This is a genomic window from Polaromonas sp. (assembly GCF_049790275.1).
In the GTDB taxonomy this organism is placed as follows: domain Bacteria; phylum Pseudomonadota; class Gammaproteobacteria; order Burkholderiales; family Burkholderiaceae_C; genus Polaromonas.
Genome location: NZ_JBAQYR010000135.1, coordinates 1 through 56,339, shown reverse-complemented (window position 1 = coordinate 56,339; position 56,339 = coordinate 1). Strand labels below are relative to the sequence as shown.

Here is a 56,339-nt window from a genome sequence, read left to right as displayed (position 1 = left end):
TGATGTTCGCCTGCCGTCGCGCGCGGCGCTGGAGCAGCAGCTTGGTGTGGGCCTCGCCCATGGCGATGCCGGCAAGCACAATGCCCCGCGTTCGGGACACCTTGGCGAAACCGTCACCTTGAGCGCAGCGGCCCGGACAGTGAGTGCCATCCTGGAGCCCTCCGCAGGCAGCGCGCCCAAAATCCAGGGCCATCAACCGTTGTGGCCCCATCCCCCGCCGCCTGTGGCGCAGCAGATGACCACGGCCTTGGCCCGTACGGTGGCTATCTCAGGCCTGTTTTACGAGTCGCACCTGCAGCAATACGTGGCAGGCACCCGCACTTTTTCGCAGCTGGCCCAGGAGCCGCAGGCGCACCTGGATGCCGCGGGGAAAGGTTTGGGGGAGATGCCGGGCACCGTCACGCAAGATCCGGTGCAGGACAGGGCGCCGGGCAATGTACTCCGGGCCGGGCCGTCGGCCATGCCTGTCCAGGAAGGCATTCCTGCTGATGACATGACAGGCCGGAACCCGGCACCGCTCTCGCGGGCGCGGCATGGTGCCGCAGCCGGGGACCTGGCAGTCGGCAGCAGCGCTCCTATATTTATGGATGAAGCAGGCGCAGAAAAACTCCCGGCCGAGACGTCGGATACGCGTGCTGCGGATGCACCGCGCAGCAACACGCCTGCTTCCGCTGGCCTCGGCGTGCATCCGGACCTGGTGGCCCTTGTCCGCCAGCAGCTCGAACTGCTGGCGGTGCCCGTGTTTCGCTGGTCCGGCGAAGCATGGGCGGGCACGCCGGTGGAATGGGAGATACGCGAAGAGCGCGAAGAGACTGCCGGTGAGCAGGCGCCGCAAGGCAGCTGGAGTACCCGTCTGTCGCTGTCTTTGCCTGCGCTGGGTGTCGTGGAAGTGTTTTTGCGCCTTGCCGGCACGTCGCTCAGGGTGGATCTTGCTGCGCAGGAAGACGCCACCGTGGCCCTGCTGCGCGGCTCCAGCGGCGAATTGCCGGGCCGCCTGGGCGGCTTCGGGCTTGAACTGACGGGCATGCAGATCGGGCCGGTGACGGGTGAGCCGGCCGCGCAGGCCGGGCGGGAAGATGCTGATGGTGCATGAGCGTATCGACATGGATGCAGGGCAGGGACTTGCGCAACATCGGCCAGCGGCGGTGGCGCTGTCCCATGGCACCGGCGACAGCGCGCCCATTGTCGTGGCCAAGGGATACGGCTCTGCTGCGGAGTCCATTGTCCGGTGCGCAAAAGAAAGCGGCCTGTACGTCCATGCCTCGCCAGACCTCGTCAACCTCCTCATGCGCGTCGACCTGGACACGCGGATTCCCCCAGCCCTGTATGTCGCAGTCGCCGAAGTGCTGACCTGGCTACACCAACTGGAAGCGAAATCCACCCCGGACTTACCACCATATGGCCCAAGTGACTGATTTATATCGTTTAATTTAATTAATTCGTTTTAATGTTGGTTTTGATGCAAATTTGCCCCCTATTTGCAGCAGTAAATGTAGAAATATGTTTCAAATGTGATAAAAATGAGCCAAGGGATCAGCAGATTTGTAGGTCTGACACCCCGATGTTTGTAGGACAAGCCCGCGATGGGTGCGTTCACAGAGGCAAATTTTTGAAAATTTAGGAGCTCATCGTGTCTGAAATCGGTAATAGCAATGAAATTGGTGATTTGAATCTGACTTACCTGTTGCTGGCGCAGCGGCTGGTGAAAGAAGATGCCCCCACGGCCATGTTCCGCCTGGGGATGAGCAAGGAACTGGCTGACCTGCTGGGCAACCTGTCGCTGTCGCAAATTGTGAAGCTGGCCTCTTCCAGCCTGCTCCTGTGCCGCTTCCGGTTTGACGATCATCCGATTCTTTCGGCATTGACCCATGACGGGAAAAACCTGTCCTTGCAGCAGGCCCACACCGCCATTCTTCTTTCTGGACAACATGTCGAGGCGGCTCGGTGATGTCCTGCAATCAAGGCCGCATCGCGCCCTCCCATTTTTTCTGCCGTCTGGACCGTCATGGCCACTAAAAGCGTTATCCGGGAGGCTGGTGAAATCCATCTGGCTATCGACCTGATCAAACTGGGCGCCCGCCTGCAATTCCTTGAGGCGGAAACCAGCCTGAGCCGTGATCGGCTGATCAAGCTGTACAAGGAGATCAAGGGAGCGTCACCGCCCAAGGGTTTGTTGCCGTTTTCGACCGACTGGTTCATGACCTGGATGTCCAACATCCATTCGTCCATGTTCTACAACATTTACCGCTTCATGGTGACCCATGGGGGCTGTACGCGAATCACGGCGCTCATCAAGAGTTACCAGCTGTACCTGGAGCAGGTGCAGCAGCAAGGCAGCGAGCCTGTGCTGGACTTCACGCGGGCATGGACGCTTGTGCGCTTTTTCGACAGCGACATGTTGCAACTGAGTACCTGCACCCGCTGTACCGGCCTGTTCGTCGCGCATGCCCATGACCCGCAGGGCAATTACGTGTGTGTGCTGTGCCGGCCGCCATCGCGTGCCGGAAAAACACGCAAGAGCAGTTCCGATATGCCGCAAGCCGCTCCTGTTGCCATCGGTGGCAACAGCGCGAGTGCGTCGTCGCAGTGGCTGGCTGATGTGATGAGTGCATCGCGGGCCTGATGTGATGCAGGTTCGTGTGGTTTCCTGTTGATCCAGGTTTTCTTGAAAAGAAAGGGAGGGCGCGGTGCTGGTAATTGTTGGCTATATGGTTGTGCTGGCGTCCGTGTTTGGCGGCTATGCGCTGATGGGCGGGCATTTCGGCGCACTCTACCAGCCGCTTGAGCTGCTGATGATCGGTGGCGCCGCGATAGGCGCATTCATTGTCGGCAATGACCGCCACACCATAGGCGCCACGCTGAAGGCGATTCCCAAGCTTTTTCGCAGTTCGAAGAAGCATGACAAGGAACTCTACATGGAGATTCTTGCGCTGCTGTATGTGCTGCTGTCCAAAGGTCGAAAAGACGGCATGCTGGCGCTGGAGTCGGACGTCGACGATCCGCAGACCAGTGCCATTTTTGCGCCTTATCCCATGCTGCTGGCCGACGCACCCCTGATTGAATTCCTGACGGACTACCTGCGACTGATTGTCAGCGGCAACACCGATCCCTTCGAAATCGACCAGCTCATGGAGCATGAGCTCGACACCTACAAGCACGAAGCCGAGGCGCCGGCGCACGCACTGGCCAAGGTGGGCGATGCCTTGCCGGCCCTGGGTATTGTTGCGGCCGTGCTCGGCGTGGTTCATGCGTTGGCGTCCGCCGACCTGCCGCCGTCCGTCATGGGCGAGCTGATTGCCCACGCCATGGTGGGAACTTTCCTGGGCGTCCTGCTGGCTTATGGTTTTGTTTCACCGCTGGCTTCCCTGATCGAACACAAGGTGGGCGACTCCCTGAAGGTCTACCAGTGCATCAAGGTGACCTTGCTGGCGAGCATGAATGGCTACGCACCGCAACTGGCGGTGGAGTTTGGCCGGAAGATCCTGCGCTCCACCGAACGTCCCTCGTTTACCGAGCTGGACGGGCACGTTCGCGAAGTCAAGAACCGCTGAACCGGACCCGCCCGCAAAGCCATGACTGAAGCTGCACGCCGCATCATCATCAAGCGCCCCGTCCAGGCCGCCGGCCACCATGGTGGGGGCTGGAAGATTGCTTACGCCGATTTCATGACGGCGATGATGGCGTTTTTCCTGGTGATGTGGCTTCTCTCCAACTCATCCCCGAAGCAACTGGCCGGGATTGCCGAGCATTTCAAGACGCCTCTGAAGGTGGCGCTTTCCGGAGGGCCCGCAAGCAGCCTGAGCAGCAGCGTGATTCCCGGTGGCGGCGCCGATCTCACCCGTGCAAAAGGGGAGGCCGAAGAGGCCGAGAAAAAGGACGATCCCGATGACGTCAGCCGGCTGGACGAGCTCAAGAAGAAGCTGGACAACATGATCGAGTCCAGCCCGATCCTTAAGCAGTTCCGGCCGCAATTGCTGATAGACATCACCCCGGAAGGGCTGCGAATCCAGATTGTCGACAGCAGCAACCGGCCCATGTTCGACCGATCCAGTGCTGTGGTGGTGTCCTACATGCGCACCATCCTGCGCGAGATTGGCCCGGTGCTCAACGCGCAACCCAACAAGATCACCTTGTCCGGGCATACCGACGCAACCCAGTACACGCAGGGCGACAAGTCCTACAGCAACTGGGAGCTGTCCTCGGACCGGGCGAATGCTTCGCGCCGGGAACTGATTGCGGGCGGCATGCAGGAAAAGAAGGTCCTGCGGGTGATGGGTGTCGCCTCGAGCATGCATTTGAACCAGGACGACCCGTTTGCACCCATCAACCGCCGTATCAGCGTGGTGGTTCTCAACCACCGTGCGCAGGCGGAAATCGAAAGGGCCAATGCGGCCAACCCGGTGAATTCGTCAGCCGCGGCCGAAGCCGGCGGCAAACTGGGCGGAGCGCAGCCCGGCGATGGCCGTCGGGCCGCAGCCAGCCCTTCACCAGGCCAATCCGGAAGCAGGACATGATGAAAAACAGAACCATTCTGGTCGTTGATGATTCCGCGGTGATGCGGCAGATGATCTCGGCGATCCTTGAGGAAGCGGGTTACAGCGCGCTGCTGGCCGAGGGGGGCGAGGCGGCCCTGGCGCACCTTGGCAGGGCGCAGGTCGATCTGGTTCTGACGGACTGGACCATGATTCCGATGGATGGCGGCGAACTGACGCGCCAGCTGCGCCTGCTTGCGGACTATGCCCATGTGCCTGTGGTGGTGCTAAGCACCATCAGCAGCGAAGCCGGAAAGTCGGACGCGAGGAAAGCCGGTGCCAACGGCTGGCTGTGCAAGCCGGTCAAACCCGAAACACTGCTGGATGTGGTGGGCAGCCTGTTGCAGATGGGAAGGGCATAGAGGCCCAAGCCGCGCGCTGGGACGCGCTCAAGGAGGGTGCCGCGAGACCGGATCGGACGCTCCAGAACAATATTGACCAAGCCGTTGCCTCTGCAAGCAGACCGGCAACAGGAAACCCAACCAGAGATGACACGAGATGGACATTACCCAGTTTTACCAGGCCTTTTTTGAAGAAGCCGATGAGCTGCTGGCGGAGATGGAGCTGCTGCTCCTGGGGCTGGACCTCGAGGCACCGGACAGTGAGCACCTCAACGCCATATTTCGCGCGGCGCATTCCATCAAGGGCGGCGCCGCCACCTTTGGTTTTCTGGCCCTGACCGATACCACGCACCTGCTTGAAAACCTGCTCGACAGGGCGCGCCATGGCGACCTGAAACTGACCACAAAGATGATGGATGCATTTCTGGAGACCAAGGACGTGCTGCAAAAACAAATGGGTGCGTATCGCACCGGCGGGGAGCCTGATCCCGAAGTGGTCGCGCGGATCTGCGGCGTCTTGCGGCAACTGGCGCTTGAAGCCGGGGCCGCGCCGGCCGGGGCAGCACCCGTGCCCGCGCCCGTCGCGGCGCCTGTCGTAACCCCAGCTCAAATTGCGAACGCGTCGCTGAAAGTGCGTTTTCTCAAGGTGGACGAAGGCGACCGTAAGCTGCTGGCTGAAGAGATGGGCAATCTGGGTCAGGTCACCGCCCAGACCCAGACGGAAGACAGCCTGACCCTCTGGCTGGATACCACCTGCGATGCCCAAGACATTGTGTCGGTGTGCTGCTTCATCATCGAAGCGGACCAGATTGAAATCACCAGCGAAACGGCTGACACCCCTGCGGCCGCGGCAGAGGAACCCGCTGCGCCTGCGCAGGCGGAAGCACTTTCCGCAGGAGCGCCGGTTGCGGTGCTGTCGGGCACATCGCCCTTGCTCGCTGGCACTGCCGCAGTGGCTGGGTCATCCGGCGCCAAGGAGTCGGGTTCGATCAGGGTCGATGTCGAGAAGGTGGACCAGATCATCAACCTCGTCGGTGAACTGGTGATCACCCAGTCCATGCTGACACAAACCGCGTCCCTGCTGGACCCGGTGTTGCACGAGCGCCTGCTCAGCGGCATGGGTCATCTGGAGCGCAATGCCCGTGATTTGCAGGAATCCGTGATGTCGATCCGGATGATGCCGATGGACTATGTGTTCAGCCGCTTTCCGCGCCTGATCCGCGATCTGTCGGCCAAGCTGGGAAAACAGGTGCAGCTGATCACGGTCGGCAAGGAGACCGAGCTGGACAAGGGACTGATCGAGCGCATCATCGATCCCATCACCCATCTCGTGCGCAACAGCCTGGACCATGGCATCGAGGGGCCGGAGCGGCGCGCCCTTGCGGGCAAGGACCCGGTGGGCAGGTTGACGCTTTCTGCCCAGCATCAGGGCGGCAGCATCGTGATCGAGGTCAAGGACGACGGCGGCGGGCTGGTTCGCGAAAAAATCCTGGCCAAGGCGATCCAGCAGGGTATGGCGATCAGCGAGTCCATCACGGACGACGAAGTCTGGCAATTGATTTTTGCGGCGGGATTCTCCACGGCGGAGGAAGTCACCGACGTTTCCGGCCGCGGCGTGGGCATGGATGTGGTGAAACGCAACATTCAGGAGCTCGGTGGCCACGTGGAGATCTCTTCCGTGCAGGGCCGGGGCACGACCATCCGCATCGTGTTGCCGCTGACGCTGGCCATCCTCAACGGCATGTCGGTCAAGGTGGGCGAGGAGGTTTACATCCTGCCTCTGAACTACGTCATCGAATCCCTGCAGCCGCAGCGCGCCGACATCCATTCCATCACCAGCCATGAACATGTTCTGCATGTTCGCGGCGAATACCTGGCGCTGGTCGAACTGCACCGACTGTTCGGTGTGGCCGGTGCGGTGGAAAATCCCACGCAGGGCATCGCCGTGATTGTCCAGTCCGAGGGAACACGTTTTGCCTTGCTGGTGGACCAGCTGGTGGGACAGCACCAGGTGGTTGTCAAGAACCTTGAAACCAACTACCGCAAGGTGCCCGGTATTTCGGCGGCGACGATTCTGGGTGACGGCAACGTGGCGCTGATCATCGATGTGGTGGCCATGCAGCGGATCAACCGCGAGAAGGCTGCCCGGCGAGCGTCACCGGAGCGGCAGGAGGTGCTTGCTGTGTTCGCGCCGGCTCCGGCCCTGCAGCGCGAACCCAGGCAGGCTGCTGAAGAGGAAACTGTTGCGGTATGACCCGGCTGGAGCCCGAAATAGATGACGGAAAATGGCCTCAACCCTTATTCACTGGGCGCGGGCAGCTATTAAAAACAGAGCACTTTTGACGCCCAGCACGGTCATGAGCAGCGAACCCAGCACGTGCAGCGCTGCGGTGCCCAGCGCCAGGCCGTAGCGTTCCTCCATCAGGAACACCACCACCTCCGCGGAGAATGAGGAGAAGGTGGTGAGCCCGCCCAGGAAGCCGGTCACCAGCATCAGGCGCCAGACCGGATCGAGCTGCGGCAGGGACTGGAAGATGGCCAGGCAGACGCCGACCAGGTAGCCGCCAATCAGGTTGGCGGCCAGCGTGCCCCAGGGAATGATGCCGCCGGGCGTGAGCCACAGGGCCAGGCCCCAGCGTGCCAGGGCGCCCGCGGAGGCACCGAGGCAAATGGCGAAGACCGAATAGATCAATGGTGGCATGAGAGGGCCTAACGGCTCATCTGTTGCGGCAGCCAGGTGACGATGCCGGGAAAGACATACACAATCGCCACGGCAGCGCACATCAGGAAAAACATGGGCAGTGTGACTTTGGCGATCCATGTCAGCTCGCGGCCAGTCATGCCCTGCAGCACAAACAGGTTGAAGCCCACGGGTGGTGTGATCTGCGCCATCTCGACCACAAGCACGACGAAGATGCCGAACCAGATCGGGTCGATGCCGGCTTTCTGGATGGTGGGCATGAGCACACCCATGGTCAGCACTACCATGGAGATGCCGTCGAGGAAGCAGCCGAGCAAAATGAAAAAGAAGGTCAGCGCCAGGATCAGCTGGCCCTGGGTCAGGCCCAGCGTGGCAATCCATTCGGCCAGGTGGCGCGGCAGGCCGATGTACCCCATCGACAGCGTCAGGAAAGCAGCACCGGCCAGGATCAGTGCGATCATGCAGTAGAGCCGGGTGGCGCCCATCAGGGCTTCGCGAAAGGTGGCCCAGCTCATGGAGCCTTGCAGGGCCGAGATCACCAGCGAACCCAGCACACCCACCGCAGCAGCTTCTGTGGCCGTGGCGATACCGGTGTATATGGAGCCGAGTACAGCAGCGATCAGGAGCACCACCGGAATCAGGGCGCGGGATGCCGAAAGTTTTTGCAGCACGGTTGTTTTTCCGTCTGCTGGAGGGATCTGCCTGGGGTTGCGCAATGCCCAGACCATGATGTAGCCCGAAAACAATGAAGCCAGCAGCAGTCCGGGCAGCACGCCGGCAATGAACAGCCTGGCAATCGATACTTCCGCGGTGACGCCATACACAATCATGATGATGGATGGCGGGATCAGAAGTCCCAGCGTGCTGGCGCCTGCCAGGGTGCCGACAATCATGTGCTCCGGGTAGCCGCGCCGCTTGAGTTCCGGCAAGGTCATCTTGCCGATGGTGGCGCAGGTGGCTGCGCTGGAGCCCGAGACCGCGGCAAAAATCGTGCAACCGACCACATTGGTGTGCAGCAGCCTGCCAGGCAGGCCTTGCATCCACGGCGCCAGGCCCTTGAACATGTCCTGCGAGAGCCGGGTGCGAAACAGGATCTCACCCATCCAGATGAACAGGGGCAATGCGGTCAGCGTCCAGCTCGATGCCGAACCCCAGATGGTGACCGCCATGGCGTCACCCGCCACGCGTGTGGTGAACAACTGCATGCCTATCCAGGCCACGCCCGACAGCGTGAGCCCGATCCATACGCCCGTGCCTAGAATAAGAAACAGTGACAGCACCAGCAGTGCCATGATTCCAAGATCGCTCATGGGGTCCTTATTCGTTGCGTAGGGCTTCGCTGCTGGTCGTGCTGACGCGGCGGCCCATGATCTCCAGGACCAGCTCGTCGACGAAGGCGATGACGAGGATCACCGCACCAAAAGCCATGGCGAGTTGGGGCATCCACAGAGGGGTGGCATCACTGCCGGTGGAGATGTCGTTGAAGGCGCGGGACTGCCATGCCAGCTTGCAGCTGTAAAAGGCGAACAGCAGCGCCAGGAGTGTGGCCAGGGTCAGCGCCCACACCTCCATGGATTTCTTCCAGCGGCCGGTAAGCGCGTTGATCAGCAGCGTCACGCGGATATGTTCGCCGCGCTTGAGGGTGTGGGCCAGAGCCAGGAAACCGCTGGCGGCCATCAGGTAGCCGGCATAGGCGTCGGTGCCCGGCACATGAAAGTGGAGTTGCCGGCTGACAATGGACAGCAGAACCATCACCAGCAGGCCCACCAAAAAAAGCGCCGCCAGGGCGGCGGCGCTGTGGTAAATGCCGTCAAGCAGCTTGCGCATCTCGGCTATTTACTTGCGGTAGGCGTCAACCACGGCCTGGCCCTCGGGGCCGGCCTTGTCCAGCCATTCCTTGAGCATCACGTCGCCGACTTTTTTCATGTCGGCCTTCAGGGCTGGTGAAGGCGTGACGATGTTCACGCCGTTGGCCTTGAGTGTGTCCAGCGATGCCGTGTTGACGCGTTTGGAAGCGGCCCAGCCACGCACCTCGGCATCGGCGGCGGCCTTGAGAACAGCCTGTTTGGTTGCTGCATCGAGGGCGTCAAACGCCGCCTTGTTCACAACGACCGCATTTTTCGGCAACCAGGCCTGGGTGTCGAAGAAGAATTTCAGGTGTTCGTAGGTTTTGCTGTCCACACCGGTCGAGCCGGAAGACATGTAGGACTCGACCACGCCGGTCGCCAGGGCCTGGGACAGCTCGGAAGCCTGGATGGTCACCGGTTGTGCACCGACCAGCTCGGCAATGCGGGCGGTGGCCGGGCTGTACGCGCGCCACTTCACGCCTTTGAGGTCAGCCGCCGAAGCAATGGGTTTTTTGGCATAGATTCCCTGTGGTGGCCAGGCCACGGCGTAGAGCAGGGACATGCCTTGCTCGCCGAGCTTTTTTTCCAGCAGCGGCTTTTGCGCCTGGTAGAGCTTCATGGCCGAGTCGTAGCTGTCTGCCAGGAAGGGCAGGCCATCGGCGCCAAACAGCTGCGATTCGTTCTGGAAGTTGACCAGCAGGATTTCGCCTGCCTGGGCTTGTCCGCCCTGCACGGCGCGTTTGATCTCCGGCGCCTTGAAAAGCGAAGCATTGGCATGGACGGTGATTTTCAGCTTGCCACCGCTGGCTTTGTCCACGTCATTGGCGAACTGAACCAGGTTTTCGCTGTGGAAGTTGGTCGCGGGGTAGCCTGAGGGTAGGTCCCACTTGGTCTGGGCGGATGCGGCCGCACCAACACTCAGGACGGCGGCCATCAGGGCGAGTTTGAATTTCATGAAAGCTCCAGGACAATGGATGTTGATAAGTATGGATAGGATAGACGCAAATCCCGCGCCAGTTGCCCCGGGCATACCCCGAAATCCTGACAGCCCCTGTAGGGTCCCCCCCGCCATGAACCTCCGCTTTGTTGAAGCCTTCTACTGGGTGGCCACACTCAAAAGCATCTCGCGCGCTGCTGAAAAGCTGTATTTGACCCAATCCGCCATGTCCAGCCGCATTGCCACGCTGGAAGATGAACTGGGCGTGCTGCTGCTGGACCGCCGCGACAAGCAGTTCAAGCTGACCGGGGCGGGCGCACGCTTTTTGCAATACGCCGAGAAACTGCTGGCACTGCAGCGCGAGGTCAAGGCCGAGATGGGGTCCGGGCAGACCATGGCGGTGTCGATGCGGATAGGCGCCATCGAGTCGGTGCTGCATTCATGGCTGATACCGTGGCTCGAAAAACTGCGTGCCGACTATCCCGGCCTGGAGCTGGAATTGACTGTGGAGACCACGCCCATCCTGATTGACCAGATGCAGCGCGGAACGCTGGACCTGGTTTTTGCGGTCTTGCCTGCCTCCGCCGAGGGTGTGCGAAACCATGCGCTTCCGGCCATGGACATGGTGTTTGTCGGTCACCCGGACCTGCACAAAAAAAGGAATTACAGGCTTGACGAACTTGCCGGCATGGAATTATTGACCTTCCAGAAGGGCTCGCAGCCGCATGTCACCCTGCTGGACCTGTTCAGGACGCACCGCATGGAGCCCAAAAAGGTGCATGCGATTTCCTCGATTTCTGCCATGGTGCAGCTGGTCCAGGGCGGCTTCGGGGTGGCCTTGCTGCCGCGTGCCGCGGTCGAGCGGCTGACCGGTTTTGCCCGGCTGAAACCATTGACCTGCGACGCGAAACTGCAGTCCCTGCCCATCCATGCCAGCTACCGCACGGACCCCAGTTCGAAAACGGTGGAAACGGTTGTGCAATCGGCGGTTGCATTCGCGGGGAACCGGAAAAACGCACCAAAAGGGCGTCAGAAAGCCGTCTAAAGGTAAACCCCTATCATCGAAAAAATCGATGACGTAAGCAAAATATTTTGAATTTGCTGAAGGCCAGCGACGCTCACACAATTCGCCCATCGTCATGAAAGTGACACACACAAACGGGGAATTTTCTGGTGAGCACATCGACTGAATCGGCACTCTCGGTTTTCGGCGCAGGCGGCGTCAACGATGCCGCGCACGTTCGCAGCGTCATCCGGCAGGGCCGCTGGACTTCGCAGACGAGCGGTCTGGCCAATGGCCACGTGCAGGGCAACGTGGTCATCCTTCCGGCAGCTGAAGCCGGGGACTTCCTGCGCTACTGCCAACGCAACCCCAAGCCCTGTCCGGTGCTGGCGGTTTCTGAGCCAGGCCAGGCAGAACTGCCGGCGCTGGGCGCAGACATTGACATCTGCACCGACCTGCCGCGCTACCGAGTGTGGCGCCATGGCGAACTGGTCGACGAGCCCACCGACATCGGTGCGCTGTGGCGAAAAGACATGGTGACATTTGTGCTCGGCTGTTCGTTTTCTTTCGAGCAAGCCCTGCAGGAAGCGGGTTTGCGCATCCGGCACATTGACCAGGGCAGAAATGTTCCGATGTACCGCACAAATACCGCCACCGAGCCGGCGGGCCCCTTCCATGGACCGATGGTGGTCACCATGCGGCCGTTCAAGGCGGCCGATGCGATCCGCGCCGTTCAGATCACCTCGCGTTTTCCTGATGTGCATGGCGCGCCTGTGCACATCGGCGATCCGGCCCAGATCGGCATTGCCGACCTCGGCAAGCCCGACTACGGCGATGCCGTCGAGGTGCTGCCGGACGAAATTCCCGTTTTCTGGGCCTGCGGTGTTACGCCGCAGGCGGCCATCATGCAGGCCCGTCCCGAGTTCTGCATCACCCACGCACCCGGCGCGATGCTGATTACCGATCTTTTGAACCACCAACTTGCCAGTTTCTAAAAGGAGCTTTTCATGAAGACACTTATTTTCGGTTTGACGCTTGCCTGTACCGGGCTTGCCCAGGCCCAGACCAAATGGGATTTGCCCACCGGCTATGGTGCCAACAGCTTCCAGACCCAGAACGTGCAGCAGTTCGCCAATGAGGTGGATCAGCTCACCGGCGGCAAGCTCAAGATCACGCTGCACCCCGGCGGATCGCTGTACAAGGCCAACGAGATCAAACGCGCAGTGCAGACCGGCCAGGTGCAGGCTGCCGAGTTCATCCTTTCCGGCGCGGCCAACGAGAACCCGCTGTTCGGCATTGACTCCATCCCCTTTCTGGCTACCAGTTACGGTGATGCGAAGCGACTGTATGTGGCTGCCAAACCGGCACAGGACAAGCTGCTGGCCTCCCAGGGTGTCAAGGTCCTGTTCACCGTGCCCTGGCCCGGCCAGTCGCTGTATTCGCTCAAGCCCATCAGCACGCCGGCCGACTTTGCCGGTACCAAGATGCGTGCCTACAACCCGGCGACCACACGTATTGCCCAGCTCCTCAAGGCGCAACCCGTGACCATCCAGCTTGCCGAACTGGGGCAGGCGCTAGCGACCGGCGGTGTGCAGAACTTCCTGACCTCCAGTGCCAGCGGTGTGGAAAGCAAGCTGCATGAGCAGGTGAAGTACTTCTACCCCGTCAGCGCCTGGTTGCCGCGCAACGCGACGGTGGTGAGCCAGAAGGCGTTTGACGCGCTGGACAAGCCCACGCAGGACGCGCTGCTCAAGGCCGCTGCTGCTGCCGAACAGCGTGGCTGGGCAACCAGCGAAAAGCTGGATGGTGAATACATGAAAGAACTCGCTGCGAAGGGCATGACCATCAGCGCACCTTCAGACAGCGTCAAGAAGGAACTCGCCGTCATCGGCGAGACCATGACGGCTGAATGGCTGAAGACCGCGGGCGCCGATGGCCAGGCTGTGATCGACGCTTACCGCAAGAAGTAAGCGGCTTCCCGCGGCGGGCGGGTCTGTGCAACGCAGACCTGCTGACAGAGGGCCCGCCGCTTTCCTTTCTCTTCCTTTTTTGATCGATGCAGGAGCACGTGATGGGCAAACTCGTCCAGAATTTTTACAAACTGCTGATGGGTCTGTCCTGCGCGGCCATGTTGGCGGCCTTCGGCAGCATCATATTGGGTGTGCTGGCGCGCGAGGCGAACTGGGACATTCCCGGCCTCGATGCCTATGCCGGTTACGCCATCGCGGCAGCCCTGTTTCTTGCGCTGCCCGGCACGCTCAAACATGGCGACCACATCCGTGTGACCCTGGTGCTTGAACGCGTTTCTCCCAGGGTGCGCGGCTTTCTTGAATGGTGGTCACTGGGTGCGGGTCTGGCCCTGACGGCCTATGTGGCCTGGTACGCCGTGCGGCTGGTCTGGGTGTCGTACAGCACGCATGACATCTCGCCGGCAGCCGATGCCTCGCCCCTGTGGATTCCGCAGATCGCCATGGCGCTGGGCTGTATCGGTTTTGCGCTGTCCTTTGTGCAAGCCCTGGTCGAACGCTGGCATGGCGGCATTTTCATTGCTGTCTCCAGCGAAGCCGCCCACATCGAATAAGTCCCGGAAAGAAAAAAATGGATATCGTCATTGCCTTCGGGCTGATCGTGCTGCTTTTTGCGGCGCTGGGGTCTGGTTTGTGGATAGGGCTGTCCTTGCTGGCCGTGGCCCTGCTGGGAATGGAATTGCTGACCCAGCGGCCGGTGGGGGACAGCATGGTATTGACCATCTGGGGCTCCACTTCCAGCTGGACGCTGACCGCGCTGCCGCTTTTTCTGTGGATGGGGGAAATCCTGTTTCGCAGCAAATTGTCCGACAGCATGTTCAAGGGCCTGGCGCCCTGGCTGGACCGCTTGCCAGGCCGCCTGCTGCATGTCAACGTGGTGGGCTGCACCATCTTCGCCGCCATTTCGGGGTCGTCAGCGGCCACGTGCGCCACTATCGGCAAGATCACCTTGCCAGAACTCAAGAAGCGTGGCTATCCCGACGACATTTCCATCGGGACGTTGGCCGGCGCAGGTACGCTGGGCCTGCTGATTCCGCCATCCATCATCATGATCGTGTATGGCGTGGCAGCCAATGTGTCGATTGCCAAGCTGTTCCTGGCCGGTGTGATCCCCGGCCTGATGCTGGCTGCGCTGTTCATGGGTTACATCATGGTGTGGGCCCTGTTCAACAAGGACAAGGTGCCGGCAGCTGACGCGGCCATGAGTTTCGGCCAGAAAATATACGCTTCGCGTCATCTGATTCCGGTGGTGTCGCTGATTGTGGTGGTGCTCGGTGGCATTTACAGCGGGATAGCCACCGCCACCGAAGCCGCCGCCCTGGGGGTAGCAGGCTCGCTCCTGCTTGCGGCCATCGAGGGTTCGCTGGACTGGAACAAATTCAGGGAAGGGCTCGTTGCCGCCTGCCGCATCTATTGCATGATCGGCCTGATCCTCGCCGGCGCGGCTTTCCTGACCCTGTCCATGGGTTTCATCGGCCTGCCGCGGCACCTGGCTGAATTCATCGGTGCACTTCATCTCTCCCCCTTCATGCTGATGCTGGGGCTGATCGCCTTCTTTATCGTCCTGGGTTGTTTCCTCGATGGCATTTCAGTTGTCGTGCTGACGATCGCCGTGTTGCTGCCAACCGTGGAAGCCGCCGGATTCGATCTGGTCTGGTTCGGCATCTTCATCGTGCTGGTGGTCGAGATGGCACAGATCACACCCCCCGTTGGTTTCAACCTTTTCGTCATCCAGGGCCTGACGCGGCGCGAAGTGACCTGGATCGCACGTACGGCGTTGCCCCTGTTTTTCCTCATGAATACCGCGGTACTGATCACTTACTTCTTTCCCGATGTGGTGCTGTGGCTGCCACGTCACATGTAGTCCAACAGCAAGAAGCCACTTCTTTTCAGGAGTTCCCATGAAAAAGCTTTTGATCTCCGCCTTGTGCGCGGTTTCGCTGGGTCACGCCTCCACCGTGATGGCCCAGACCACCTGGAAGCTGGCGACGGGCTATCGGGCTGAATCCTTCCATACGCAGAACATCATGCAGTTCTCGCGCGACATCGAGCAGGCAACGGCCGGCCAGTTGAAGATCCAGGTGCATCCCAACAACACGCTGGCCAAGCTGGGCGAGATCAGCCAGGCGGTGCAGCAGGGCAAGGCAGAGGCCGGCGAGACCATCATGACCAGCATGGTCAAGGACATCCCTATCGCTGGCGCCGATTCGATTCCTTTTGTGGTGGGCACCTACAAGGATGCCGACCGCATGTGGAAGCTGCAGCGTCCGGGCATTGAAAAGCATTTTGCCCAGCGCGGCCTCAAGCTGCTGTATGCCGTGCCCTGGCCGCCGCAAGGCCTGCATTCAGGCAAACCGGTGCGGGGGCTGGCCGATTTCAAGGGAACCCAGATGCGTACCTACAACCAGACCACCTTGCGCATTGCCGAAATGCTGGGCGCCAAACCGGTGGATGTGGCCATGGTGGATGTGGGCAAGGCGCTGGCCGAAGGACGCATGGACAACATGATCACCTCGGCCCTGACCGGCGTCGAAAACAAGGTCTGGGGACCGATCAGGTATTACTACGAGATCAATGCCTGGTTTCCAAAAAACGTGGTGTTTGTGAGCAGCAAGGCCTTCGATGCGCTCAAACCTGCAGCGCGTAACATGGTCATGAAAGCAGCGGCAGATGCCGAAACCCGCGGATGGCTGGCCAGCCAGGCGCTGGCCAGCAGCGCCACCGAGGAGCTGCGCCAGAATGGCATCAAGATCGAACGTATTCCCGCGGACCTGGAGGTGGAGATCAAGCGCATGGGCGAGAAGTTCTCGCGCGAATGGGTACGATCCGTGGGCAACGAAGCCAATGACATTTTTGTGCCGTATTACATCCAGCAATAGACGGGTACCTCGTCCCTGCGCATCATGGCGTAATCTTGCTTCTGTACGGCAGGGCATACATATTTTCATCAGACCGCTTCCTCGGTGGATCAATCCGCGGCGGCTACCCATCAAAGAAAACTTCGAAAACATATGCAAAAACCCAATCCCACCCCTGATACCAAACGCTGGCAGTTCTGGATAGACCGGGGCGGCACCTTCACCGACATCGTGGCCAAAAAGCCTGACGGCTCGCTGGTCACGCACAAGCTGCTGTCCGAGAACCCCGAGCAGTACCGGGATGCGGCGGTTGCCGGCATACGCCACCTGTTGGGGTTGAAGGCGGGTGAAGCCATTCGCGCCGACGTGGTGGACTGCGTGAAGATGGGCACCACGGTGGCCACCAACGCCTTGCTTGAGCGCAAGGGTGAGCCAACCCTGCTGGTGACGACGCGAGGGTTCCGCGATGCGCTGCGCATTGCCTACCAGAACCGTCCCCGCCTGTTCGACCGCCACATCGTCTTGCCCGAACTGCTGTACAGCGCCGTCGTGGAAGCGCACGAGCGTGTCGGGGCCCAGGGAGAAGTTCTCCAGGCGCTGGATGAAGTGCTATTAAAACAGGAGCTGTTGGCGCAATACCAGAAAGGGCTGCGTAGCGTTGCGATTGTGTTCATGCACGGCTACCGCTACACCGATCATGAAAAAGCGGCCAGCCGTATTGCCCGCGAAACCGGTTTCACGCAGATCAGTACGTCGCATGAAACCAGCCCGATGATGAAGTTTGTCAGCCGCGGCGATACGACCGTGGTCGATGCCTACCTCTCACCCATCCTGCGTCGCTATGTGGAGCAGGTCGCCGGAGAGATGCCGGGCGTCAAGCTGTTCTTCATGCAGTCGTCGGGCGGCCTGACTGACGCGCATGTGTTCCAGGGCAAGGACGCCATCCTGAGCGGACCGGCGGGCGGCATCGTCGGCATGGCGCGCACGGCGGCGATTGCGGGGCATGCGAAAGTGATTGGCTTCGACATGGGCGGAACGTCCACCGATGTCTCGCATTACGCCGGCGAGTTCGAGCGCGAGTTTGAAACCCAGGTCGCCGGCGTGCGCATGCGAGCGCCGATGATGAGCATTCACACAGTCGCGGCCGGCGGCGGCTCCATCCTCAAATTCGACGGCGAGCGTTTCCGGGTGGGCCCGCAAAGCGCGGGCGCCAACCCAGGCCCGGCCAGCTACCGCCGCGGCGGCCGGTTGGCCGTGACCGATGCCAACGTGATGGTGGGCAAGGTGCAGCCGCGTTACTTTCCCAAGGTGTTCGGCCCGAATGCCGATGAACCCCTGAGTTACGAGGCGGTGCAGGCACAGTTCAACGAACTCGCCGGCCAGACCGGCCGCAGCGCCGAGGTGGTGGCCGAGGGTTTCATCAACATCGCCGTTCAGCAGATGGCCAATGCCATCAAGAAGATCTCCGTGGCGCGTGGTTATGACGTGACGCGCTACACCCTGCAGTGTTTCGGCGGCGCGGGTGGGCAGCATGCCTGCCTGGTGGCCGACGCACTGGGCATGACCAAGGTGTTTGTGCACCCGCTGGCCGGCGTGCTGAGCGCCTATGGCATGGGCCTGGCCGACCAGAACGTGATTCGTGAACAGGCCGTGGAGCTCAAGCTGACGGAGGCAGCAGTGCCCGAGATCGCCGCAACGCTGGAAGGCCTGGCAACGACGGCGCAGGCTGAACTCCAGCGCCAGCAGGTGAGTACCGGCGCCATCACCATGCACCGGCGCGTGCATGTGCGATACGAAGGCAGCGATTCGGCCCTGGTCGTGCCTTTCGGCACGCTGGACCAGATCGAGGGTGGCTTTGAAGCAGCCTACCGCCAGCGGTTTGCCTTCCTGATGCAAGGCAAGGGGCTGGTGGTTGAAGCGGTGTCGGTCGAGGCCGTGGTCGCCGGGGACGCCCCTGCGGAGCCGCGCCACCACACGCACGAACCGCGTGAAGTGCCGCGCCGGGAAACGGTACGTATGTATTCGGGAGGCCAGTGGCACGATGCCGCGCTGGTGGTGCGTGAGGATCTTCAGCCGGGCGACATTATTTCCGGCCCGGCCATCATTGCCGAGAAAAACGCGACCACCGTGGTTGAACCGGGCTGGGAGGCGGCCCTGACCGCGCTGGATCACCTGGTGCTGGACCGCCGCGCGGAGCGCGCCATCAAGTTTGCAGCGGGGACCACCGTGGACCCGGTGCTGCTGGAAGTGTTCAACAACCTCTTCATGAACATCGCCGAGCAGATGGGCCTGCAGCTGCAGAACACCGCCTACTCGGTCAACATCAAGGAGCGGCTGGATTTCAGTTGCGCGCTGTTCGACACCGAAGGCAACCTGATTGCCAATGCGCCGCACATGCCGGTGCACCTGGGTTCCATGGGCGAAAGCATCAAGACGGTGATCCGCGAGAACGCCGGAAAAATGCAGCCGGGTGATGTGTATGTGCTCAACGACCCCTATCACGGCGGCACGCACCTGCCCGACATCACGGTGATCACACCGGTCTACCTGGGCAGCGCGGACTTGCCGACCTTTTATGTTGGCTCGCGCGGCCACCATGCGGACATCGGAGGCACCACGCCGGGTTCCATGCCGCCGTTTTCGACACGCATCGAGGAAGAGGGCGTACAGATCAACAACGTCAAGCTGGTCGAACGCGGCGTGCTGCGCGAAGCCGAGATGGTAGCGCTGCTGAAAAGCGGCCAATACCCTTCGAGGAATCCGCAGCAGAACCTGGCCGACCTGAAGGCGCAGATCGCCGCCAATGAAAAAGGCGTGCAGGAGCTGCGCAAGATGGTGGACACCTTCAGTCTGGAGGTGGTGCTGGCCTACATGCGTCACGTGCAGGACAATGCCGAGGAGTCGGTGCGCCGCGTGATCACCCGGCTGAAAGACGGCGCCTTCACGCTGCCGCTGGACAACGGCGCGCAGATCCAGGTGGCGATCCGGGTGGACACGAAAAACCGCAGCGCGGAAATCGACTTCACCGGCACTTCCCCCCAGCAGACCAACAATTTCAATGCCCCGACGGCGGTGTGCATGGCGGCAGTGCTGTATGTGTTCCGTACGTTGGTGGACGACGACATTCCGCTCAACGCGGGCTGCCTGAAACCGCTCAAGGTCATCATCCCGGCCGGCTCCATGCTGAACCCGAACCCGCCGGCCTCGGTGGTGGCAGGCAACGTCGAGACCTCGACCTGCATCACCAACGCGCTGTATGGCGCACTCGGCGTGATGGCGGCCAGCCAGTGCACCATGAACAACTTCACCTTCGGCAACGAACGGCACCAGTATTACGAAACCATCTCGGGTGGTTCCGGCGCCGGTGGCGAGATCGACGTGGACGGAAAAATTTCCAAGGGCTTCGACGGCACCTCGGTCGTGCAGACGCACATGACCAACTCGCGCCTGACCGACCCCGAGGTGCTGGAGTTCCGCTTCCCGGTGCGGCTGGAAAGTTACGAGATCCGCCAGGGCTCGGGCGGCGCCGGGCGCTGGCACGGCGGCAACGGCGGCGTGCGGCGTGTGCGCTTTCTCGAACCCATGACCGCAAGCATTCTGTCGAACGGCCGCAAACACGGCGCGTTTGGCATGGCCGGGGGGGAACCGGGCCAGGTCGGCCGCAATGTGGTGGTGCGCGCCGGCGGGCAGATCGAGGCGCTGGAGCACATCGGTCAGGCAGAGATGTTGCCCGGTGATGTGTTCGAGATTCATACGCCGGGCGGTGGCGGCTTCGGCAAGGCCTGAGGTGCATCCGTGGCTTTGACATCCTCCGTGCGGCTATGGTTTTCCCGTTCGCGAGGGGGAAACCTGGTGGATGTGGCAGCGCCTGGCGTGGAACTTGACACCATCCGCTCCGCCATGTTCCTGATGGTGTCACCCTGCAGCGAAGCTCACCAGGCGCGTGCGCACTGCCAGATTCATCAGGCGGCATCGGTCATGGCGTTGTGGCTGCTTAGGGCCGATCTCTTTCATTACCTTGCACAGGACATGGGGGAGTCCGAGGCTGTGCGCCGAGTCAACGGGCTCCTGCCCCTGTTTGCAGACGACGTGCCGGGTGCTGCAGACTGCGGGAAAATTCCCGACAATGGCAGGCATGAACGAAGCCTTCATTGACAACTACCGCTTTCTGGCAAAGTACAATCGCTGGATGAACCAGCGCCTGTATGCGGCCTGCGAAACCCTGGGTGACGAAGAACGCAAACGCGAGCGCGGCGCCTTTTTCGGCTCCCTCCACCGCACGCTGAATCACCTGGTCGTTGCTGACCAGATCTGGTTGCGGCGGTTCGCCCAGTGCGGACTGGACCATGGCATCACGCTCGCCGGCCTGGACAGCGCCGTGCTGGACCTGCCGCCGGGCAGCCAGCTTGACACCGTGCTGTTTGACGGCTGGGATGAGCTGCGTGCCAAGCGTGAGCAGCTCGACGCCGCCATCGAAACCTGGATGGCCGGCCTGCCCGAGACCTACTCGCAGCTCACCATGCGTTACAGCAACAGCAAGGGTGTTCAGCGGGAGCACCCGGCCTGGCAGGCCATGACGCATTTTTTCAATCACCAGACCCACCACCGCGGCCAGGCCACCACGCTGCTTGCACAGGCGGGTATGGACGTCGGTGTGACCGACCTGATTGCACTGGTCTGAGCCGGGCAGCGCTGCTGACGCTCTCTATTTGATATCCATCTTCGACCGTCGCATAAGGGCCAGCGGCCAAAAATGGCATGAAAAAACCCACCATCCGGCGGGTTTTTTCGGAGGCTGGACGGCTTATTTCTTCGTGGCGTCTGTTTTTGCGCCTACCTTGACATCAGCTTGAGTCTCAGCCTTGGGCGTCAGCGCCGCCTTGGCGTCCCTGGCTGTCTCCTTGACCGCGTCCTTGGTGCTGATGGCTGCGCCCTTGACGGCGTCTTTGGTGGCCACGGCAGCGTCCTTGGCTTTTTCGGTGATAGGCTTGTCGGCGGTTTGGTCTGCCTTGGCTCCGGCCTTTGCTTCCGCTTTCGCCTCAGCCTTGCCGCCAGCCTTGTAGCTGGTGCCGTTCACTGTCATGCCATCGGCTGAAAATTTGGCAGCGCTGTCTGTGCCCACGCCCTTGACGCGGGTCACAAAATCATTCCAGTCCTTGAATGGCATTTTCTTGCGCTCAGAGATGATCAGCGCGGACTTGACCGGCCCAATGCCCTTGATGCTGTCGAGCTCGGCGGGTGTGGCACTGTTGACTTCCACCGCGGCAAAGGCCACGGCGACATACATGGCCGCAATAAAGGCCAGCAGTTTTTTGAACATCAGGAAGCTCCTCAAAATGGATGGGTGAAGCAGGTGATCCCTCCCGTGAACCAGGATGTCCCGCGTTTAACGGCTGCTGCAGCCGTCAAGTTGACCGACCCGTGTATTTGCGCTGGATCAACGCAGCAGGCGCGGGGAAAGGCATAAGCTGCAGTATCGCCACAAAGAAGCCTCATGGAGGCCAAAAGGAGTCGGACATGACCACTCGTTTGAAAGACTTTGCAACCGCTGTGGTGGCGGTGGTTGAGCTTGAGACTCCGGCCCTGGTGGCCGCCCAGCTGATGCGCAAGCACCATATCGGCGCGCTTGTTGTTGTCGATGCAGCGGAAAAGAGCCGGCCGGTCGGCATCCTGACCGACAGGGACCTGGTGCTGGCCCTGATGGCCGAGGGGCTGGACCCCGAGGTGTTTACCGCCGGGGACATCATGTCCGTCGAGCTTGTCAAGGCGACCCCCGAGATGGATGCGATGGACGCGGTGGCATTGATGCGCAGGCACCGGCTGCGCCGGCTGGTCATCGTCGATGAGGCGGGCCGGTTGACGGGTGTCGTTACGATGGAGGACATTCTGGAGTTGTTGACGCGGGAACTGGCCGATCTGGCCGCCGGAGTGATCGGTGCCAGGGACCGGGAGTTCGAGCAGCGCGCTTGAGGAGATCTCCGTGATGAGTAAAAAGTGGCTTGTCGTTCTTGCGATTGGTTTTGTGGGCCTTGCCGGGCCTGTACATGCCCAGACAAAGACCGATGCCCAGCGCGGCGAACTGCTGTATTCGACACACTGCATCGGCTGCCATAACACCCAGATTCACTGGCGCGACAGGAAGGCTGCCAACAACTGGGCAAGTCTCAAGGCCGAAGTCGAGCGCTGGCAGAAAATCTCGGGGCTGGGCTGGCGGGAGGAAGACGTGACCGACGTGGCGCGTTACCTCAACGCCCTGTATTACCGTTTTCCTGAGCCGCCGGCCAATGCCGCTTCAACGGCAGATGCCACCGCACCGGCATATCCCCGCTGACGAGCGCCGGTACTGGCCGGTCAGGCTTTTGTGGCTTCGCCTTGGCTCAGTGCGCGCATGTAGGCTGCCACGCCGGTCTGCACATCGGCAAAAACATGCTGGCAGCCGGCCGCGCGCAGGGCCGACAGATCTGCCTGGGTGTAGCTCTGGTACTTGCCGACCAGCGCGGCAGGAAAGTCGATGTAGTCGATCAGGCTGCCGTGCGCGGCCTCTTCCAAGGTCAGCGGTGCGTCACCCTGCTGCTGACGCAGGGTGCTGACGACGGCCAGCGCCACATCGTTGAAGGGCTGAGCGCGGCCGGTGCCGAGGTTGAAGATGCCGGACTTTTCCGGGTTGTCGAAAAACCAGAGGTTCACAGCCACGACGTCATCGATGAAGACGAAGTCGCGCATCTGGCCGCCACGGCCATAACCGCCGTACTCGCCGAACAGCTTGACCTTGCCTTCGGCACGAAACTGGTTGAACTGGTGAAAGGCGACACTGGCCATGCGGCCCTTGTGCTGCTCGCGCGGGCCGTACACGTTGAAGTAGCGGAAGCCCGCCACCTGCGTGGCGGTGCCGGAAAAATCGGGTCCCAGTTCACGGCGCAGCCGCTGATCGAACAGCAACTTGGAGTAGCCGTAGACATTGAGCGGCTTCTCGAACTCCGCTGATTCGCGGAAGGTGTCCGAGCCGCCGTAGGTGGCGGCTGACGAGGCGTAAAGCAGCCGTGTGCCCTGCTCCTGGCAGGCTGCATAAAGTTCGCAGGACAGCGTGTAGTTGTTGTCCATCATGTACTTGCCGTCCGGCTCCATGGTGTCGCTGCAGGCACCTTCGTGGAAGACAGCTTCGACATCGCCGAACGCGGATTCCGCAAACAGCTCGTAAAAGTCGTCCACGTCGATGTAGTCGGCGATCTGCAGGTCGGCAATGTTGCGGAACTTGTCGCCGTCGGTCATGTCGTCGACGGCAATGATGTCGTCGATGCCGCGCGCGTTGAGGCCCTGGATGATGTTGGAGCCGATGAACCCGGCGGCTCCGGTAACCACGATTTTCATGACCATTCCTTTTTCAGAGGGCGGCGAACAGCTCGTCGTAGCTGACCGTCGCCGTGCCGAACTTGCCGACCACGATGCCGCCGGCCCGGTTGGCCACCGGCACGGCCTCGCGCAGGCTGAGGCCGGCCGCGGCCATGGCCGCCAGGGTGGCGATTACAGTATCGCCCGCGCCGGTCACGTCAAACACCTCGCGCGCCAGCGCCGGCACGTTCAGTTGGCCCTGCGCATCAAACAGCGTCATGCCTTCTTCGCTGCGGGTCAGCAGCAGCGCCTGCAGCTTCAGCGTTTCGCGCAGGTTTTGCGCCTTGGCCTGTAGATCCGCTTCATCGCGCCAGGGGCCGATGACATGCTCGAGCTCGGCGCGGTTCGGTGTGATGGCCGTGGCGCGCTGGTAACGCGAATAGTCCGAGCCCTTGGGGTCGACCAGCACCACTTTACCCGCTGAGCGGGCCTGATCAATCATCAGGGGGATGTGGGCCAGACCACCTTTACCGTAGTCCGAAAACAGCACCGTGTCGTGGTGCGGCAGGAGTTTTTCGAAAGCGGCGGTCTGTGAGGCAAGCACCTCGTTTTCGGGCGTGTTCTCAAAATCGAGCCGCAACAGCTGCTGCTGCCGGCCGATCACGCGCAGCTTGACGGTGGTCTTGAGCTGCGGGTCGCGCCCGAAGCAGGGAGTGATGCCGGAGCTGGCGACCAGGGCTTCCAGCTGGTGGCTGGCTTCGTCGTCGCCAACCACGCTCAGCAGCGAGGCCTGCGCGTTCAGGGTGACGATGTTGTAAGCCACATTGGCCGCCCCGCCCATGCGCTCTTCCTGACGCGTGACACGCACCACAGGCACAGGCGCTTCCGGCGAAATCCGGTCCACCGCACCGTACCAGTAGCGGTCCAGCATGGCATCGCCGACCACCAGCACGCGGGCCTTGGCAAGCTGTTCGCGGGACAGAGTTAAAGGTGTTGTCATACGAGTGATTTTCTTATGCCAGTGGACGCCGCGGATCTGGCTTTGCCAGGCCGCAGGTGTCCGCCCCCTGCAAGGGGGAGGGAGGCGAAGCCTCCACGGGGGTGTGCCAAACCTCTGGGGTGTTCATAACTCCTCGATCCGACGAGCAGGATAGCTGTCCCAGGCCTGGCAGCCGGGGCAGTGCCAGAAATGCTGGGTCGCTTCAAAGCCGCAGGCTGCACAGCGGTAGCGCATCAGGGGTTTGGTGGCCTTGTCCAGGGCGCGCTGGACCAGGGTGTGCTGGTGCTCGTCGCCCAGCTTTTCGCCGGCGATCCATTTCGCGGCAGCGACCAGCGAGGCTTCGCGTTCCAGGTGCTGGACATAACGCCTGCGCGGCGCTTCTGGCGCGGCATCGAGCTTGATGATGGCTTCCACCACGTCGATGGAAGGCATCTCTGCATAACTGGCCAGCAGCAGGTCCAGCGCGGCCTGCTGCTGGCCGCTTTGCTGCGCCATGTTGCCGAGCAGGCCGGCGGCCAGCGGCAAGGCTTGCGGCGCTGTTTTTTCGAGCTTCAGGAGGGTGGCAAAAGCATCCTGGTGCCGTCCGAGCTGGCCCTGCAGCTTGGCCAGGTCGATCAGGGGCCGGGGCGCAGCCGGCGCCAGGCCGGCTGCCTGCTGCAGGATGGCCAGCGCCCGGTCTGTATCGCCCGACGCCGTGGCGGCCAGCGCCTGCTCGCACAGGTAGTGCGCCTGCCGGGTGCTGAAGCTGCCGCGGCTGGCACTGTCCAGCTTGGCTGCAATGTCGGTGGCATGCGTCCAGTCGCGCGAACGCTCATAGATCGACAGCAGGGCGAGCCGGGCTTCCTCTTCGTACCCCGTACCTTCCAGTTTTCTCAGTGCCAGTTCCGCGCGATCCAGCAATCCGGCCTTCAGGAAATCAAGCGCCAGCGCATGCTGCGCGCGATCGCGCTCGGTCTGGGTCAGGTCGCCGCGGGAGAGCAGGTGTTCGTGGACACGCACCGCGCGTTCGTACTCGCCGCGCCGGCGGAACAGGTTGCCCAGCGCGAAATGCAGTTCGGAGGTATCGGGGTCGTTCTGGACGGCCTCGATGAAGGCGTCGATGGCCTGGTCCTGCTGCTCGTTGAGCAGAAAATTCAGGCCGCGAAAGTAGGCTTTGGGCGCTTGCCTGTTTTCTATCCGAAGCTGCCGTAAATCCAGCCGTGACGCCAGCCAGCCCAGGGTAAAAGCGACCGGAAACCCGAGCAGTACCCAGGTGAAATCAAATTCCATGGTGCATGGTGGACGGGTTCTCGCTGTGCGTGCTGTGGATGTTCAGCTTGGCATTTTTGCGTTTTTTCCACCAGCGCGGCATCATCATGAGGACGCCGGTGGCCAGACCGCAGGCAAAGGTGACCAGGACGACCAGCACCAGCGGTGCCTGCCACAGTGTGCCGAAAAAGAAGTAAACAGCAACGGCTTGCTGATTATTCAATGCGAAAGCAAACAGCGTAAAAAAAATGGCTGCCTTGAGCAGCCACATGAGATATTTCACTTGGGTCCCCTTGTGGTCCGGCAATTGTAGCCAGAGCCCTGTCGGGATGCCCTTTATTTGACGGGAGGTGCCAGCATTTCTTCGGTCCGGGTATCCACCGCTTCGCGCAGGGCTTTGCCCGGCTTGAAATGGGGAACACGTTTTTCCGGGATGGCGACACTTTCGCCGGAGCGGGGATTGCGGCCCATGCGCGGCGGACGCCGGTTGATGGAGAAGCTGCCAAAACCGCGGATCTCGATCCGGTGCCCACGTACCAATGCGTCGCTCATGGCGTCAAGAATCGTCTTGACGGCGTATTCGGCATCGCGGTGCGTGAGCTGGCTGAAACGGGCTGCCAGTTCTTCGACAAGATCGCTACGGGTCATAAGAATTTCCGGACAGCGAAATGGCGTGCCGGAGCACGCCATTTCGCCGGGGTCCGCTTATTTCTCGGTGTTTTCCATCTTGGCGCGCAGCAGCGCGCCGAGGTTGGTCAGGCCGGCGTTTTCACGCGAAGACTGCTGGCTCAGCGTTGCCATGGCTTCCTGCTGGTCCACATTGTCTTTGGCCTTGACGGACAGCTGGATGTTGCGGGTCTTGCGATCCACGTTCACCACCACTGCCGACACTTCGTCGCCTTCTTTCAGCACGTTGCGCGCGTCTTCAACGCGGTCACGGCTGATTTCGCTGGCACGCAGGTAACCAATGATGTCTTCGCCCAGGTCGATCTCGGCGCCCTTGGCATCCACGGTCTTGACCTTGCCGGTCACAACCGCACCCTTGTCGTTGATCGACACGAAGGTGGTGAACGGGTCGGAATCCAGCTGCTTGATGCCCAGGGAGATACGCTCGCGGTCCACGTCAACGGCCAACACGATGGCTTCGACTTCCTGGCCCTTTTTGTAGTTGCGAACAGCGGCTTCGCCGGGTTCGTTCCACGAGAGGTCGGACAGATGCACGAGGCCGTCGATGCCGGCAGCCAGGCCCACAAAGACACCGAAGTCGGTGATCGACTTGATCGGGCCCTTGACGCGGTCGCCGCGCTTGGTGTCCTGGGCAAATTCCTGCCACGGGTTGGCCTTGCACTGCTTCATGCCCAGGCTGATGCGGCGCTTGTCTTCGTCAATCTCGAGGACCATGACTTCAACTTCGTCGCCCAGGGTCACGAGCTTGCTCGGAGCCACGTTCTTGTTGGTCCAGTCCATTTCGGACACGTGGACCAGGCCTTCGATGCCGGGCTCGAGTTCCACAAACGCGCCGTAGTCGGCGATGTTGGTGATCTTGCCGAACAGGCGGGTGCTTTGCGGGTAGCGGCGGTTCACGCCCATCCATGGGTCGTCGCCCATCTGCTTCAGACCCAGCGACACACGGTTTTTCTCGGTGTCGAACTTCAGGATCTTGGCCACGATTTCCTGGCCGGCTGTCACCACTTCGCTCGGGTGACGCACGCGGCGCCATGCCATGTCGGTGATGTGCAGCAGGCCGTCGATACCGCCCAGGTCCACGAAGGCACCGTATTCGGTGATGTTCTTGACGATGCCCTTGACGGCAGAGCCTTCTTTCAGGGTTTCCATCAGCTTGGCGCGTTCTTCGCCCATGCTGGCTTCGACCACGGCGCGGCGGCTCAGCACCACGTTGTTGCGCTTGCGGTCCAGCTTGATGACCTTGAATTCCATGGTCTTGTTCTCGTAGGGAGACAAGTCCTTGATGGGGCGGGTGTCGATCAGCGAGCCGGGCAGGAAGGCGCGGATGCCGTTGACCAGGACGGTCAGGCCGCCCTTGACCTTGCCGCTGGTCTGGCCGGTGACGAATTCGCCGGATTCCAGGGCTTTTTCCAGGCTCATCCATGAAGCCAGGCGCTTGGCCTTGTCGCGGGACAGCAGGGTGTCGCCATAACCGTTTTCGACGGAGTCGATGGCCACGGAGACAAAGTCGCCGACCTGGACTTCGAGTTCGCCCTGGTCGTTCTTGAATTCTTCGAGGGGGACATAAGCCTCGGATTTGAGTCCGGCATTCACAACCACGTGGTTGTGATCGATACGCACGACTTCGGCGGTAATGACTTCGCCCGTACGCATTTCAGAGCGTTTCAGCGATTCTTCAAAAAGGGCGGCAAAAGATTCAGACATTGATTTTCCTAATCCACAGGGCAGGTTTCCGAGAGCACCATTGCTATCGTTTTTAGAGCTGACTGCGGCGTTTGTGTGCGGATGATCCGCGGGTTAAGTTAAATATTCCTGCTGACCGGGCACTGGCGTGCATTGAAGGTCAGAAGGGCCGTAAGCCTTGCCACCAGCTGAGCACCTGTTCAACCGATTCCTCGATCGACAGCGCGGAGTTGTCCAGTGGCCTGGCGTCATCAGCGGGCTTCAAAGGGGCGGATTGCCGTGACATGTCACGCGCATCCCTAGCCTCCAAATCCTGCTGAATCCCTGCAATTGTAGCCGGAATTCCCTTTGAAATCAATTGCTTATGGCGCCGTTCGGCCCTTTGGCGGGCGCTCGCCGTCAGGAAGATCTTCAGGGAAGCGTCCGGGAAAATCACGGTGCCCATGTCCCGGCCGTCGGCCACCAGGCCTGGCAGCTGCCGGAAGCTGTGCTGTAGGTCCACCAGCGCCAGGCGAACAGAGGGCAGGGCCGAGACGCGGGAAGCGTTCATGCCGGCTTCCTCGGTGCGAATGGTCTCGGTGACATCCTGCTCGCCCAGAAAGACCTTGCCGTCGGAAAAGCGGACCGGCAACTGCCTCGCCAGGGCCGCAATCGCCGCTTCCTGTGCCGGTTCGATGGCCAGGCCGGCCTGCATGGCCGCCAGGGCGGTGATGCGGTACATGGCGCCGGAGTCGAGGAAGTGGTAGCCCAGCCGGCGTGCCACCAGCGCGGCGACGGTCCCTTTGCCGGAGGCGGTCGGGCCGTCAATGCAGACCACGGGAATCAGCTCCGGTTCGCTGTGAGCCACCGAAAACAGGGTTTCAAAGTAGTCTGGGAAGGTTTTGGCCACGCATTTCGGATCCAGGATGCGGATGGGCAGCCTTGCGGGGTTGAACGCCGCCAGGGAAAAACACATGGCGATCCGGTGGTCGTCATAGGTGTGGATGGGCGCCGTTTGCCACAGCACCGGCGGTGTGATGCGAATGTAGTCGGCGCCTTCCTCGACACCGGCGCCAAGCTTGCGCAACTCGCAGGCCATGGCGGCGATGCGATCGGTTTCCTTGACGCGCCAGCTGGCGATGTTGCGCAGCGTGGTGCTGCCGTCGGCGTACAGGGCCATCACGGCCAGGGTCATGGCTGCATCGGGAATGTGGTTGCAGTCCAGGTCGATGGCCTTGAGCGGCCAGGCGCCGCGCCGGATGGTCAGGGTGTTGGCGCTGCTGTCGACAAGCGCGCCCATTTGCCGTGCTGCTTCGACAAACCGGATGTCGCCCTGGATGGAATCTGCGCCCACGCCCTGAATCTCTATGCCATTTTGGCCTGTAGCCGCCGTGGCTATTGCGCCAAGTGCTATGAAATAGCTAGCGGATGAGGCGTCGCCCTCGACATGGATGGCGCCGGGTGAACGGTAGCGGCTGCCGGCGGGGATCGTGAAACGCTGCCATCCGTCCCGCTGAACCTGGATGCCGAAACGTGCCAGCAGCTTGAGCGTGATGTCGATATACGGCCTGGAAATCAGCTCGCCGACGACTTCCAGCGTGATGTTCCGGCTTGCCACCAGCGGCAGCGCCAGCAGCAGGGCCGTCAGGAACTGGCTGGATACGTCGCCGCGCACCCGGATCGGGGCGTCCAGTGTGAGCTGGCCGGTCCGGATGCGCAGCGGCGGAAAACCTTCCTGCCCGAGGTAGTCGATACGGCAGCCGAGCTGGCGCAAGGCATCCACCAGGTCGCCGATGGGCCGTTCGTGCATGCGCGGAACGCCTGACAGCTCGAAGTCGCCGCCGAGCAGCGCCAGTGCGGCCGTCAGCGGCCGCATGGCGGTACCGGCGTTGCCCAGATACAGCACGGCATGTTTTTGCGCCAGCTGGCCTCCCAGGCCATCGATGACGGCCGTGGTGCCGTTTTGTGCCACCGTGCAGCCCAGCTGCCGGAGCGCAGCCAGCATGACCGCGGTGTCGTCGGATGCGAGCAGGTCGTGCACCGTGGTGCGGCCTTCGCTCAGGGCAGCGAGCAGCAAGACCCGGTTGGAGATGCTTTTGGAGCCGGGCAGGCGGACAGTGCCGCCTGCGGCCGTCAGTGCCGGGATGTCCAGGAACTCGGTATCGAACATGGCCCCGCGCCTATTTGAGGGATTTGGGGGGGGTGATTCGCCAGTTGGCGCGGGTATGGCTGGCATGGTCGATGCGTTCTTCCAGCGCATCGCCGTCGGCCTTGGCGATCAGTTTCTCGAGTGAATGCAGGGCATCCTGGAAGATCCTGGACTGTTCCAGCAGCTCTTCTCGGTTGGCGACCAGGATGTCGCGCCACATTTTGGGGTCGCTTGCCGCGATGCGGGTGAAGTCCCGGAAACCGGGGCCGGCCAGCGACAGGTAGTCCTTGCCCTGGGCCTGCCCGGAGATGCTGTTGATCAGCGCAAAAGCAATCAGGTGGGGCAGGTGGCTGACTGCGGCGTAAGCGGCATCGTGGGCCTGGGGGGACATCTTGATGACATTGCAACCCAGCGCCGTCCAGACATCGACAGCTTTCTGAAGCTGGACGGTAAAGGTGCGTTCGATGGGCGTCAGGATGACCTGCTTGCCCGTGTACAGGTCTGCATCGGCGTGCTCGACGCCGGACACTTCCTTGCCGGTGATGGGATGCGCCGGTACAAAACAGCCCACATTGTCGCGCAGCACCCGGCGTGCCGCATCGACCACATCGCGTTTGGTCGAGCCGACATCCATGATCAGTGTGGCGGGATTCACCAGATGGCGGATGGCCTTGAAAGTAGCTTCGGTGGCGGACACGGGGACGGCAAGCAGGACAATGTCGGCGCCGGAAACCGCCAGCAGGGCCGAGGGTGCTTCCACGTCAATAACGCCCATCTGCCGGGCGCGTTCGGTCGTGGAGGGTGATTTGCTGTAGCCCACAATGCGTTTGACCAGGCCCGCGCGCTTGAGTGCCAGCGCAAAAGATCCCCCCATCAGGCCGCAGCCGATCAGTCCCAATTGCTCAAACATGAAAGGGCGCCAGGATTGCTTGCAATTGCTTCATGGGTGTTTAGTCGCTGACGGGGTAGGTGCCCAGTACCTTGTAGAAGGCACAAAGCTGTTGCAGGTCTTTCAAGGCAGCCGCCACATTGGTCTGCGAGGGGTGGCCCTGCAAGTCGATGTAAAAGAAGTATTCCCACTGGCCCGAGCGGGCAGGACGCGACTCGAAACGTGTCATCGACACACCATGGGTTTTCAAGGGGACCAGGATGTCGTGAACGGCACCGGGCTTGTTGGGCACGGACACGATCAGGCTGGTGCAATCCTTGCCTGATGCTTGCGGAGCCTGCAGTATTTGCGGAAGGCAGATCACGGCAAAACGGGTGCGGTTGAAGGCATCATCCTGGATCGCGTGGGCGGCGATATGCAGGCCGAACTCGGCCCCTGCGCGTTCGCTGGCAATGGCCGCCCAGGCCGGGTTGCCGGCGGCCAGGCGCGCACCTTCGGCATTGCTGGACACGGCGCGTCGCTCGGCGTGCGGCAGGTGCGTTCCGAGCCAGCCCTGACATTGCGCCAGCGCCTGCGCGTGAGCAAGAACGACCTCGATGCTGTCAAGCGATGCCGACAGGCGCAGCAGGTTGTGGCGTACCAGCAGACTGGTTTCGCCCACCACGTGCAGCGGGGAATTCAGGAACAGGTCCAGCGTTCGCGTTACCACTCCTTCGGTGTTGTTTTCCACCGGGACCACGCCGAACTGGGCGGTGCCCGCCGTGGCCGCACGGAACACCTCGTCGAAACTGGCGCAGGGAACATGTTCGATGCTGGAGCCGAAAAACTGCACCGCCGCCTGTTCGCTGAAGGTACCGGCGGGGCCGAGGTAGGCCACGCGCTGCGGGGCCTCGAGTGCGCGGCAGGCCGACATGACCTCGCGCCAGATGTGGGCGATGTTGTCGCCTTTGAGCGGACCGGGGTTGGCGGACTGCAGCCCCTGGATGACCTGCGCCTCCCGTTCAGGCCGGAATACCGGTGAGCCGTCGTGACGCTTGAGCTCGCCAACTTCGTTGGCCAGCGTGGCACGCTGGTTCAAAAGCGCCAGCAATTGCTGGTCCACAGAGTCAATGCCCTGGCGAAGTTGCTGAAGGGTTCGGGTCATGGATGAAAGGTTTCAAACCCCGCGAGCGGGGTGGCGGCGCGCAGGCGGCCTCGCTGCCGCGCACTCACAGGTCGGCGCACAAAAAAAAGCGTCATTTTTTCGCAGGTTTGGCGGCCGGTGCCGGGCCGACAATTTTTTCGGCCGTTTCGTTGAATTGTTTGGCACGGGCCTGGATGTCAGTCTTCGAGGTTTCCACCAGTTTTTTGACAAACACATTGACCAGCTCAGGCGTCGTTGCCTTGTATTTCTTGACGGCAGGGGATTCGAAGAATGCCGTGAGCTGCTTGAGTTCGTCCAGGGTGAAGCGCTCCATGTACGCAGGTACCAGGGCATCCTTGCTGGCCTGGGCTACCTTGCCTGCGATGATTTTGTTGGCGTCAGCTGCAAATTTGGCGAGTTCGGCGTTGAGGTCTTCCGTCGCCTTGGCTTGCTTGGCCTTGGGAACGGAGGATGCGAGCCGGGATTCCCAGCCGCTGATCAGGTCCTGGGTCGCGCTGCCGGCGAGTTGCTCGACAAGGCTGTCCAGGTCGGGGCCTTGCTGCAAGGCCACCAACCGGGTGGCCCATTCGAGCTTCGGGTCGGCAGTTTGTGCATGGCTGGTAGCTGTCAGGGCACAGGCGGCCATGACCACTGCCGTCAGTATCTTTTTCATTGATGGGTTTCCGGGTTGGAGGCAGGTTTGCCTGAGTCAGTATCGGGTTCGCTGTCATTGTCGTCCAGCGTGGCGTCGTTTTCGACGATGCGCTGCAGGCCGCTGAGCTGGGAGCCTTCGTCCAGCCCGATCAGCGTGACGCCCTGGGTGGCCCGGCCCATCTCGCGGATCTCGCTGACCCGGGTGCGAACCAGTACACCCTTGTCGGTGATCAGCATGATTTCGTCGTCGGTGTGAACCAGCGTTGCGGCGACGACCTTGCCGTTGCGCTCGCTCTGCTGGATGGCAATCATGCCTTTGGTGCCGCGGCCGTGGCGGGTGTATTCCTGGATGGAGGTGCGCTTGCCGTAGCCGTTCTGGGTGGCGGTCAGGACGCTCTGCTCCTCGTCCTCCGCGACCAGCATGGCGATCACGCCCTGGCCGTCGTCGAGCATCATGCCGCGCACGCCGCGGGCATTGCGGCCCATGGGACGCACGTCGTTTTCGTCGAAACGCACCGCCTTGCCGCCGTCCGAGAACAGCATCACGTCGTGCTTGCCGTCGGTCAGCGCTGCGCCTATCAGGTAGTCGCCGTCATCGAGGTCAACAGCGATGATGCCGGCCTTGCGCGGGTTGCTGAAGTCTTCGAGGGGCGTCTTTTTGACCGTCCCCATGCTGGTGGCCATGAACACATACTGATCGGCCGGGAAGCTGCGTTTTTCACCGGTCAGCGGCAGGACCACGGTGATTTTTTCACCTTCCTGCAAGGGGAACATGTTGACGATCGGGCGGCCGCGCGACCCCCGTGAGCCCGCAGGTACTTCCCATACCTTGAGCCAATAGAGGCGACCGCGGTTGGAAAAACACAGGATGTAGTCGTGTGTGTTGGCAATGAAGAGCTGGTCGACCCAGTCGTCTTCCTTGGTGGCCGTGGCGAGCTTGCCGCGGCCGCCGCGTTTTTGCGCCCTGTACTCCGACAGGGGCTGGCTCTTGATGTAGCCGGTGTGCGAGAGAGTGACCACCATGTCGGTCGGGGTGATCAGATCTTCGGTGCTCAGATCGAACGAGCTGTGCTCAACCTGGCTTCGGCGCAGACCCAGCTTGGTCTGGCCGAACTCCTGGCGGATGACCGTCAGCTCCTCGCCGATGATGGTCGAGACGCGTTCGGGGCGTGCCAGGATGTCCAGCAAATCATCGATTTCCGCCATGACTTCCTTGTACTCGGCGACGATCTTGTCCTGCTCCAGCCCGGTCAGGCGCTGCAGTCGCATCTGCAGGATTTCCTGGGCCTGGGTTTCGGACAGCCGATACAGGCCATCGTTGCCCATGCCGAACTCCTTCTCCAGCCCGTCCGGGCGGTAGTCGTCGGCATTGACCACGCCACCATCGGCGCGCGTGCGTGTGAGCATTTCGCGAACCAGGCTGCTGTCCCAGGGCCTGAGCATGAGCTCGGCTTTGGCAACCGGCGGTGTCGGCGCATTGCGGATGATGGCAATGAAGTCGTCGATATTGGCCAGTGCAACAGCCAGGCCTTCCAGCACATGTCCGCGCTCGCGCGCCTTGCGCAGGGTGAACACGGTACGGCGTGTCACCACTTCGCGGCGATGCGACAGGAAGACCTGGATCAGATCCTTCAGGTTGCACAGCTTGGGCTGACCGTTAACCAGCGCCACCATGTTGATGCCAAAGGTGTCCTGCAACTGCGTCTGCTTGTACAGGTTGTTCAGGACAACTTCCGGCACTTCACCGCGTTTGAGCTCGATGACCAGGCGCATGCCCGACTTGTCACTTTCGTCCTGGATGTGGCTGATGCCTTCGATCTTCTTTTCGTGGACCAGTTCGGCCATGCGTTCCTGCAGGGTCTTCTTGTTGACCTGGTAGGGCAGCTCGTCAACGATGATGGACTGGCGCTGGCCCTTGTCGATGTCCTCGAAATGGCAGCGCGCGCGCATGACCACCTTGCCGCGGCCGGTGCGATAGCCATCCTTGACCCCGTTGATGCCGTAGATGATGCCGGCAGTGGGGAAGTCGGGCGCCGGGATGATTTCCATCAGCTCGTCGATGCTGGCCTGGGGGTTCTTCAGCAGATGCAGGCAGGCGTCAACGACTTCATTGAGGTTGTGCGGCGGGATGTTGGTGGCCATGCCCACCGCGATACCGCCGGAGCCGTTGATCAGCAGGTTGGGAATGCGTGAAGGCAGGACGAGTGGTTCTTTTTCACTGCCGTCGTAATTGGGGCCAAAGTCAACGGTTTCCTTGTCGATGTCCGCCAGCATTTCCTGGGCAATCTTCGACAGGCGGATTTCGGTGTACCGCATGGCTGCCGGGTTGTCGCCGTCCACCGATCCGAAGTTGCCCTGGCCATCGACCAACATGTGGCGCAGGGAAAAATCCTGAGCCATCCGGACGATGGCGTCATACACGGACTGGTCACCATGCGGGTGATATTTACCTATCACATCACCGACAATACGTGCCGATTTTTTGTAAGGCCGGTTCCAGTCGTTGTTCAATTCGTGCATCGCGAACAGAACCCGCCTGTGAACCGGTTTGAGGCCATCGCGGGCATCGGGCAAAGCGCGCCCGACGATCACGCTCATCGCGTAATCGAGGTAACTGCGCCGCATTTCCTCTTCAAGACTGATGGGCAGGGTTTCTTTGGCAAACTGGGTCATGAGAGGCCTGGATGGGATTTTGCGACGCGCATGTAGATAAGCCCGCTGATTTTAAGGCCTGCAAGGGGCTTGACAGGGGTGTGGCAAGTCCGCAACAAAAAACAAAGATTCTCGTTTCTGTGTCGGACGAAGCCGATACACGGCTTGAACGCTCAATGAGCTATGGCACAATAACTGTAACGCTTTGAGTGATGGTCACTCACGGCGTGTATCCAATCGCAGCGAGTCTGCGGCTTTTCTCTAGAGGAGAACCATGAAGAAACTCAACAAAGTGGCAATGTTGTTTGCTTCCGCAGCGCTTGCAACCGCCGCTGGTGCACAAACAATCGACAACTGGAAAAACGGCACCAATGAGTTGGTCTGGAAAAACGGTACCAACGAATACTGCTGGCGTGATGCCAACTGGACTCCGGCGACTGCTGCTCCTGGCTGCGATGGCGCTATTGTTCCTGCAGCAGCTCCTGCCTCAGCTCCTGCTGCCGCAGCACCAGCCGCTCGTCCTGCTCCTGCACCGGTAGCTCCTCCCGCAGCAACCAAGGTTACCTACGCAGCTGATGCTTTCTTCGATTTCGACAAGTCTGTGCTCAAGCCTGAAGGCAAAGCCAAGCTCGACGATCTGGTCGGCAAGATCAAAGGCATCAACCTCGAAGTCATCATTGCTGTCGGTCACACCGATGCAGTCGGTAGCGACACCTACAACCAGAAGTTGTCGGTTCGCCGCTCTGAGGCTGTGAAGGCTTATCTGGTGTCCAAGGGCATCGAGAAAAACCGTGTCTACACTGAAGGCAAGGGCGAGAAACAGCCAGTTGCTGACAACAAGACCAGCGAAGGCCGCGCGAAAAACCGTCGCGTGGAAATCGAAGTGGTTGGTACCCGCGCCAACAAGTAATCTTTCAAGGATCGCTTAAAAAACCGCGCTACGGCGCGGTTTTTTTATGCGCGGGCGATAATCAGAAATATGTACACCACTGAAAACGCAGACCCCGCCGAGCTGGCCAAATTTTCCGATCTGGCCCACCGCTGGTGGGATACCGAGAGTGAGTTTCGCCCCTTGCACCAGATCAATCCCCTTCGGCTGGGCTGGATTGAGGGGCTGGTGCCGCTCAAAGGCAAACGGATCCTCGATATCGGTTGCGGCGGCGGCATTCTGGCCGACGCCATGGCCCGCCAGGGTGCGCAGGTCCTGGGCATTGACCTGGCGAGCAAGGCGCTCAAGGTCGCCCAGCTTCATGCGCTGGAGGCCAATACTCAAGGCGTCGAATACCGGGAAATCAGCGCAGAAGCCCTGGCCGCCGAGCAGCCCGACAGTTTTGACGTGGTCACCTGCATGGAAATGCTGGAACATGTGCCGGACCCGTCGTCTGTCGTGCGCGCTTGTGCGACGCTGGTCAAGCCGGGCGGCCAGGTGTTTTTCTCGACGATCAACCGCAATGCCAAGGCTTTCCTGTTTGCCATCGTCGGTGCGGAATACATGTTGAACCTGCTGCCCCGCGGAACCCATGAATACGCCAAATTCATCAAACCCAGTGAACTGGCCGCTTTTTACCGGAGTGCCGGGCTCGATCTGCAGCAGACGAGGGGGATGGAATACAACCCCTTGACCCGCCGTTACTGGCTCAGTGCCGACACCAGCGTCAACTACATGCTGGCCACTCAGAAACCCTGAGGCATTTGGCCAATGTTCAATGACATTGAGGCGGTGCTGTTTGACCTGGATGGCACGTTGATCGACAGCGCCCCTGATCTCGGCGCCGCAGCCGACAAGATGCGCACTGATCGCGGACTGGTGTCGCTACCGCTCGCGGATTACCGGCCCATGGCCGGTGCCGGTGCGCGCGGCATGATTGGTGTGGCTTTTGGCCTTGCGCCAGACCATGCCGACTATGGCGCCTTGAAAGACGAGTTTTTCGCGAATTACGAGGCTTGCATGACCGCGCGGACCTATGCCTTTGAAGGTGTGGCCGAGCTGATTGCGCAAATCGACAGCGCCGGGCTCAAATGGGGTGTGGTCACCAACAAGTCGGAGCGTTTCACCCTGCCGCTGACGCGCGAGATGCCATTGTTCAGCACGGCCCGAACGATTGTGAGCGGTGACACGACGCCACATTCCAAGCCGCATCCGGCCCCGTTGCTGGAGGCTGCCCGGCAGCTCGGGCTTAGTCCTGGGCGGTGTATTTACGTCGGGGATGACGAACGTGACATTGTCGCGGGGCGCGCCGCAGGCATGCCGACCGTGGCTGCCGCTTACGGCTATCTTGGCGCTATGGCCGACACGCAAGGCTGGAAGGCCGACGCCACCATTGTTTCACCAGGGGCACTCTTGAATTTGCTGCGAATGGCTTAAACTAGTCCGCTTGGGGCTGCATTGGTTTCGACGTGGGTTCGGACGCGGTGTGGTGCATGTCGAGCTGAGTGTGCTCGTAAAACTGATTCAAACAAACTAACTGCAAACGACGAACGTTTCGCACTCGCTGCTTAATTGCCAGTGAGCTTTACAACAGCAGGCCGATGGGCTGGGCAAGGGGTGTTTAGCGCAAGTTAAATGCTCCCGGCTGTAAAGATAATTTCATCGGCTGGCTCCGGGCTGGGTACCTTAACCCGGGGCGAGAAAATAGGGTGCTGGCGTCCTGTGTAGCGTGCGACTGCGCGACACAGGTGGCGAGACTCAAATCAGACCGCTAAACATGTAGATCTGCCCGAACAAGGCTTGCGGACGGGGGTTCAAATCCCCCCAGCTCCACCATCCACCTGAAAGCCCAGCCGTTACCGGTTGGGCTTTCTTTCGTTCAAAGCGGTGCCGGTTTGGAGAATCTTCCAGCCCAATGAGAGTCGACCCATGGCCACCATGCAATTGCAAGAGATTCTTTTTTCCCAGGGGTTTGGTACGCGGCGCGTCTGTGCCGGCCTGGTGCAACAGGGTTTTGTGGCTGTAGCCGACGTCCCGTGTGCGGAACCAGCTATGGAATTTGTAGCAGGAGGTTTGCAGTTCACGGTCCAGGGCGTGACCTGGGAATACCACGAGAAGGCCTACCTGATGCTGCACAAGCCGGCCGGCTACGAATGTTCGCAAAAACCCAGCACCTACCCGAGCATTTACACCCTGCTGCCGGCGCCCATCCGCCAGCGCGGCGGCGGGGCCGCTGCTGGCGTGCAGGCGGTCGGCCGGCTCGACCAGGACACGACCGGGCTGCTGCTGCTGTCGGACGACGGCAAGTTCATCCACCGCATGAGTTCGCCCAAACACCATGTGCCCAAGGTGTATGAAGTGACAGCCAAACATCCGGTAGATGACAAGCAGGTGAACAAGTTGCTGGCCGGCGTGGTGCTGGACGATGATCCGAAACCGGTGCGCGCGGCGGCCTGCGAGAAAACCGGCGAACACCAGCTGAGCCTCACCCTGACCGAGGGCAAGTACCACCAGGTCAAACGCATGATTGCTGCGGTGGGCAACCGGGTGGAAGACGTCGGCGGCCTGCACCGCGCGCGCATCGGCTCGCTGGAGCTGCCGGCCGACATGAAACCCGGACAGTGGCGCTGGCTGACGGCGCAGGATCTGGCCCGTATTTCAGCTTGAATCTTTCGCTGATTTCAAGGATGAAAAGTGCCATTTACCCTTATTCACAGGGCGCCGATAGCTATTGAATAAATAGCACTCGAAATCAGGCCAGTGGCCGCAGGAAATCAGCCACCGCTTCCAGTGTCCTGTCCGGCTGGTCGCGTTGCGGGGAGTGGCCGCAACCAGCCAGCCTGAGCTGCCGGGTGTGCGGTGCCGCCAGCGCCAGTTCGTCAAGCTGGGCCATGGTGCCGTATTCATCATTCATGCCCTGGATGGCCAGCAGCGGCGTGCTGATCCTGCGGCAGTCGGGCCGGATGTCAAAACTGCGGAAAGCCGGCGAAAGCCAGACATCGTTCCATTGCCAGAAGGCGCTGTCCACGTCGGCATGGTGGCGGGCCAGACGCTGGCGCAGGTCTCCCGACTCGAAGGCCACGGTGGCTTCGGCAATCGCCTGCATCGCCATGCCTTCGACCATCAGATGCGGCGCCATCACGATGGAAGCGGTCACCGGGTGCCGGCTGGCGTGGAGCAGGGCGATGCTGGCGCCGTCGGAGTGGCCCAGCAGGACCGGCTTTTCGATGCCCCGGGCTGCCAGCAGGGCCGGCAACACTTCCCAGGCCTCCCTGTGCATGTAGTCCGGTGCCAGGCGTCCGGTGCTGCGCACGTCGGGCACAGCATCCGACTGGCCGTAACCGCGGCGCGAATAGACCAGTCCGGCGCGGCCGGTGGCCTGGCAAACCGCTTCGGGCCAGCTGCGGCCGCGTTGCGTCCACAGGCTGACCGAGCCCAGGCCTTCATGCAGGAAGACGATGGGCGCCCGGTCCGCCGGCCCTCCAATCGCCTGGATTTCGAGGCGGACTCCGCTTATTTCTACAAAATTCATCCGGCTATCGTAAGGGGTGTAAGCGGCCCGCAGCCCTGGCGCGTTGATAGGCGACCAGCCGGTAAACTCGCCGGTTGACCGCAGAAAGCCCGCTTTTGTGAATTTCCCCCTTCGTTTGCTTGTCTGCGCTTTTTGCTTTTTCCTGGGCGGCACCGTTGCATTGGCCCAGACGCAATCCGCGCCCCTGTTTGTCCTCAATTCACTCAGCGACAGCGTCAGCGTCATCAACCCCATTGACTGGACCGAAACCCGGCGTATTCCCACCGGCAAGCAGCCGCACCACCTCTACCTGACACCCGATGAAAAGTCGGTGATTGTGGCCAATGCGCTGTCCGACACGCTGACGTTCATCGACCCCCAAACCGCCGAGGTCCAGCGCGTCCTCCGCGGCATCATCGATCCCTACCACTTGCGCTTCTCGCCGGACATGAAGTGGTTTGTCACCGCGGCCAACCGCCTGAATCACATCGACATCTACCGGTGGGACGGCATGGACCTCACACTGGTCAAGCGCGTGCCCACCGGCAAAACGCCCAGCCATTTGTGGATAGACGGCAAAAGCACCACGGTGTATGCCTCCATGCAGGACAGCGACGAACTGGTGGCCATTGACCTGGCAACCCAGACCCTCAAATGGCGCACACCGACCGGCCTGACTCCAGCCGATATCTTCGGCACCGCCGATGACCGGTTTCTGCTCGTTGGACTGACCGGCAGTGACTCGGTCGAGGTGTACGACGTCAGCGGCAAGCAGCCTCAACGCGCCCGTGTCATCAAGACCGGCGCCGGTGCGCATGCCTTTCGCGCGCTGGGCGATGGCCGCCATGTGCTGGTCAGCAACCGGGTCGCCAACAGCATCAGCAAGATCGACCTGCAGACGTTTGCCGTGGTCGATAATTACCCGGCGCCCGGCGGGCCTGACTGCATGGATGTCTCGCGCGACGGAAAACTCATCTATGTCACCTCGCGCTGGGCGCGCAAACTCACTGTGATCGACATGGCAGCCCGCAAGGTGGTGCGCCAGGTCAACGTTGGAAAGAGTCCCCATGGTGTCTGGATACTGGATCACGCCGCTAGACATTGAGCCCCGATGGGTAGGGCCCCCACGGTCGCTCACTGCGTGTAGCTCCCTGCCCCCCGGGGGGGCCGCTGCGCCTGCGGCCCGGCAAAGCCGGTTCCGCGGCCCCTGCTTGACTGGAAGAGGCCCGTTGCGGCTGCTTTTTGCTATTGTTTTGCTAGCTGCTAGCGCACAACCGGTATGGGCTGAAGGCTGTTTGGATGCCCAAGGTAAACCCGGAAAGCCGGTTTACCTGACGCTGGATACCGGCCACATGGAAGTCGCGCCGCTGATCGCCGAGGTATTGAACAGGCAGCAGGTGAAGGTGACTTTTTTTGCGGCCAATGAGCGCACCAAGACCGGCAACGGCAGCCTGGGCAGCGACTGGGCGTCCTGGTGGAAGGCCCGCGCAGCCGAAGGCCACGAGTTTGCTTCGCACACCTATGACCACGTTTACTGGCGCGGCGACCTCCGCGGTATCGAGCCGCGTTTTCGCATACGCCCGTCGGCCGGTGCCCTGGCGAACCGCGAGTTCACCTGGGACGCAAAAAAATACTGCCAGCAAATCGCCTTCGCGGCAGAGCGGCTGCAGGACTTCACCGGCAAGAAGCCCTTGCCGCTGTTCCGGGCACCGGGGGGAAAGACGTCTCCGAGGCTTCTGGCGGTTGCCAAGGCCTGTGGGTATGAGCATGTCGGCTGGTCGCCCGCCGGATTTCTGGGGGATGAACTGCCCAGCGACCGTTACCCGAACGATGTTCTCCTCAACAAGGCACTCAAGGAGATCCAGTCCGGCGACATCCTGCTCGCCCACCTGGGCATCTGGTCGCGCCAGGACCCCTGGGCGCCAGCGGTGCTGGAGCCCCTGATCGTCGGGCTGAAGGCGCGCGGATTCTGTTTTGAAACGCTGCGCGAGCACCCGCGGTACAAGGCCTGGATTGACGCCGCGCAGCCTGTCGCCGGCGTCCCCGCAAAATAGTGTTCATGGACGGGTTGATCGCTTCCGCCGGCAACGGGTTTTCGCTGGTACAGCAGGTGCTGTTCGAGGCTGTTGTGCAGCCGGCCCTGTTTGCCCTGGGCATGGGCAACCTGCTGGAAGACGGGTATGAGGCCACCGCCTGGTTTCTGGTCGGTGTCATCCAGATCATCCTTCTGCTGGCTGTGGTCGGGCCGCTGCAGCGCTGGCGGCCGGTGGAACCGGTGCTGGACCGTGCCACCGTGCGCACCGACATGCTTTACACCCTGATTCACCGGCTCGGCGTGTTCCGTATTGCGCTGTTCTTCACGCTGGATCCACTGTTTGACGAATGCTTCGGTGTACTGCGCACCGCCGGTTATGGCACTTTCCACCTGGACCAGCTCTGGCCCGGTGTGACCGACGGCGCCGCGACCAGTTTCCTGATCTACCTGGTGGTATTTGACTTCCTGGGTTACTGGATTCACCGTGGCCAGCACCAGTGGGGGTACTGGTGGCGACTGCATTCGCTGCACCATGCGCAGCGCCAGATGACGATGTGGAGCGACAACCGCAACCACCTGCTCGACGACATCCTGGTGGACAGCCTGCTTGTCCTCGCCGCCCAGTTGATTGGTATAGGGCCCGGCCAGTTCGTTGCCATCGTGGCGCTGACACAGCTCAGCGAAAGTATCCAGCATGCCAACCTGCGGCTGTGGTTCGGGCGGGTAGGCGAGCGCCTGTGGGTCAGCCCGCGTTTTCACCGCTTGCATCACAGCATTGGCGTCGGCCATGAGCCAGCCGGAGCCAACACGGCCCGCGGCCACAACTTCGGGGTGTTGTTGCCCTGGTGGGACGTTCTTTTTGGCACGGCCAATTTCGAACAGCGTTACGACCCGACGGGTGTGCGCGACCAGGTCGAGCAGTCGCGCGATTACGGCCGCGGCTTCTGGTCGCAGCAGTGGCTGGGGCTGAAGCGGCTGGTCGGCAAGGCCTGAAACACCCGGGTATCCACCTCTCCATTCAAGCAGGGCCGCAGGCGCAGCGCCCCCGCGGGGCAGCGAATTACACGCAGTGAAAAGCGTTGGGGGCCAGTAAACTCGAACCTATGAGCAAACTCCTGGACTCCTTCTGGCGCGCAGTGATGTACTGCCTGCATCCGCGGGTGATTGCCCTGTCGGTGCTGCCGCTGGCCATTATGGTGGTCCTGTCGCTCGGACTCGGCTATTTCTTCTGGGAGGACGCGCTCGCGGCAGTGCGTTCCGGTCTTGAGAGCTACGAGCTGCTCAACACCATGGCGCGCTGGCTCGAAGGTCTGGGGTGGGGCAACCTGCGGGTGGTGCTGGCGCCCGCCCTGCTGCTGTTCCTGGCCATTCCGGTGATCGTGATTGTTTCGCTGCTGTTTGTGGCCTTGCTGATGACGCCTGCCATGGTGGCGCTGGTGGCCGAGCGCCGCTTTCCGTTGATGGAGCGCAAAAAGGGCGGTTCCCTGCTGGCCAGCCTGTTCTGGTCGCTCAGCTCGACCCTGCTGGCCGCGATTGCACTGGTGGTGTCGATTCCGCTCTGGCTGATCCCGCCGCTGATATTGATCCTGCCGCCGCTGATCTGGGGCTGGCTGACCTACCGCGTGATGTCGTATGACGCGCTGGTGGACCATGCCAGTGCTGAAGAACGGCGTGAAATTTTCCGCCGCCACCGCGCCAGCCTGCTCGGCATCGGTGTGCTCAGCGGCTACCTGGGCGCTGCACCCAGCCTGATCTGGGCCTCGGGGGCGATGTTTGTGGCCATGGCGCCCATCCTCGTGCCCGTGGCCATCTGGATCTACACCCTGGTGTTTGCCTTTTCATCGCTCTGGTTTGCCCATTTCTGCCTGGCTGCACTGGAGCAGCTACGCAAGCAGAACAATGTCCTGGTGCCCGATCCCCTGGCGCAGGATGCTATTGAAACAATAGCAGATCAACTGCCGCCTGAAGTTTCGGGCGGGCCTGCGCCGCGCCTGGGCATGCCGGGCGGCCAACCCGACTCCCTGCCATGACCGCGAGATTTCCCCCATGACCCCCCATTTCGGCATCATCATCATCGGCGACGAAATCCTTTCCGGAAAACGTGCTGACAAACACCTGCCCAAGGTGATCGAGCTGCTGGCGGCGCGCGGCCTGCAGCTCGGTTATGCCGACTATGTGGGCGACGATCCGGAGCGCATCACCGCCACACTGGCGCGCGCCTTTGCCGCTGCACGCGCGTCGGGCGATGTGGTGTTTTCCTGCGGCGGCATAGGTGCCACGCCGGACGACCACACCCGCCAGTGCGCAGCCAAAGCGCTGGGTGCCGACCTCATGCTGCATCCGGAGGCGGAGCGTCTGATCCGGGAACGCATGCAGGACATTGCCAGGGAGCAGGGCGTGCCTTACGAGCCCGACCGGCACGACAACATTCACCGGCTGAACATGGGAGTGTTCCCGGTGGGTGCGGAGATCATCCCCAACCCGTACAACAAGATCCCCGGTTTCAGCTATTTCGTCGGGCCCAGGACGGTCGGGCAAGAGGACTCTGAAACCAAGCAGGGGCCGCGGAACGGGCTCCGCCCGGCCGCAGGCGCAGTGGCCCCCCCGGGGGGCAGCGACCCACATGCAGTGGGGGAGCGCGGGGGTCTGCACTTCCTGCCGGGGTTTCCCGTCATGGCCTGGCCCATGATCGAATGGGTGCTGGATACGCACTATGTCGGGCTGCACCAAAAATTGGCCTACAGCGAAAAATCGGTGATCGTGATGGGCTCCATGGAAGCTGCGCTGACACCGCTGATGCTGGATATCGAAGCCCGCCACAGTGGCGTCAAGGTCTTCAGCCTGCCCAGCGTGGATCATCCGGATTACGGCCGGCACATCGAACTGGGTGTCAAAGGCACGCCTGAGGCGGTCAACGCAGCCTACCCGGCACTGCTTGCAGGGCTGCACACTTTTAATGCCAAGCTTGGCCCCGAATTAGTGCGATGATAAATTGCACCAATATCGTGCATTCACTGATGCACCTGAATGGTGCTTTGATTTTCTGACTTCTTTTCAGGTTTTACGGGCCCGCCAGCGCGAAATCCGGGCCCGGATAGCGGCACAATCCAAGGCTTGGCTGCAAAACACCGGCAAATACCCCAACGGGCCGTTTGGCACAAAAAGTGCATCCAGCCATGCTGAAACAATTTTTTAACCACCATCCAGCAACAGGAGATTCTGATGGCAAAGACCGTCGCAGACGTCATGAAAATGGTCAAGGAAAACGAAGTCAAGTTTGTTGACTTCCGTTTTACCGACACCCGGGGCAAAGAACAGCACGTGACCGTGCCGGTGTCCCACTTTGACGAAGACAAATTCACCGCGGGCCACGCATTCGACGGTTCTTCCGTGGCAGGCTGGAAAGGCATCGAAGCGTCCGACATGCTGCTCATGCCTGACCCGAAGACGGCCAACATCGACCCCTTCTACGAAGAAACCACCATCTTCATGAGCTGCGATGTGCTGGAGCCCAGCGACGGCAAGGCCTATGACCGCGACCCGCGCTCGATCGCGCAGCGCGCCGAGGCCTACCTCAAATCGTCCGGCCTGGGCGACACCGCGTATTTCGGTCCGGAGCCTGAATTCTTCATCTTCGACGACGTGCGCTGGAATACCGACATGTCCGGTACTTTCTTCAAGATCGAAGAGTACGAGGCCCCCTGGAACTCGGGCAAAAAGCTCGAAGGCGGCAACCGCGGCCACCGTCCGACCGTCAAGGGCGGCTACTTCCCGGTTCCTCCTGTTGACAGCACGCAGGACATGCGCGCCGAGATGTCCCTGATTCTCGAATCGCTGGGCATTCCGGTCGAAGTGTTCCACCACGAAGTGGCTGGCGCCGGCCAGAACGAGATCGGCACCAAGTTCAGCACGCTGGTGCAGCGCGCCGACTGGACGCAGATGCTCAAGTACGTGGTGCAGAACGTGGCCAATGCCTACGGCAAAACCGCCACCTTCATGCCCAAGCCCATCGTTGGCGACAACGGCTCCGGCATGCACGTGCACCAGTCGATCTGGAAAGACGGCAAGAACCTGTTTGCCGGCGACGGCTACGCCGGGTTGTCTGATTTCGCCCTGTACTACATCGGCGGCATCATCAAGCACGCCCGTGCCCTGAACGCCATCACCAACCCCGGCACCAACAGCTACAAGCGCCTGGTCCCTGGTTACGAAGCGCCGGTCAAGCTGGCTTACTCGGCGAAAAACCGCTCGGCATCGATCCGTATTCCTTACGTCGCCAACCCCAAGGGCCGCCGCATCGAAGCGCGTTTCCCCGATCCACTGATGAACCCTTACCTCGGCTTCTCGGCCCTGATGATGGCTGGTCTCGATGGCGTGGAAAACAAGATTCATCCCGGCGAAGCCGCCACCAAGGACCTCTACCATCTGCCGCCTGAGGAAGATGCGAAAGTGCCAACCGTGTGCCACAGCCTGGACCAGGCGCTGGATTGCCTCGACGTGGGCCGCAGCTTCCTGACCAAGGGTGGTGTGTTCACCGACAGCATGATCGACGCCTACATCGAGCTGAAAATGGGTGAGGTCACGCGTCTGCGCCAAGCCACGCACCCGATCGAGTTCGACATGTATTACTCACTGTAAATTCTTACAGTCTGTGGTCAAAAAAGGACGGCGCAAGCCGTCCTTTTTTATTGGCTAGTATGGTTATCCAGTGGCAGATTTTGCTTTTTGACACCTTTGCGAGATACTGGCAGACCGTCCATGCCCTAACAGGCGCTTGGGGTTACGCATGAAACCTACAGTACTTCTTTCAATCTCAGCCGTTCTTTTGGCCAGCAGCGTCTCCGCCGCTTTTGCGCAGGAGCGCATCTACCGTTGTGCCGGCAAAGAAGGCAAGACGCCCGAATACATCAACAACGCCAAGGATGCGCAGGCGCGCGGCTGCAAGCAGATCGAGGGCGGCAACGTCACCGTGGTCCAGGGCCTGACACCTGTGAGCCGGTCGCCGGTGCGTGTTGCCACAGCCGCCCAGGCATCGCCGGGCGCCAGCAATGAAGCGCAACGTGCCCGCGACAGCGACACACGGGCCATTTTGGAAGCTGAACTCAGGAAGGCCGAAGTCAGGCTCGCTGAGCAGCAAAAGGAATACAACAACGGCCAGCCGGAAAAGCAGGGCATTGAAGGACGCAATTACCAGCGTTACCTAGACCGCGTCGCTGAGATAAAGGAAAGCATCGCCCGCCACGAAAGCGACATCGCTGGCCTGAAGCGCGAAATTGCCCGTTTGCCTGCAAACACCGCCCAGCAGTAAGCCAAGCGCGGCTGATCTGCGTCAAAATAGGTGGCTTGAAAAAGCCCAATCTCTTCGCTGCCGCTCTCGTTCCGGCATCCCTTCGCTTCCAATCCTTTGACCTGTTGGCCACGCTGGTGGCCGTGGTGCGCACCAATGGCGTGGTCGTGTTTGCCAACGCGGCGCTGGAAGACGCGCTGGGCACCTCGCGCCGTACCATCGAAGGTTCCCAGCTTCCCGACTGTTTTACCGAGCCGGCCATCCTGCACAACGCGCTGGAAGGCGCGGGCAGCAACGAGTTCGCGGCGCTGCGTTACGACGCCTGGCTCAAGCCGCTGAACCGTGAACCCCTGCCCGTGCATGTGGTGGTGGCGCAGACTGACACGCCGGGCGAGGCGATTGTGGAACTGTTGCCGCTGGAGCAGCAGGCCAAGCAGGACCGCGAAGAGCGCCTGATCGACCAGGCCCAGGCCAACAAGGAGCTGATTCGCAACCTCGCGCACGAGATCAAGAACCCGCTGGGTGGCATCCGCGGCGCGGCGCAATTGCTGCAGATGGAGATCGAGTCCAAGGAACTGACCGAGTACACCCAGGTCATCATCCACGAGGCCGATCGCCTGCAGTCGCTGGTGGACCGCCTGCTGGCGCCGCACCGTCGGCCGCACCTGGTGGGCGACGTCAACATCCACGAAGTTTGTGAACGTGTGCGGTCGCTGATCCTGGCGGAGTTTCCGCGGGGCCTGCGCGTGCTGCGCGACTACGACATTTCGATTCCCGACTTCCGTGGCGACCGCGAGCAGCTGATCCAGGCCGTGCTCAACATCGCGCACAACGCTGCGCAGGCACTTGCCGAGCGGATCGCGGCGGGTGACGGGCAGATCACTTTCAAGACCAGAATCGCCCGACAGGTAACTTTTGGCAAGCAGCGTTATCGCTTGGCATTGGAATTGCATGTTATCGACAATGGACCGGGCGTTCCGGACTCCATCAAGGACCGTATCTTCTATCCCCTGATCTCGGGGCGCGAAGGCGGTTCCGGACTGGGGCTGACATTGGCACAAACCTTTGTTCAGCAACACCACGGCTTGATTGAGTGCGACAGCGTCCCCGGCCGCACGGATTTCAAGTTGCTGATACCTCTGCCTTGAAATCTGTCGTTTTTCATTTGACAGATAACCGGTAGTACCGAAGGGACCGCATACATGAAACCGATCTGGATTGTTGATGATGACCAGTCCATCCGGTTTGTGCTGGAAAAAGCCTTGCTGCGCGAAGGCCTGCCTACCCGCAGTTTCACCAACCCGCGTGAAGTCCTCAGTGCGCTCGACAACGCCACCGAGGAAGACGGCCCGCAAGTGCTGGTCAGCGACATCCGCATGCCCGGTGGCTCGGGCCTGGACCTGCTTGAGAAAGTGAAGGTCAAACTCCCGGGCCTGCCGGTCATCATCATGACGGCTTTTTCCGACCTGGACAGCGCTGTGTCGGCCTTCCAGGGCGGCGCCTTCGAATACCTGCCAAAACCTTTTGACCTGCCCAAGGCGGTTGAACTGATACGCCGCGCCGTTGAGGAAAGCCAACGCGAGGAAGTGGCCGAAGAGCGCATGGCGGACACGCCCGAGATGCTGGGCCAGGCGCCGGCCATGCAGGACGTGTTCCGCGCCATCGGCCGCCTGAGCCAGAGCATGGTGACGGTGATGATCACCGGCGAGTCTGGCTCCGGCAAGGAACTGGTGGCGCGTGCTCTGCACAAACATTCACCGCGCGCCAACGGGCCTTTTGTGGCCATCAACACGGCCGCCATCCCGAAAGACCTGCTCGAGTCCGAACTGTTCGGCCATGAACGCGGTGCCTTCACCGGCGCGCAGACCATGCGCCGCGGGCGCTTCGAGCAGGCCGACGGCGGCACCTTGTTCCTTGACGAGATCGGCGACATGCCTTTCGACCTGCAGACGCGTCTGCTGCGCGTGCTGAGCGATGGCAACTTCTACCGCGTCGGCGGCCACAACGCCGTCAAGACCAATGTGCGCGTGATTGCCGCGACGCACCAGGACCTGGAGCAGCGCGTCAAGGAAGGCGGTTTCCGCGAGGACCTGTTCCACCGCCTCAACGTGATCCGCCTGCGCCTGCCCGCGCTGCGCGAGCGCCGCGAAGATGTGTTCATGCTTACGCGTCACTTCCTGCAGCAAAGCGCCAAGCAGCTGGGTGTGGAGCCCAAGCGCATCTCCGACGCAGCGCTGCAGCAGCTCAGCACCTTCAGCTTTCCCGGCAATGTGCGCCAGCTCGAGAACATCTGCCACTGGCTGACCGTGATGGCGCCGGCCCTGGTCATCGAGCCCAAGGATTTGCCGCCCGAGGTACTGGGGTTCGTACCCGAGCCGGGCCGGGTGCCCGTGCTGGTGGAAGGCGGCGTCGCGCCCTTGCGGCCCCAACCCCTGCCCGCAGAGCTGCCCAAGGTGCTGGCCACGGATTCCCTGCATGCCATGCCCGCAGAAGCGGCTGGCCTGCCGCTCAATGGCAGCACCTGGGAAAGCGGGCTGGAAGCCGAAGCCATGGCCCTGCTGGCGACCGGGCGCAGCGACGTGTGGGATGTACTGACGCGGCGCTTCGAATCCAAGCTGATCCAGACAGCCTTGCTCAACACACGGGGCCGCCGCATCGAAGCCGCGCAGAAGCTCGGCATTGGGCGCAACACCATCACACGCAAGATCCAGGAGCTGCACCTGGAATAAAGGCCCCCACGCTCCTCACTGCGTGTAGTCGCTGCCCCCGAGGGGGCGCTGCGCCTGCGGGCCGGCAAAGCCGGACCCGCGGCCCTGGCTGGTCTGGAGAGTGCCCAAGCGCAACTCCTGCTGATTTAAAGTCCGGACATGAGCCGTTTATCCCTGACCCGCGACAAGATCTACAAAACCGTGGCGCGCCAGCTGCACGGCCAGGTGCCGTGCTGGGTCTGTGGCGAACATGTGCTACCGGCCGCCGCTACGCTGGAGCACATCCTGCCCCTGAGTGAGGGCGGCAACAGCCATGCGGAGAACCTGGCCATCAGCCATGAGGTTTGCAACAGCCAGCGCCATGCCAAAGGAAACATTGCCGAGTCGGCAGAGTTTCCCGGCCAGGTGCTGCGCCGCTTGTAGATGAAATTGGCCTTCAGCCCTTGACTGCCGGGCGTGAGCAGCTACATTATTTATAGCGAATCAAGCTGCGCCACGACCGGCGCGTGGTCGCTGGGCCGCTCGTTCTTGCGCGGCAGCTTGTCAATCACACAGCTCTGGAGAGCTGGCTTGAGCGCATCGCTGACCAGGATGTAGTCAATGCGCAGGCCGCGGTTGCGGCGGAAGGCAAACTCGCGGTAGTCCCACCAGGAGTAGCTTTTTTCAGGCTGCTCGAACTGGCGGAACGCGTCGTGCAGCCCCAGCCCCAGCAGCGCCTTCAGGTGCTCGCGTTCTTCCGTGGTGTGATGGATGGTCTCGCGCAGGCCTTCGGCATCCCAGGTGTCCCGGTCGTCCAGCGTGATGTTGAAATCACCGACCAGCACCAGCTTCGGGTGGACGGTCAGGTCTTCCCGCAGGCAGTTGCGCAAACCATCCAGCCAGCGCATCTTGTAGTCGAATTTGTCGGTTCCCGGCGCCTGGCCGTTGACAAAATAACCGTTGACAAGGCGCAGCTCGCCCTGGGGGGTGTCCAGCGTGGCAGCTATGACGCGCGACTGTTCGTCGCTGAAGCCCGCAATGTTCTTGACGACATTGCGCAAGGGCAGGCGGCTCAGCAGGGCTACACCGTTGTAGGTCTTCTGGCCGAACACCGCGCAATGCGGGTAGCCCGCGTCGGCCAGCGCCTGCAAGGGAAACTTGTCATCGCTGAGCTTGAGTTCCTGCAGGCACAACACATCCACCGGGTTGGCGGCCAGCCAGTCCAGCACCTGTGGCAGGCGCACGGCCAGCGAGTTGACATTCCAGGTGGCGATTTTCATGATCTTGGTGCTCCGGCCCTTTGCCCGTATGAAAAGGGATTGGGTTGCTATTAAATGTGCAGTGCCGCCAGTGCGCCAATTAGCAGGCCCACGCCGGCCAGGGCGAACATGCCGTACTCCAGCCATTTCTTGCGCGTCAGCAGGGCAATGGCGGCCAGGGCGATAGACACCTGCAGTACAGTCGTAGCCTGTGCCCAGCGATGATGCTGGTGCATTTGCTCTTCGGACGACTTGTCCCAAGTGGTGGCCTCGGCCTCCAGTTTCTGGGCGGCTGCCGTGATTTCGCCTTTTTCTTTTTCGTAACGGTCAATCCTGACCTGGTAACCGGCTTTTTTATCGTCTGGCGCCAGATCGCGGGCGAATTCGGCCAGTGACTGCTTGGTGCTTTTGGACTGGAAGTAGTTCCACTGGTTCGCTGCTTCGGTTTTCTTGATGGCTGCGTTGTTTTTGTACAGGCCCGCATTGGCCTGGGTGGCGCCGCCCATGTAGGAAAAAATGGCACCGACGGTGGCGATGATGGCCGTGATGACGGCGATTTGCGCGATCATGCCGCCGCTGTTGTTGTCGTGCCCGCCTTGTGCTGCGTGCTCGAGCTCATGGTCGTGGGGTCCGTGTACATGAAATCCTGCTCCAGACATATCAAATTTCTCCGCGTTTGCTGTGTTTGTTGTAAGTGATGAAGCTGAAACTCAGGCCTCCGGAAGACGTGTGATCACTTCTTGACGCCTCTACCCATTGTTGGCCGAGGATGGGGGCGAAGGCGTCGCCTGAGAAGTCCTGCGCAATTTCGGTGACCTCGGCGCGGCTGGCAAGAGGTTCAGCTTGCGCGTATATCTGCGCACCGCCGATCACCCAGACCTCCGGCACTGCCCCGGCCAAATGCAAGGCTTGTTCAAGGCTGGTGGCGCGCTGTGCACCCTCAGCCTGCCAGTCCGACTGTCGTGTGATGACGATATTGGCGCGGCCAGGCAAAGGGCGAAATTTGGGTGGCAGCGAGTCCCAGGTCTTGCGGCCCATGATGACCGGGAATCCGTGGGTAAGCTGTTTGAAGTGCGCGAGATCTTCCGGCAGGTGCCAGGGCATGGTGCCGCCCTTGCCGATCACGCCGTTGGCAGCGCGGGCATAGATGAGATTGATGCGGGGAGATGTCATGAACTGTAGTGCCTGAGCCGTTCGTCGAGTGTGCCTGTGTGCAGTTCAAACAGGTGGTTGTCGAAATCGTAAAAATAAAGCGATTGACCTTCTCCCGGGATGCGCGCGCGTGCCACCTTGATTTCAGCACCTATCGCGCGCAGCCGGGCTTCAAAGGCGGGCAGTTCCGACGCATCCACTTTGAAGGCCAGATGCCGGTAGCTGCGTTCTACCGGCGGATCCCCCTCCATGGCGGCCAGCCAGGTTCCACCCAGCACAAAAAACTTCTCGCGGGAAAGGGAAAAGTTTCTGGCACTGCTGTCATAGACCTCCGTCGCCCCCAACCCATCGCACAGGAAGCCCGCCATGCGTTCGAGGTCTCGAACGATGAAGGTGATGTGGCTGACACCCTGGACAGGCATGGCTATGCCGTCGCCTCCCGAACCAGGTAGTTTTCACAGGACGCAGGTGTCGGCTCCCAGCGGCACTGCGGCGTGTCGATCCCCACTACGCGGGGCCCCTCGCCAAGCGCCTTCATACCGCTACCGGCGCCTTGATCGCCGCATGGTGCTGGTAATCCACAAACTCGAAGTCGTCGAACTCGTAATCGAAGATCGATGCAGGCTTGCGCCGGATTTTCAACGTCGGATAAGGGAAGGGCGTGCGGCTCAGCTGCAGCGCCACCTGCTCGGCGTGGTTGCTGTAAATGTGGCAATCGCCACCGGTCCAGATGAAATCGCCGACGTCCAGGTCGCATTGCTGGGCCACCATGTGCGTCAGCAGCGCGTAACTGGCAATGTTGAACGGCACACCAAGGAAAATATCGGCGCTGCGCTGATAGAGCTGGCAACTGAGCTTGCCCTTGCCACCCGGCTCCGTGGCGGGTGCCACATAAAACTGGAAAAACGCGTGACAGGGCATCAGCGCCATCTTCGACAGGTCGGCCACGTTCCAGGCGCTGACGATGATGCGGCGCGAGTCGGGATTGGTCTTCAGGGTCTTGATAACGTCGGCGATCTGGTCGATGTGGCCGCCATCGGGCGTGGGCCAGCTGCGCCACTGCACGCCATAGACGGGGCCAAGGTCACCGTCCGCGCGCGCCCACTCGTCCCAGATGGTCACGCCGCGTTCCTTGAGCCAGTTGTTGTCGCTCGAACCCTGCAGAAACCACAGCAACTCGTGCACGATGGACTTGAGGTGAACCTTCTTGGTTGTCACCAAGGGGAAGCCTTCGTTCAGGTCAAAGCGCATCTGGTAGCCGAACACGCTTTTGGTACCGGTGCCGGTGCGGTCTGCCTTGAACACGCCGTGGCTGTCCACATGGCGCATGAAGTCTTCGTACTGGGAGCGGATGGGATGGGTCATGGGGAAAACCAGTCAGCTTGAACCGGGGAAAATGATGCGGAATGCGGCAAGGGCGCGATAAAGGTTTTAATTATGCCCGCAGCACCTGCCCCGGGTTGGCCGGGCTCCTGGGGCCGCTCGCAGTATATTTACCCGGAACCCGCTTGCCAGGCAATGGCGGGAGAGTTTCATGTTCAAGTCAGGCCACACAACACGGAAACGCTCACCGGAAACCTTCCATGAAGAAGTCAACGCCTGCAGAGAATCCCGATGCGTACATCGCCTCGCTTGGCGGCTGGCAGCGCCGCTATGTTGAAGCGCTGCGCTCCGCCGTTGTCGGCGCGGCCCCACTTGAAGAGTCTGTCAAGTGGGGGCACCTCGTGTACTTCTCGGATGGACCAGTGTTGCTCATACGGGCCGAAGAGAGCCGCGTACTTTTTGGGTTTTGGCGGGGTCAGCGGCTTCGGGACATCGAGTCCCGTCTGAAACCCGGCGGCAAGTACGAAATGGCGACACTGCACATCGTTGAGGGAATGCCGCTGGAGCGGGACACGGTGATCAGGCTGGTAGAAAGAGCCGTTGCGCTCAATACGGCTGAAGGAGATCCTGCAATTCCCGTTTCCGCTGCAGGCCGGGCACGGCCTGACTCCATGCAGCTTGCCGCCAGCGCCAGGAGTCAAGATGATCGCTGACGTCGCTGTTCGCCTGGCCACTGTCGCCGATGCGGCGGACATCGCGTACATGTCCCGTGACTACATCGAACAGGGCTTGCCCTGGCGCTGGACCGTTGATCGGGTGACCCGCACGATCAGGGACACCAACACCAACGTTGTTGTTGTCGGCGAGCAGGGTGCCATCGCCGCGTTCGGGATCATGTTCTACGCCGAGGATGACGCACACCTGTTGCTGCTTGCCGTCCGCGGCACCAGGCAGCGCAGCGGTATTGGCAGTGCAATACTTCTCTGGCTGGAGGCTGCGGCACGGTCCGCCGGTGCCAGGCGCATCCGCGTGGAGTCCAGAAAAGACAATGATGCCGCCCGAAGCTTCTACAACGAACATGGCTACCACGAGCGCGTCATCAAGGCGGCGATGTACAGCGGAATGGCAGACGGAATCTGTCTTGAGAAGTGGCTGGGTGGCGCTGCCTGACCGGTTCGTTCGGCCAGGATGCGTACGGCTACACATGGGTAATGTTTGCGCTGTGCAGGTGTGCCGTTCCGCAAGACCAGGCTACATCCGCAGCACCCGCCCCGGGTTCATCAGGTTGTCCGGATCCAGTGCGCCCTTGATGGCGCGCATCAGGCTAAGGGCCACCGGCGATTTGTGCTGCTCCAGCTTGGCGACCTTGAGGCTGCCGACGCCGTGCTCGGCCGAGATCGAACCGCCGAAGGACTGCACCGAGTCGTAGACCAGGGCGTTGACCTTGTCTTCCTGCTCGCGCAAAAAGGCGGCCGCGTCACCCTCGGCGGGTGCCTGCACGTTGTAGTGCAGGTTGCCGTCGCCGAGGTGGCCGAAGTTGACGAGGCGCACACCCGGAATCGCTTTGGCCAGCAGCTTGTCGGTGACGCGCACGAATTCGGGAATCAGCGAGACCGGCACGGAGATGTCGTGCTTGATGTTGAGGCCTTCCTCGGCCTGTGCCAGCGGAATGCTTTCGCGCACATGCCAGAGCTGGTGCGCCTGCTGCAGGTTCTCCGCCACTACGGCGTCGGTCACGCAGCCTTCTTCCATGGCGAGCTCGAGCAGGCGCTCGAACTGCTCGCGCGCGTGGGTTTCGGACTCATGGTCGGAGTTTTCCAGCAGCACGCAAAAGGCGCTTTCTTCGTACAGCGGCACGCGCTGTTTGGGGAAGTGTCTGGCGACCAGGCCCAGCGCGAACTGGCCCATGACTTCAAAGCCCGTCAGGCCCGCACCCAGGTTGCTGTGCGCCAGCCCGAGCAGCGTGACCGCGTCATCCATGGACGGCACGGCGGCCCACGCGGTCAGCTGCGCCGCGGGCATGGGGTAAAGCTTCATGGTGGCGGCGGTGATGATGCCCAGCGTGCCTTCGCTGCCGATGAAGAGGTCGCGCAGGTCGTAGCCGGTGTTGTCCTTGCGCAGGCCCGACAGGCCTTCCCAGACCTCGCCGCGCGCCGTCACCACTTCCAGGCCCAGGCATAAATCGCGTGCATTGCCGTAACGCACGACCTGCGTGCCGCCGGCGTTGCTGCCCAGGTTGCCGCCTATGGTGCAGCTGCCTTCCGCGGCCAGGCTCAGCGGGAACAGCAGCCCGGCGTGTTCTGCGGTTTCCTGCAGGGTTTGCAAAATGCAGCCGGCCTCAACCGTCATGGTCAGGTTGGGCATGTCGAGGGCGCGCACGGCGTTCAGGCGCTGCAGGCTCAGCACCACCTGGCGGCCGGAGCCGTCAGGCGTCGAGCCACCGACCAGGCCGGTGTTGCCGCCTTGCGGCACCATGGGGACGCCGGCCGCCGCGCAGGCCTTCACCACGGCCGCCACC

The 56,339-nt window shown here is 61.6% G+C and carries 58 protein-coding genes and 1 other RNA gene (1 of these 59 running past the window's edge); 36 read left to right on the top strand and 23 right to left on the bottom strand.

The window, feature by feature from the left end; all coding sequences use genetic code 11:
* From WA904_RS18510 to cheA, 8 genes are all read left to right on the top strand, one after another.
* Positions 1-1,093 carry the 3' portion of a flagellar hook-length control protein FliK gene (locus WA904_RS18510; RefSeq protein ID WP_425198593.1) on the top strand. 134 nt of this gene lie to the left of the window's left edge, so 1,093 of the gene's 1,227 nt are visible here — the last part of the coding sequence; the start codon falls outside the window, past its left edge; the stop codon is at positions 1,091-1,093.
* The gene (locus tag WA904_RS18505) at positions 1,077-1,415 is read left to right on the top strand and encodes an EscU/YscU/HrcU family type III secretion system export apparatus switch protein (protein WP_425198592.1); all 339 of its coding nucleotides are present in this window, start codon (positions 1,077-1,079) and stop codon (positions 1,413-1,415) included. The genes WA904_RS18510 and WA904_RS18505 overlap by 17 nt, the downstream gene beginning before the upstream one ends.
* Positions 1,416-1,630: 215 nt before the next feature.
* A complete protein-coding gene (gene flhD / locus WA904_RS18500; RefSeq protein ID WP_425198591.1) occupies positions 1,631-1,948 on the top strand; it encodes a flagellar transcriptional regulator FlhD in 318 nt (105 codons plus the stop codon).
* 57 nt (positions 1,949-2,005) lie between these two features.
* Positions 2,006-2,623, top strand: coding sequence for a flagellar transcriptional regulator FlhC (gene flhC, locus WA904_RS18495; protein ID WP_425198590.1), 618 nt, complete (start codon positions 2,006-2,008; stop codon positions 2,621-2,623).
* A gap of 64 nt (positions 2,624-2,687) precedes the next feature.
* Positions 2,688-3,551 (top strand): flagellar motor stator protein MotA, encoded by an 864-nt coding sequence (gene motA / locus WA904_RS18490; protein WP_425198589.1) that lies wholly within the window; start codon positions 2,688-2,690, stop codon positions 3,549-3,551.
* A gap of 21 nt (positions 3,552-3,572) precedes the next feature.
* Positions 3,573-4,514, top strand: a complete 942-nt coding sequence (motB, locus tag WA904_RS18485) for a flagellar motor protein MotB (protein ID WP_425198588.1) — start codon at positions 3,573-3,575, stop codon at positions 4,512-4,514.
* A complete protein-coding gene (locus tag WA904_RS18480) occupies positions 4,514-4,894 on the top strand; it encodes a response regulator (protein WP_425198587.1) in 381 nt (126 codons plus the stop codon). The genes motB and WA904_RS18480 overlap by 1 nt, the downstream gene beginning before the upstream one ends.
* 136 nt (positions 4,895-5,030) lie before the next feature.
* Positions 5,031-7,127, top strand: coding sequence for a chemotaxis protein CheA (gene cheA / locus WA904_RS18475; RefSeq protein WP_425198586.1), 2,097 nt, complete (start codon positions 5,031-5,033; stop codon positions 7,125-7,127).
* A gap of 48 nt (positions 7,128-7,175) precedes the next feature.
* Here cheA and crcB read toward each other — a convergent pair whose 3' ends face one another.
* The 4 genes from crcB to WA904_RS18455 are packed head-to-tail and all read right to left on the bottom strand — an operon-like array spanning position 7,176 to position 10,376.
* On the bottom strand, positions 7,176-7,562 hold the full coding sequence (gene crcB, locus WA904_RS18470) for a fluoride efflux transporter CrcB (RefSeq protein ID WP_425198617.1): 387 nt from the start codon (positions 7,560-7,562) through the stop codon (positions 7,176-7,178).
* Between the two features lie 20 nt (positions 7,563-7,582).
* Positions 7,583-8,884: a TRAP transporter large permease gene (locus tag WA904_RS18465; RefSeq protein ID WP_425198585.1), complete on the bottom strand. Its 1,302-nt coding sequence runs from the start codon at positions 8,882-8,884 to the stop codon at positions 7,583-7,585.
* 7 nt (positions 8,885-8,891) lie between these two features.
* Complete coding sequence (locus WA904_RS18460) at positions 8,892-9,401, bottom strand: TRAP transporter small permease (protein WP_425198584.1); 510 nt, start codon at positions 9,399-9,401, stop codon at positions 8,892-8,894.
* 9 nt (positions 9,402-9,410) lie between these two features.
* Positions 9,411-10,376, bottom strand: coding sequence for a TRAP transporter substrate-binding protein (locus WA904_RS18455; protein WP_425198583.1), 966 nt, complete (start codon positions 10,374-10,376; stop codon positions 9,411-9,413).
* A 115-nt stretch (positions 10,377-10,491) separates the two neighbouring features.
* On the opposite strand from WA904_RS18455, the gene WA904_RS18450 reads away from it, so the two are divergent.
* The 9 genes from WA904_RS18450 to WA904_RS18410 all read left to right on the top strand — a co-directional run bounded on the left by WA904_RS18450 (position 10,492) and on the right by WA904_RS18410 (position 20,927).
* Positions 10,492-11,403 (top strand): LysR family transcriptional regulator, encoded by a 912-nt coding sequence (locus WA904_RS18450; RefSeq protein WP_425198582.1) that lies wholly within the window; start codon positions 10,492-10,494, stop codon positions 11,401-11,403.
* A gap of 128 nt (positions 11,404-11,531) precedes the next feature.
* Positions 11,532-12,356, top strand: coding sequence for a putative hydro-lyase (locus WA904_RS18445; RefSeq protein ID WP_425198581.1), 825 nt, complete (start codon positions 11,532-11,534; stop codon positions 12,354-12,356).
* Positions 12,357-12,368: 12 nt separating this feature from the next.
* On the top strand, positions 12,369-13,331 hold the full coding sequence (locus WA904_RS18440) for a TRAP transporter substrate-binding protein (protein ID WP_425198580.1): 963 nt from the start codon (positions 12,369-12,371) through the stop codon (positions 13,329-13,331).
* Positions 13,332-13,432: 101 nt separating this feature from the next.
* Positions 13,433-13,942 (top strand): TRAP transporter small permease, encoded by a 510-nt coding sequence (locus WA904_RS18435; RefSeq protein WP_425198579.1) that lies wholly within the window; start codon positions 13,433-13,435, stop codon positions 13,940-13,942.
* A 17-nt stretch (positions 13,943-13,959) separates the two neighbouring features.
* The gene (locus WA904_RS18430; protein ID WP_425198578.1) at positions 13,960-15,252 is read left to right on the top strand and encodes a TRAP transporter large permease; all 1,293 of its coding nucleotides are present in this window, start codon (positions 13,960-13,962) and stop codon (positions 15,250-15,252) included.
* A 37-nt stretch (positions 15,253-15,289) separates the two neighbouring features.
* Positions 15,290-16,267 carry a TRAP transporter substrate-binding protein gene (locus WA904_RS18425; protein WP_425198577.1) on the top strand — a complete coding sequence of 326 codons (978 nt, stop codon included), beginning with the start codon at positions 15,290-15,292 and terminating at the stop codon, positions 16,265-16,267.
* 132 nt (positions 16,268-16,399) lie between these two features.
* Positions 16,400-20,032 (top strand): hydantoinase B/oxoprolinase family protein, encoded by a 3,633-nt coding sequence (locus tag WA904_RS18420; protein WP_425198576.1) that lies wholly within the window; start codon positions 16,400-16,402, stop codon positions 20,030-20,032.
* A 9-nt stretch (positions 20,033-20,041) separates the two neighbouring features.
* Positions 20,042-20,401: a hypothetical protein gene (locus WA904_RS18415; RefSeq protein ID WP_425198575.1), complete on the top strand. Its 360-nt coding sequence runs from the start codon at positions 20,042-20,044 to the stop codon at positions 20,399-20,401.
* Positions 20,382-20,927: a DinB family protein gene (locus tag WA904_RS18410; RefSeq protein WP_425198574.1), complete on the top strand. Its 546-nt coding sequence runs from the start codon at positions 20,382-20,384 to the stop codon at positions 20,925-20,927. The genes WA904_RS18415 and WA904_RS18410 overlap by 20 nt, the downstream gene beginning before the upstream one ends.
* 123 nt (positions 20,928-21,050) lie before the next feature.
* Here the strand turns inward: WA904_RS18410 and WA904_RS18405 are convergent, their stop codons facing one another.
* Complete coding sequence (locus WA904_RS18405) at positions 21,051-21,566, bottom strand: ComEA family DNA-binding protein (protein ID WP_425198573.1); 516 nt, start codon at positions 21,564-21,566, stop codon at positions 21,051-21,053.
* A 197-nt stretch (positions 21,567-21,763) separates the two neighbouring features.
* On the opposite strand from WA904_RS18405, the gene WA904_RS18400 reads away from it, so the two are divergent.
* Together WA904_RS18400 and WA904_RS18395 are read left to right on the top strand one after the other, a co-directional pair.
* The gene (locus tag WA904_RS18400; RefSeq protein ID WP_425198572.1) at positions 21,764-22,216 is read left to right on the top strand and encodes a CBS domain-containing protein; all 453 of its coding nucleotides are present in this window, start codon (positions 21,764-21,766) and stop codon (positions 22,214-22,216) included.
* A 13-nt stretch (positions 22,217-22,229) separates the two neighbouring features.
* Positions 22,230-22,577, top strand: coding sequence for a cytochrome C (locus tag WA904_RS18395; RefSeq protein WP_425198571.1), 348 nt, complete (start codon positions 22,230-22,232; stop codon positions 22,575-22,577).
* Positions 22,578-22,597: 20 nt separating this feature from the next.
* On the opposite strand, the gene rfaD is transcribed toward WA904_RS18395, so the two are convergent.
* From rfaD to gyrA, 11 genes are all read right to left on the bottom strand, one after another.
* Complete coding sequence (gene rfaD, locus WA904_RS18390; RefSeq protein ID WP_425198570.1) at positions 22,598-23,614, bottom strand: ADP-glyceromanno-heptose 6-epimerase; 1,017 nt, start codon at positions 23,612-23,614, stop codon at positions 22,598-22,600.
* 13 nt (positions 23,615-23,627) lie between these two features.
* Positions 23,628-24,575 carry a D-glycero-beta-D-manno-heptose-7-phosphate kinase gene (gene rfaE1 / locus WA904_RS18385; RefSeq protein WP_425198569.1) on the bottom strand — a complete coding sequence of 316 codons (948 nt, stop codon included), beginning with the start codon at positions 24,573-24,575 and terminating at the stop codon, positions 23,628-23,630.
* Positions 24,576-24,698: 123 nt separating this feature from the next.
* A complete protein-coding gene (gene lapB / locus WA904_RS18380) occupies positions 24,699-25,844 on the bottom strand; it encodes a lipopolysaccharide assembly protein LapB (protein ID WP_425198568.1) in 1,146 nt (381 codons plus the stop codon).
* Positions 25,834-26,106, bottom strand: coding sequence for a LapA family protein (locus tag WA904_RS18375; protein ID WP_348072326.1), 273 nt, complete (start codon positions 26,104-26,106; stop codon positions 25,834-25,836). The genes lapB and WA904_RS18375 overlap by 11 nt, the downstream gene beginning before the upstream one ends.
* A gap of 53 nt (positions 26,107-26,159) precedes the next feature.
* The gene (locus WA904_RS18370; protein ID WP_096664686.1) at positions 26,160-26,471 is read right to left on the bottom strand and encodes an integration host factor subunit beta; all 312 of its coding nucleotides are present in this window, start codon (positions 26,469-26,471) and stop codon (positions 26,160-26,162) included.
* A 57-nt stretch (positions 26,472-26,528) separates the two neighbouring features.
* Entirely contained in the window at positions 26,529-28,214 is a 1,686-nt protein-coding gene (gene rpsA, locus WA904_RS18365; RefSeq protein WP_425198567.1) for a 30S ribosomal protein S1, read from the bottom strand.
* Between the two features lie 139 nt (positions 28,215-28,353).
* On the bottom strand, positions 28,354-30,342 hold the full coding sequence (locus WA904_RS18360) for a bifunctional 3-phosphoshikimate 1-carboxyvinyltransferase/cytidylate kinase (RefSeq protein WP_425198566.1): 1,989 nt from the start codon (positions 30,340-30,342) through the stop codon (positions 28,354-28,356).
* A 10-nt stretch (positions 30,343-30,352) separates the two neighbouring features.
* On the bottom strand, positions 30,353-31,231 hold the full coding sequence (locus WA904_RS18355) for a prephenate dehydrogenase (protein WP_425198565.1): 879 nt from the start codon (positions 31,229-31,231) through the stop codon (positions 30,353-30,355).
* Positions 31,232-31,271: 40 nt separating this feature from the next.
* Positions 31,272-32,354: a prephenate dehydratase gene (pheA, locus tag WA904_RS18350; RefSeq protein ID WP_425198564.1), complete on the bottom strand. Its 1,083-nt coding sequence runs from the start codon at positions 32,352-32,354 to the stop codon at positions 31,272-31,274.
* Between the two features lie 91 nt (positions 32,355-32,445).
* On the bottom strand, positions 32,446-33,006 hold the full coding sequence (locus WA904_RS18345; protein ID WP_425198563.1) for a DUF2059 domain-containing protein: 561 nt from the start codon (positions 33,004-33,006) through the stop codon (positions 32,446-32,448).
* On the bottom strand, positions 33,003-35,660 hold the full coding sequence (gene gyrA / locus WA904_RS18340; RefSeq protein WP_425198562.1) for a DNA gyrase subunit A: 2,658 nt from the start codon (positions 35,658-35,660) through the stop codon (positions 33,003-33,005). Before gyrA ends, WA904_RS18345 begins: the two co-directional genes overlap by 4 nt.
* 253 nt (positions 35,661-35,913) lie before the next feature.
* On the opposite strand from gyrA, the gene ompA reads away from it, so the two are divergent.
* The 5 genes from ompA to WA904_RS18315 all read left to right on the top strand — a co-directional run bounded on the left by ompA (position 35,914) and on the right by WA904_RS18315 (position 39,234).
* A complete protein-coding gene (gene ompA, locus WA904_RS18335) occupies positions 35,914-36,549 on the top strand; it encodes an outer membrane protein OmpA (RefSeq protein WP_425198561.1) in 636 nt (211 codons plus the stop codon).
* A 69-nt stretch (positions 36,550-36,618) separates the two neighbouring features.
* Entirely contained in the window at positions 36,619-37,326 is a 708-nt protein-coding gene (gene ubiG, locus WA904_RS18330) for a bifunctional 2-polyprenyl-6-hydroxyphenol methylase/3-demethylubiquinol 3-O-methyltransferase UbiG (RefSeq protein ID WP_425198560.1), read from the top strand.
* 12 nt (positions 37,327-37,338) lie between these two features.
* On the top strand, positions 37,339-38,004 hold the full coding sequence (locus WA904_RS18325) for an HAD-IA family hydrolase (RefSeq protein ID WP_425198559.1): 666 nt from the start codon (positions 37,339-37,341) through the stop codon (positions 38,002-38,004).
* 12 nt (positions 38,005-38,016) lie between these two features.
* Positions 38,017-38,403: a transfer-messenger RNA gene (ssrA, locus tag WA904_RS18320) on the top strand.
* Between the two features lie 102 nt (positions 38,404-38,505).
* Positions 38,506-39,234 (top strand): pseudouridine synthase, encoded by a 729-nt coding sequence (locus tag WA904_RS18315; RefSeq protein WP_425198616.1) that lies wholly within the window; start codon positions 38,506-38,508, stop codon positions 39,232-39,234.
* 85 nt (positions 39,235-39,319) lie between these two features.
* On the opposite strand, the gene WA904_RS18310 is transcribed toward WA904_RS18315, so the two are convergent.
* On the bottom strand, positions 39,320-40,099 hold the full coding sequence (locus tag WA904_RS18310; protein ID WP_425198558.1) for an alpha/beta fold hydrolase: 780 nt from the start codon (positions 40,097-40,099) through the stop codon (positions 39,320-39,322).
* A gap of 97 nt (positions 40,100-40,196) precedes the next feature.
* On the opposite strand from WA904_RS18310, the gene WA904_RS18305 reads away from it, so the two are divergent.
* The 10 genes from WA904_RS18305 (at position 40,197) to WA904_RS18260 (ending at position 50,531) form a co-directional block, all read left to right on the top strand.
* Positions 40,197-41,183, top strand: a complete 987-nt coding sequence (locus WA904_RS18305) for a beta-propeller fold lactonase family protein (protein WP_425198557.1) — start codon at positions 40,197-40,199, stop codon at positions 41,181-41,183.
* A gap of 124 nt (positions 41,184-41,307) precedes the next feature.
* A complete protein-coding gene (locus WA904_RS18300) occupies positions 41,308-42,132 on the top strand; it encodes a polysaccharide deacetylase family protein (protein WP_425198556.1) in 825 nt (274 codons plus the stop codon).
* Positions 42,133-42,137: 5 nt separating this feature from the next.
* A complete protein-coding gene (locus WA904_RS18295; protein WP_425198555.1) occupies positions 42,138-43,106 on the top strand; it encodes a sterol desaturase family protein in 969 nt (322 codons plus the stop codon).
* Between the two features lie 110 nt (positions 43,107-43,216).
* The gene (locus tag WA904_RS18290; RefSeq protein WP_425198554.1) at positions 43,217-44,143 is read left to right on the top strand and encodes an EI24 domain-containing protein; all 927 of its coding nucleotides are present in this window, start codon (positions 43,217-43,219) and stop codon (positions 44,141-44,143) included.
* A gap of 16 nt (positions 44,144-44,159) precedes the next feature.
* Positions 44,160-45,101: a competence/damage-inducible protein A gene (locus WA904_RS18285; RefSeq protein WP_425198553.1), complete on the top strand. Its 942-nt coding sequence runs from the start codon at positions 44,160-44,162 to the stop codon at positions 45,099-45,101.
* A 234-nt stretch (positions 45,102-45,335) separates the two neighbouring features.
* A complete protein-coding gene (glnA, locus tag WA904_RS18280; RefSeq protein ID WP_425198552.1) occupies positions 45,336-46,751 on the top strand; it encodes a type I glutamate--ammonia ligase in 1,416 nt (471 codons plus the stop codon).
* A 148-nt stretch (positions 46,752-46,899) separates the two neighbouring features.
* A complete protein-coding gene (locus WA904_RS18275) occupies positions 46,900-47,421 on the top strand; it encodes a hypothetical protein (RefSeq protein ID WP_425198551.1) in 522 nt (173 codons plus the stop codon).
* A 26-nt stretch (positions 47,422-47,447) separates the two neighbouring features.
* A complete protein-coding gene (gene glnL, locus WA904_RS18270) occupies positions 47,448-48,548 on the top strand; it encodes a nitrogen regulation protein NR(II) (protein WP_425198615.1) in 1,101 nt (366 codons plus the stop codon).
* A gap of 54 nt (positions 48,549-48,602) precedes the next feature.
* Positions 48,603-50,129: a nitrogen regulation protein NR(I) gene (gene ntrC / locus WA904_RS18265; RefSeq protein ID WP_425198550.1), complete on the top strand. Its 1,527-nt coding sequence runs from the start codon at positions 48,603-48,605 to the stop codon at positions 50,127-50,129.
* Between the two features lie 138 nt (positions 50,130-50,267).
* Positions 50,268-50,531: an HNH endonuclease gene (locus WA904_RS18260; RefSeq protein ID WP_425198549.1), complete on the top strand. Its 264-nt coding sequence runs from the start codon at positions 50,268-50,270 to the stop codon at positions 50,529-50,531.
* A gap of 50 nt (positions 50,532-50,581) precedes the next feature.
* Here the strand turns inward: WA904_RS18260 and xth are convergent, their stop codons facing one another.
* The 5 genes from xth to WA904_RS18235 all read right to left on the bottom strand — a co-directional run bounded on the left by xth (position 50,582) and on the right by WA904_RS18235 (position 53,863).
* Complete coding sequence (xth, locus tag WA904_RS18255; protein WP_425198548.1) at positions 50,582-51,367, bottom strand: exodeoxyribonuclease III; 786 nt, start codon at positions 51,365-51,367, stop codon at positions 50,582-50,584.
* Positions 51,368-51,417: 50 nt separating this feature from the next.
* Positions 51,418-52,005, bottom strand: coding sequence for a DUF4337 domain-containing protein (locus WA904_RS18250; protein WP_425198547.1), 588 nt, complete (start codon positions 52,003-52,005; stop codon positions 51,418-51,420).
* A gap of 1 nt (position 52,006) precedes the next feature.
* A complete protein-coding gene (locus tag WA904_RS18245; RefSeq protein ID WP_425198546.1) occupies positions 52,007-52,519 on the bottom strand; it encodes a dihydrofolate reductase in 513 nt (170 codons plus the stop codon).
* Positions 52,516-52,920 carry a FosX/FosE/FosI family fosfomycin resistance hydrolase gene (gene fosX / locus WA904_RS18240; protein WP_425198545.1) on the bottom strand — a complete coding sequence of 135 codons (405 nt, stop codon included), beginning with the start codon at positions 52,918-52,920 and terminating at the stop codon, positions 52,516-52,518. The genes WA904_RS18245 and fosX overlap by 4 nt, the downstream gene beginning before the upstream one ends.
* A gap of 112 nt (positions 52,921-53,032) precedes the next feature.
* Entirely contained in the window at positions 53,033-53,863 is an 831-nt protein-coding gene (locus tag WA904_RS18235; protein ID WP_425198544.1) for a thymidylate synthase, read from the bottom strand.
* 218 nt (positions 53,864-54,081) lie between these two features.
* On the opposite strand from WA904_RS18235, the gene WA904_RS18230 reads away from it, so the two are divergent.
* Positions 54,082-54,534 carry a DUF1801 domain-containing protein gene (locus WA904_RS18230; RefSeq protein WP_425198543.1) on the top strand — a complete coding sequence of 151 codons (453 nt, stop codon included), beginning with the start codon at positions 54,082-54,084 and terminating at the stop codon, positions 54,532-54,534.
* On the top strand, positions 54,524-54,991 hold the full coding sequence (locus WA904_RS18225) for a GNAT family N-acetyltransferase (protein ID WP_425198542.1): 468 nt from the start codon (positions 54,524-54,526) through the stop codon (positions 54,989-54,991). The genes WA904_RS18230 and WA904_RS18225 overlap by 11 nt, the downstream gene beginning before the upstream one ends.
* 81 nt (positions 54,992-55,072) lie before the next feature.
* Here the strand turns inward: WA904_RS18225 and WA904_RS18220 are convergent.
* Positions 55,073-56,339: FAD-binding oxidoreductase (locus WA904_RS18220; RefSeq protein WP_425198541.1), on the bottom strand; the 1,267-nt coding region annotated here is incomplete at its 5' end.

Bases quoted from the DNA above. Each gene is read 5' to 3' on its own strand.
- WA904_RS18505 (WP_425198592.1), top strand. From the start codon at position 1,077: ATGCTGATGGTGCATGAGCGTATCGACATGGATGCAGGGCAGGGACTT.
- flhC (WP_425198590.1), top strand. From the start codon at position 2,006: ATGGCCACTAAAAGCGTTATCCGGGAGGCTGGTGAAATCCATCTGGCT.
- motB (WP_425198588.1), top strand. From the start codon at position 3,573: ATGACTGAAGCTGCACGCCGCATCATCATCAAGCGCCCCGTCCAGGCC.
- WA904_RS18480 (WP_425198587.1), top strand. From the start codon at position 4,514: ATGAAAAACAGAACCATTCTGGTCGTTGATGATTCCGCGGTGATGCGG.
- cheA (WP_425198586.1), top strand. From the start codon at position 5,031: ATGGACATTACCCAGTTTTACCAGGCCTTTTTTGAAGAAGCCGATGAG.
- WA904_RS18465 (WP_425198585.1), bottom strand. From the start codon at position 8,884: ATGAGCGATCTTGGAATCATGGCACTGCTGGTGCTGTCACTGTTTCTT.
- WA904_RS18460 (WP_425198584.1), bottom strand. From the start codon at position 9,401: ATGCGCAAGCTGCTTGACGGCATTTACCACAGCGCCGCCGCCCTGGCG.
- WA904_RS18455 (WP_425198583.1), bottom strand. From the start codon at position 10,376: ATGAAATTCAAACTCGCCCTGATGGCCGCCGTCCTGAGTGTTGGTGCG.
- WA904_RS18450 (WP_425198582.1), top strand. From the start codon at position 10,492: ATGAACCTCCGCTTTGTTGAAGCCTTCTACTGGGTGGCCACACTCAAA.
- WA904_RS18440 (WP_425198580.1), top strand. From the start codon at position 12,369: ATGAAGACACTTATTTTCGGTTTGACGCTTGCCTGTACCGGGCTTGCC.
- WA904_RS18435 (WP_425198579.1), top strand. From the start codon at position 13,433: ATGGGCAAACTCGTCCAGAATTTTTACAAACTGCTGATGGGTCTGTCC.
- WA904_RS18430 (WP_425198578.1), top strand. From the start codon at position 13,960: ATGGATATCGTCATTGCCTTCGGGCTGATCGTGCTGCTTTTTGCGGCG.
- WA904_RS18425 (WP_425198577.1), top strand. From the start codon at position 15,290: ATGAAAAAGCTTTTGATCTCCGCCTTGTGCGCGGTTTCGCTGGGTCAC.
- WA904_RS18420 (WP_425198576.1), top strand. From the start codon at position 16,400: ATGCAAAAACCCAATCCCACCCCTGATACCAAACGCTGGCAGTTCTGG.
- WA904_RS18410 (WP_425198574.1), top strand. From the start codon at position 20,382: ATGAACGAAGCCTTCATTGACAACTACCGCTTTCTGGCAAAGTACAAT.
- WA904_RS18405 (WP_425198573.1), bottom strand. From the start codon at position 21,566: ATGTTCAAAAAACTGCTGGCCTTTATTGCGGCCATGTATGTCGCCGTG.
- WA904_RS18400 (WP_425198572.1), top strand. From the start codon at position 21,764: ATGACCACTCGTTTGAAAGACTTTGCAACCGCTGTGGTGGCGGTGGTT.
- WA904_RS18395 (WP_425198571.1), top strand. From the start codon at position 22,230: ATGAGTAAAAAGTGGCTTGTCGTTCTTGCGATTGGTTTTGTGGGCCTT.
- rfaD (WP_425198570.1), bottom strand. From the start codon at position 23,614: ATGAAAATCGTGGTTACCGGAGCCGCCGGGTTCATCGGCTCCAACATC.
- rfaE1 (WP_425198569.1), bottom strand. From the start codon at position 24,575: ATGACAACACCTTTAACTCTGTCCCGCGAACAGCTTGCCAAGGCCCGC.
- lapB (WP_425198568.1), bottom strand. From the start codon at position 25,844: ATGGAATTTGATTTCACCTGGGTACTGCTCGGGTTTCCGGTCGCTTTT.
- WA904_RS18370 (WP_096664686.1), bottom strand. From the start codon at position 26,471: ATGACCCGTAGCGATCTTGTCGAAGAACTGGCAGCCCGTTTCAGCCAG.
- rpsA (WP_425198567.1), bottom strand. From the start codon at position 28,214: ATGTCTGAATCTTTTGCCGCCCTTTTTGAAGAATCGCTGAAACGCTCT.
- WA904_RS18360 (WP_425198566.1), bottom strand. From the start codon at position 30,342: ATGTTCGATACCGAGTTCCTGGACATCCCGGCACTGACGGCCGCAGGC.
- WA904_RS18355 (WP_425198565.1), bottom strand. From the start codon at position 31,231: ATGTTTGAGCAATTGGGACTGATCGGCTGCGGCCTGATGGGGGGATCT.
- pheA (WP_425198564.1), bottom strand. From the start codon at position 32,354: ATGACCCGAACCCTTCAGCAACTTCGCCAGGGCATTGACTCTGTGGAC.
- WA904_RS18345 (WP_425198563.1), bottom strand. From the start codon at position 33,006: ATGAAAAAGATACTGACGGCAGTGGTCATGGCCGCCTGTGCCCTGACA.
- gyrA (WP_425198562.1), bottom strand. From the start codon at position 35,660: ATGACCCAGTTTGCCAAAGAAACCCTGCCCATCAGTCTTGAAGAGGAA.
- ompA (WP_425198561.1), top strand. From the start codon at position 35,914: ATGAAGAAACTCAACAAAGTGGCAATGTTGTTTGCTTCCGCAGCGCTT.
- ubiG (WP_425198560.1), top strand. From the start codon at position 36,619: ATGTACACCACTGAAAACGCAGACCCCGCCGAGCTGGCCAAATTTTCC.
- WA904_RS18325 (WP_425198559.1), top strand. From the start codon at position 37,339: ATGTTCAATGACATTGAGGCGGTGCTGTTTGACCTGGATGGCACGTTG.
- WA904_RS18315 (WP_425198616.1), top strand. From the start codon at position 38,506: ATGCAATTGCAAGAGATTCTTTTTTCCCAGGGGTTTGGTACGCGGCGC.
- WA904_RS18310 (WP_425198558.1), bottom strand. From the start codon at position 40,099: ATGAATTTTGTAGAAATAAGCGGAGTCCGCCTCGAAATCCAGGCGATT.
- WA904_RS18295 (WP_425198555.1), top strand. From the start codon at position 42,138: ATGGACGGGTTGATCGCTTCCGCCGGCAACGGGTTTTCGCTGGTACAG.
- WA904_RS18290 (WP_425198554.1), top strand. From the start codon at position 43,217: ATGAGCAAACTCCTGGACTCCTTCTGGCGCGCAGTGATGTACTGCCTG.
- WA904_RS18285 (WP_425198553.1), top strand. From the start codon at position 44,160: ATGACCCCCCATTTCGGCATCATCATCATCGGCGACGAAATCCTTTCC.
- glnA (WP_425198552.1), top strand. From the start codon at position 45,336: ATGGCAAAGACCGTCGCAGACGTCATGAAAATGGTCAAGGAAAACGAA.
- WA904_RS18275 (WP_425198551.1), top strand. From the start codon at position 46,900: ATGAAACCTACAGTACTTCTTTCAATCTCAGCCGTTCTTTTGGCCAGC.
- ntrC (WP_425198550.1), top strand. From the start codon at position 48,603: ATGAAACCGATCTGGATTGTTGATGATGACCAGTCCATCCGGTTTGTG.
- WA904_RS18260 (WP_425198549.1), top strand. From the start codon at position 50,268: ATGAGCCGTTTATCCCTGACCCGCGACAAGATCTACAAAACCGTGGCG.
- xth (WP_425198548.1), bottom strand. From the start codon at position 51,367: ATGAAAATCGCCACCTGGAATGTCAACTCGCTGGCCGTGCGCCTGCCA.
- WA904_RS18250 (WP_425198547.1), bottom strand. From the start codon at position 52,005: ATGTCTGGAGCAGGATTTCATGTACACGGACCCCACGACCATGAGCTC.
- WA904_RS18245 (WP_425198546.1), bottom strand. From the start codon at position 52,519: ATGACATCTCCCCGCATCAATCTCATCTATGCCCGCGCTGCCAACGGC.
- fosX (WP_425198545.1), bottom strand. From the start codon at position 52,920: ATGCCTGTCCAGGGTGTCAGCCACATCACCTTCATCGTTCGAGACCTC.
- WA904_RS18235 (WP_425198544.1), bottom strand. From the start codon at position 53,863: ATGACCCATCCCATCCGCTCCCAGTACGAAGACTTCATGCGCCATGTG.
- WA904_RS18230 (WP_425198543.1), top strand. From the start codon at position 54,082: ATGAAGAAGTCAACGCCTGCAGAGAATCCCGATGCGTACATCGCCTCG.
- WA904_RS18225 (WP_425198542.1), top strand. From the start codon at position 54,524: ATGATCGCTGACGTCGCTGTTCGCCTGGCCACTGTCGCCGATGCGGCG.